Source organism: Allobosea sp. LjRoot9 (genome assembly GCF_964252745.1).
GTDB lineage: Bacteria > Pseudomonadota > Alphaproteobacteria > Rhizobiales > Beijerinckiaceae > Allobosea.
Map to the genome: position 1 here is coordinate 55,604 of NZ_CAXUPC020000011.1, position 56,412 is coordinate 112,015.

48 protein-coding genes (1 of these 48 running past the window's edge) are annotated in these 56,412 nt (G+C 66.6%); 29 read left to right on the top strand and 19 right to left on the bottom strand.

The window, feature by feature from the left end; genetic code table 11:
- Positions 1-6 precede the first annotated feature (6 nt).
- The gene (locus tag ACSQ3P_RS27835; protein ID WP_436168695.1) at positions 7-1,665 is read right to left on the bottom strand and encodes a SulP family inorganic anion transporter; all 1,659 of its coding nucleotides are present in this window, start codon (positions 1,663-1,665) and stop codon (positions 7-9) included.
- Positions 1,666-1,733: 68 nt separating this feature from the next.
- Positions 1,734-2,732 (bottom strand): asparaginase, encoded by a 999-nt coding sequence (locus ACSQ3P_RS27840; protein ID WP_436168696.1) that lies wholly within the window; start codon positions 2,730-2,732, stop codon positions 1,734-1,736.
- Positions 2,733-2,917: 185 nt separating this feature from the next.
- Here ACSQ3P_RS27840 and ACSQ3P_RS27845 point away from each other — a divergent pair, with 185 nt between their 5' ends.
- Both ACSQ3P_RS27845 and ACSQ3P_RS27850 read left to right on the top strand, forming a co-directional pair.
- Entirely contained in the window at positions 2,918-3,757 is an 840-nt protein-coding gene (locus ACSQ3P_RS27845; RefSeq protein ID WP_436168697.1) for an alpha/beta hydrolase, read from the top strand.
- A 72-nt stretch (positions 3,758-3,829) separates the two neighbouring features.
- Positions 3,830-4,066 (top strand): Lrp/AsnC ligand binding domain-containing protein, encoded by a 237-nt coding sequence (locus ACSQ3P_RS27850; RefSeq protein ID WP_069690405.1) that lies wholly within the window; start codon positions 3,830-3,832, stop codon positions 4,064-4,066.
- 31 nt (positions 4,067-4,097) lie between these two features.
- Here the strand turns inward: ACSQ3P_RS27850 and ACSQ3P_RS27855 are convergent, their stop codons facing one another.
- Genes ACSQ3P_RS27855 through ACSQ3P_RS27865 form a run of 3 tightly spaced genes read right to left on the bottom strand, consistent with a single transcriptional unit; the run spans position 4,098 to position 6,771 of the window.
- A complete protein-coding gene (locus tag ACSQ3P_RS27855; protein WP_436168698.1) occupies positions 4,098-4,484 on the bottom strand; it encodes an LCCL domain-containing protein in 387 nt (128 codons plus the stop codon).
- Positions 4,481-5,740, bottom strand: coding sequence for a vWA domain-containing protein (locus ACSQ3P_RS27860; protein WP_436168699.1), 1,260 nt, complete (start codon positions 5,738-5,740; stop codon positions 4,481-4,483). The genes ACSQ3P_RS27855 and ACSQ3P_RS27860 overlap by 4 nt, the downstream gene beginning before the upstream one ends.
- Positions 5,737-6,771, bottom strand: a complete 1,035-nt coding sequence (locus tag ACSQ3P_RS27865; RefSeq protein ID WP_436168700.1) for an AAA family ATPase — start codon at positions 6,769-6,771, stop codon at positions 5,737-5,739. Before ACSQ3P_RS27865 ends, ACSQ3P_RS27860 begins: the two co-directional genes overlap by 4 nt.
- Positions 6,772-7,104: 333 nt before the next feature.
- Here ACSQ3P_RS27865 and ACSQ3P_RS27870 point away from each other — a divergent pair, with 333 nt between their 5' ends.
- From ACSQ3P_RS27870 to ACSQ3P_RS27890, 5 genes are all read left to right on the top strand, one after another.
- On the top strand, positions 7,105-9,408 hold the full coding sequence (locus tag ACSQ3P_RS27870; RefSeq protein ID WP_436168701.1) for an NADP-dependent malic enzyme: 2,304 nt from the start codon (positions 7,105-7,107) through the stop codon (positions 9,406-9,408).
- 300 nt (positions 9,409-9,708) lie between these two features.
- A complete protein-coding gene (locus ACSQ3P_RS27875) occupies positions 9,709-11,322 on the top strand; it encodes a peptide ABC transporter substrate-binding protein (protein ID WP_436168702.1) in 1,614 nt (537 codons plus the stop codon).
- Between the two features lie 154 nt (positions 11,323-11,476).
- Positions 11,477-12,397, top strand: coding sequence for an ABC transporter permease subunit (locus ACSQ3P_RS27880; protein WP_436168703.1), 921 nt, complete (start codon positions 11,477-11,479; stop codon positions 12,395-12,397).
- Between the two features lie 46 nt (positions 12,398-12,443).
- On the top strand, positions 12,444-13,565 hold the full coding sequence (locus ACSQ3P_RS27885) for an ABC transporter permease subunit (protein ID WP_436168704.1): 1,122 nt from the start codon (positions 12,444-12,446) through the stop codon (positions 13,563-13,565).
- Between the two features lie 298 nt (positions 13,566-13,863).
- Positions 13,864-15,477, top strand: a complete 1,614-nt coding sequence (locus ACSQ3P_RS27890; protein ID WP_436168705.1) for an ABC transporter ATP-binding protein — start codon at positions 13,864-13,866, stop codon at positions 15,475-15,477.
- 197 nt (positions 15,478-15,674) lie between these two features.
- On the opposite strand, the gene ACSQ3P_RS27895 is transcribed toward ACSQ3P_RS27890, so the two are convergent.
- Positions 15,675-16,661: a D-2-hydroxyacid dehydrogenase family protein gene (locus ACSQ3P_RS27895; RefSeq protein ID WP_436168706.1), complete on the bottom strand. Its 987-nt coding sequence runs from the start codon at positions 16,659-16,661 to the stop codon at positions 15,675-15,677.
- 170 nt (positions 16,662-16,831) lie between these two features.
- Between ACSQ3P_RS27895 and ACSQ3P_RS27900 the strand changes: the two genes are divergently transcribed.
- Positions 16,832-17,689, top strand: a complete 858-nt coding sequence (locus tag ACSQ3P_RS27900) for a D-amino-acid transaminase (protein WP_069690394.1) — start codon at positions 16,832-16,834, stop codon at positions 17,687-17,689.
- 334 nt (positions 17,690-18,023) lie between these two features.
- Here ACSQ3P_RS27900 and guaD read toward each other — a convergent pair whose 3' ends face one another.
- Positions 18,024-19,337, bottom strand: coding sequence for a guanine deaminase (gene guaD, locus ACSQ3P_RS27905; RefSeq protein ID WP_436168707.1), 1,314 nt, complete (start codon positions 19,335-19,337; stop codon positions 18,024-18,026).
- A gap of 380 nt (positions 19,338-19,717) precedes the next feature.
- On the opposite strand from guaD, the gene xdhA reads away from it, so the two are divergent.
- The 13 genes from xdhA (at position 19,718) to ACSQ3P_RS27970 (ending at position 35,318) form a co-directional block, all read left to right on the top strand.
- Positions 19,718-21,196 (top strand): xanthine dehydrogenase small subunit, encoded by a 1,479-nt coding sequence (gene xdhA, locus ACSQ3P_RS27910; RefSeq protein WP_436168708.1) that lies wholly within the window; start codon positions 19,718-19,720, stop codon positions 21,194-21,196.
- Positions 21,189-23,549, top strand: a complete 2,361-nt coding sequence (gene xdhB, locus ACSQ3P_RS27915) for a xanthine dehydrogenase molybdopterin binding subunit (protein WP_436168709.1) — start codon at positions 21,189-21,191, stop codon at positions 23,547-23,549. The genes xdhA and xdhB overlap by 8 nt, the downstream gene beginning before the upstream one ends.
- Before the next feature lie 373 nt (positions 23,550-23,922).
- Complete coding sequence (xdhC, locus tag ACSQ3P_RS27920) at positions 23,923-24,765, top strand: xanthine dehydrogenase accessory protein XdhC (protein WP_436168710.1); 843 nt, start codon at positions 23,923-23,925, stop codon at positions 24,763-24,765.
- Positions 24,749-26,305: an ABC transporter ATP-binding protein gene (locus ACSQ3P_RS27925; RefSeq protein WP_436168711.1), complete on the top strand. Its 1,557-nt coding sequence runs from the start codon at positions 24,749-24,751 to the stop codon at positions 26,303-26,305. The genes xdhC and ACSQ3P_RS27925 overlap by 17 nt, the downstream gene beginning before the upstream one ends.
- Entirely contained in the window at positions 26,298-27,362 is a 1,065-nt protein-coding gene (locus ACSQ3P_RS27930; RefSeq protein WP_436168712.1) for an ABC transporter permease, read from the top strand. Before ACSQ3P_RS27925 ends, ACSQ3P_RS27930 begins: the two co-directional genes overlap by 8 nt.
- Positions 27,363-27,552: 190 nt before the next feature.
- Positions 27,553-28,476 carry an ABC transporter permease gene (locus tag ACSQ3P_RS27935; RefSeq protein ID WP_436168713.1) on the top strand — a complete coding sequence of 308 codons (924 nt, stop codon included), beginning with the start codon at positions 27,553-27,555 and terminating at the stop codon, positions 28,474-28,476.
- 31 nt (positions 28,477-28,507) lie between these two features.
- On the top strand, positions 28,508-29,590 hold the full coding sequence (locus ACSQ3P_RS27940) for a BMP family ABC transporter substrate-binding protein (RefSeq protein WP_436168714.1): 1,083 nt from the start codon (positions 28,508-28,510) through the stop codon (positions 29,588-29,590).
- Positions 29,591-29,869: 279 nt separating this feature from the next.
- Positions 29,870-31,039: an ABC transporter substrate-binding protein gene (locus tag ACSQ3P_RS27945; protein ID WP_436168715.1), complete on the top strand. Its 1,170-nt coding sequence runs from the start codon at positions 29,870-29,872 to the stop codon at positions 31,037-31,039.
- Positions 31,040-31,294: 255 nt separating this feature from the next.
- Complete coding sequence (locus tag ACSQ3P_RS27950; protein WP_436168716.1) at positions 31,295-32,221, top strand: branched-chain amino acid ABC transporter permease; 927 nt, start codon at positions 31,295-31,297, stop codon at positions 32,219-32,221.
- On the top strand, positions 32,218-33,237 hold the full coding sequence (locus ACSQ3P_RS27955; protein ID WP_436168717.1) for a branched-chain amino acid ABC transporter permease: 1,020 nt from the start codon (positions 32,218-32,220) through the stop codon (positions 33,235-33,237). The genes ACSQ3P_RS27950 and ACSQ3P_RS27955 overlap by 4 nt, the downstream gene beginning before the upstream one ends.
- Complete coding sequence (locus ACSQ3P_RS27960) at positions 33,230-33,979, top strand: ABC transporter ATP-binding protein (protein ID WP_436168718.1); 750 nt, start codon at positions 33,230-33,232, stop codon at positions 33,977-33,979. The genes ACSQ3P_RS27955 and ACSQ3P_RS27960 overlap by 8 nt, the downstream gene beginning before the upstream one ends.
- 163 nt (positions 33,980-34,142) lie before the next feature.
- The gene (locus tag ACSQ3P_RS27965) at positions 34,143-34,841 is read left to right on the top strand and encodes an ABC transporter ATP-binding protein (RefSeq protein ID WP_436168719.1); all 699 of its coding nucleotides are present in this window, start codon (positions 34,143-34,145) and stop codon (positions 34,839-34,841) included.
- Positions 34,842-34,859: 18 nt separating this feature from the next.
- Positions 34,860-35,318 (top strand): cupin domain-containing protein, encoded by a 459-nt coding sequence (locus ACSQ3P_RS27970; RefSeq protein ID WP_436168720.1) that lies wholly within the window; start codon positions 34,860-34,862, stop codon positions 35,316-35,318.
- A 122-nt stretch (positions 35,319-35,440) separates the two neighbouring features.
- On the opposite strand, the gene ACSQ3P_RS27975 is transcribed toward ACSQ3P_RS27970, so the two are convergent.
- A complete protein-coding gene (locus ACSQ3P_RS27975; protein WP_436168721.1) occupies positions 35,441-35,803 on the bottom strand; it encodes a tudor domain-containing protein in 363 nt (120 codons plus the stop codon).
- 363 nt (positions 35,804-36,166) lie between these two features.
- Between ACSQ3P_RS27975 and ACSQ3P_RS27980 the strand changes: the two genes are divergently transcribed.
- Positions 36,167-36,532, top strand: coding sequence for a PilZ domain-containing protein (locus tag ACSQ3P_RS27980; RefSeq protein ID WP_436168722.1), 366 nt, complete (start codon positions 36,167-36,169; stop codon positions 36,530-36,532).
- Positions 36,533-36,578: 46 nt separating this feature from the next.
- Entirely contained in the window at positions 36,579-36,890 is a 312-nt protein-coding gene (locus ACSQ3P_RS27985; protein WP_436168723.1) for a PilZ domain-containing protein, read from the top strand.
- Here ACSQ3P_RS27985 and ACSQ3P_RS27990 read toward each other — a convergent pair whose 3' ends face one another.
- Entirely contained in the window at positions 36,891-38,135 is a 1,245-nt protein-coding gene (locus ACSQ3P_RS27990) for a flavin-dependent oxidoreductase (RefSeq protein WP_436168724.1), read from the bottom strand.
- On the opposite strand from ACSQ3P_RS27990, the gene ACSQ3P_RS27995 reads away from it, so the two are divergent.
- The 3 genes from ACSQ3P_RS27995 to ACSQ3P_RS28005 all read left to right on the top strand — a co-directional run bounded on the left by ACSQ3P_RS27995 (position 38,134) and on the right by ACSQ3P_RS28005 (position 40,872).
- A complete protein-coding gene (locus ACSQ3P_RS27995) occupies positions 38,134-38,697 on the top strand; it encodes an HU family DNA-binding protein (protein ID WP_436168725.1) in 564 nt (187 codons plus the stop codon). The two genes, ACSQ3P_RS27990 and ACSQ3P_RS27995, sit on opposite strands and share 2 nt — an antisense overlap.
- Before the next feature lie 321 nt (positions 38,698-39,018).
- Positions 39,019-40,194 carry a vWA domain-containing protein gene (locus ACSQ3P_RS28000; protein WP_436168726.1) on the top strand — a complete coding sequence of 392 codons (1,176 nt, stop codon included), beginning with the start codon at positions 39,019-39,021 and terminating at the stop codon, positions 40,192-40,194.
- Between the two features lie 75 nt (positions 40,195-40,269).
- Positions 40,270-40,872 (top strand): hypothetical protein, encoded by a 603-nt coding sequence (locus ACSQ3P_RS28005; RefSeq protein WP_436168727.1) that lies wholly within the window; start codon positions 40,270-40,272, stop codon positions 40,870-40,872.
- A 3-nt stretch (positions 40,873-40,875) separates the two neighbouring features.
- Here ACSQ3P_RS28005 and ACSQ3P_RS28010 read toward each other — a convergent pair whose 3' ends face one another.
- Complete coding sequence (locus tag ACSQ3P_RS28010; RefSeq protein ID WP_310153197.1) at positions 40,876-41,298, bottom strand: universal stress protein; 423 nt, start codon at positions 41,296-41,298, stop codon at positions 40,876-40,878.
- Positions 41,299-41,518: 220 nt separating this feature from the next.
- On the opposite strand from ACSQ3P_RS28010, the gene ACSQ3P_RS28015 reads away from it, so the two are divergent.
- Positions 41,519-42,757, top strand: a complete 1,239-nt coding sequence (locus ACSQ3P_RS28015) for an MFS transporter (RefSeq protein ID WP_436168728.1) — start codon at positions 41,519-41,521, stop codon at positions 42,755-42,757.
- 114 nt (positions 42,758-42,871) lie between these two features.
- Here ACSQ3P_RS28015 and ACSQ3P_RS28020 read toward each other — a convergent pair whose 3' ends face one another.
- The 4 genes from ACSQ3P_RS28020 to ACSQ3P_RS28035 all read right to left on the bottom strand — a co-directional run bounded on the left by ACSQ3P_RS28020 (position 42,872) and on the right by ACSQ3P_RS28035 (position 44,553).
- Complete coding sequence (locus tag ACSQ3P_RS28020; protein ID WP_436168729.1) at positions 42,872-43,192, bottom strand: 2Fe-2S iron-sulfur cluster-binding protein; 321 nt, start codon at positions 43,190-43,192, stop codon at positions 42,872-42,874.
- A gap of 197 nt (positions 43,193-43,389) precedes the next feature.
- Positions 43,390-43,677 (bottom strand): type II toxin-antitoxin system RelE/ParE family toxin, encoded by a 288-nt coding sequence (locus ACSQ3P_RS28025; RefSeq protein WP_436168730.1) that lies wholly within the window; start codon positions 43,675-43,677, stop codon positions 43,390-43,392.
- Complete coding sequence (gene relB / locus ACSQ3P_RS28030; protein ID WP_436168731.1) at positions 43,664-43,960, bottom strand: type II toxin-antitoxin system RelB family antitoxin; 297 nt, start codon at positions 43,958-43,960, stop codon at positions 43,664-43,666. Before relB ends, ACSQ3P_RS28025 begins: the two co-directional genes overlap by 14 nt.
- 254 nt (positions 43,961-44,214) lie before the next feature.
- A complete protein-coding gene (locus ACSQ3P_RS28035) occupies positions 44,215-44,553 on the bottom strand; it encodes an Hpt domain-containing protein (protein WP_436168732.1) in 339 nt (112 codons plus the stop codon).
- Between the two features lie 267 nt (positions 44,554-44,820).
- Between ACSQ3P_RS28035 and ACSQ3P_RS28040 the strand changes: the two genes are divergently transcribed.
- Together ACSQ3P_RS28040 and ACSQ3P_RS28045 are read left to right on the top strand one after the other, a co-directional pair.
- Entirely contained in the window at positions 44,821-50,625 is a 5,805-nt protein-coding gene (locus ACSQ3P_RS28040; RefSeq protein ID WP_436168733.1) for a hypothetical protein, read from the top strand.
- Between the two features lie 110 nt (positions 50,626-50,735).
- The gene (locus tag ACSQ3P_RS28045; protein WP_436168734.1) at positions 50,736-51,830 is read left to right on the top strand and encodes a serine hydrolase domain-containing protein; all 1,095 of its coding nucleotides are present in this window, start codon (positions 50,736-50,738) and stop codon (positions 51,828-51,830) included.
- Between the two features lie 168 nt (positions 51,831-51,998).
- On the opposite strand, the gene ACSQ3P_RS28050 is transcribed toward ACSQ3P_RS28045, so the two are convergent.
- The 5 genes from ACSQ3P_RS28050 to ACSQ3P_RS28070 form a co-directional block, all read right to left on the bottom strand.
- Positions 51,999-52,850 (bottom strand): hypothetical protein, encoded by an 852-nt coding sequence (locus ACSQ3P_RS28050; RefSeq protein WP_436168735.1) that lies wholly within the window; start codon positions 52,848-52,850, stop codon positions 51,999-52,001.
- Between the two features lie 231 nt (positions 52,851-53,081).
- A complete protein-coding gene (locus ACSQ3P_RS28055; protein WP_436168736.1) occupies positions 53,082-53,672 on the bottom strand; it encodes an ABC-type transport auxiliary lipoprotein family protein in 591 nt (196 codons plus the stop codon).
- Positions 53,673-53,676: 4 nt separating this feature from the next.
- Positions 53,677-54,819, bottom strand: a complete 1,143-nt coding sequence (locus ACSQ3P_RS28060; RefSeq protein ID WP_436168737.1) for an MlaD family protein — start codon at positions 54,817-54,819, stop codon at positions 53,677-53,679.
- Positions 54,820-54,830: 11 nt separating this feature from the next.
- Positions 54,831-55,607 (bottom strand): ABC transporter ATP-binding protein, encoded by a 777-nt coding sequence (locus ACSQ3P_RS28065; protein WP_436168812.1) that lies wholly within the window; start codon positions 55,605-55,607, stop codon positions 54,831-54,833.
- 100 nt (positions 55,608-55,707) lie between these two features.
- On the bottom strand, positions 55,708-56,412 hold the 3' portion of the coding sequence (locus tag ACSQ3P_RS28070; protein ID WP_436168738.1) for an ABC transporter permease. It continues 441 nt past the right edge of the window; the window shows 705 of its 1,146 coding nt (coding positions 442-1,146); its start codon lies beyond the right edge, outside the window — the gene reads right to left on this strand; its stop codon occupies positions 55,708-55,710.

The window sequence follows — 56,412 nt, forward strand, 5'->3', positions numbered from 1 at the left end:
ACGCGCCTAGGCTCCCGGCGCCCGCCGCAGCGCGCCGACGGCCTCGTCGACGCTGTGGAAGAGATGGTCCTGGCCGATTGCGGCGACGACGCCGAATTGCTGCAGGGCCCGGCGCGCACGCACCGATTCGACGCGGGCGATCGCGAAAGCGATGCCCCGGTCGCGGCAGACACCGGCCACGGCCAGGAGAGACTGGGCCGCGGTGTAGTCGATCGCGGCGATGCCGCCTGCCTCGAGGACGAGGAGCGCCGGGCGCTGGCGGTCAAGCAGGTCCAGCATGCCGTGCTGGAAGCTTTGCGCATTGGCGAAGAGCAGCGGCGCCTGGAAGGCGACGACGAGCACATCGGGCACCGGTTCGATCTCGCCGCCCTCGCCCGGCGGCCACCAGATCGTCGTCCCCGCGATCTTATTGAAGGCGATCGGCTGGCTGCGCGTCGTCATCCAGACGCCATGGATCAATGACAGGCCGACACCGATGGCGACGCCGGTCTCGATCGGCAAAAGGATGATCGCGAGCGCGGTGAACAGGATCAGGGCGAATTCGGCCGGCGCCTGCCGCGCTATGGTCAGGATCGTGCCGAGCCGAAAGATCCGCTGGGCGACGAAGAGCAGGACACCGGCCAATGCCGCCTCGGGCACATGGGCGAGCAGCGTGCCGCCCGCCAGCGCCAAAGCGAGCACCAGGGCCGCAGCCGTCAGCGCGCCAAGCTGGCTGCCGCCGCCGCTTTCGACCACGACCGCGGTGCGCGGCGGGCTCGCATTGACGGGAAAGGCGCCCGCCAGCCCGGCGAGCAGATTGGCGGCTCCAAGGCCGAGGAAGTCGCGGCCGACATTGGCCTCCGCCCCGTCCGGATCCCGGAAGGACCGGCTGACGGTCGCCGTCTGCATCATGACGACCAGGCTGACGATCAGCGCCAGCGGCAGGAGTTGCCGGAAATCCTCCCAGCCGAGATCCGGACTGAAGCGCGGCGGCAACCCCTCGGGCAGAACGCCGAGGACCGCGACGCCACGCGCCTCCAACCCGAACAGCATCACCGCCATCGTCGCGAGCCCGAGCGCGATCAAGGCGCCCGGCAGACGCGCCGCGATGCGCTCGCAGACCAGCATGATCGCCAGCACGGAAAGGCCGATCGCCGTCGACCAGGGGTTGATCGCGCCCCTTTGCGCATAGATCTCCTGAACCTGCGAGACGAGCTTGTGGCTGCCGCCGGGAAGGCCGAACAGACTCGGCAATTGCGACACCAGGATATGGATCGACACACCGGCCAGGAAGCCGGTGATGACGGGCGTCGACAGCAGATCCGCGATCCAGCCGAGCCTGAACACGCCGCCGAGCAGAAGCAGCATACCGACCAGGACAGCCAGCGTCGGTGCGGTCTGGCTCAGATTGCCGCCGCTGGCGGCAAGTATGACAAGCCCCCCGGCGAAGATCGGCGTGATCGTCGAATCGGCGCCTACGGTGAGGACGCGGCTGGCGCCGAAGAGGGCGAAGCCCAGCGTTGCCGCGACAAAAGCGAAGAAGCCGATCTGCGGCTCAAAGCCGCCCAGACGCGCTGTCGCCATCTGCTCGGGAATGGTGATCGCCGCCAGCGTCAGCCCGGCGACGATGTTGCGGCCGAGCCCATGAGAGGAGGATGCGAAAAAGTGGGTACCGGTTTTTCGCATGGGCCATGCACCGTGATCAGGCGGCGAGGATCGTCCCGATCAGGTGGGATGGCAATCCGCCGCGTCGCTCAGAGGCCGGCTGCCCTCACCCGCCCGACCTCGATGCCGTTCCAGTTCTTCAGCACGCTCTCGCGCAGCGGCGCGAAGGCTGTCGCCTCATCCTCGTTCAAGGGCAGGAAGCGCGCGATCAACGCCGCCATGACGACCTCGGCCGCCCTGCCCGCGCCATCGTCGCATTTCAACGCGATGCCATAGCCGAGTTCCGGCAGCGAGCCGCAATAGACGCCCTCCGCCCCCGTTTTGATGAAGGCGCGCTCGCGCAATTGCTCCATCGCGCGGGTGTCGAAGCGCCCGGTGCCCGCCACCATGAAGGGATGGGCCGCCACCGCCTTGCGGATGCGGGCGGCGGCCTTGGCGCGCTCCGGGCCGAGGCCGTGACCGGTTCCGAGACGGGCGAAGCCGAGCGCCAGCGCCTTCAGCGGCACGGCATAGGAGGGGATCGAGCAGCCATCCGTGCCCATCCGATCGCTGCTATGCGCTGCGCCGGTGACGCCTTCCAGCGCCCCGCGCACAGCCTGCTGCACGGCATGGCCAGCCCCAACATAGCCGGCTGGATCCTCGTCCAGGCCGCAGGCGAGGCAGACGAAGCCGGCATGCTTGCCCGAGCAGTTGTTGTTCAGCGCGCTCGGCTCGGCGCCAGCCCTGGCGATGGCGCGGGCGGCGGCCTCGTTCATCGGCCAATGCGCGCCGCATTCCAGGCAGCCGGCATCGCGCCCGGCTTTCTTCAGCATGGCGAGCGAGGTCTCGGCATGGAGCGGCTCGCCGGAATGGGAGGCGACGGCGAGCGCGATCTCCGGCTCGCTCAGGCCGTAGCGGTCGGCCGCGCCGCTCTCGAACAGGGGCAGCGCCTGGATCGCCTTGACGGCCGAGCGCGGAAACACCGGCCGCTCGACATCGCCGGCCGAGAAGACCACGCCGCCATCGGCATCCACCACGATGACCGAGCCGCGATGGCGCGACTCGACGGTGTTTCCGCGGGTGACCTCGGCGAGAACGGGATTTTCCATAGCAGGCTCCGATATCCGACAGGCCAATGTTCGACAGGATCATGCGGCCGGCGCGTGGCCTTGTGGCGTTTGGCGCTCGACCTGTCAAAAGCGATGGCGCAGATTGGCGCGGCCTGCGATGAAAGCGGCGCTCGCCCGCGCCGATCCGGGCTGCAATCAGGAACCGGGAAGCCTTCGAGCCGCTGATGTCAGAGACCGCAACCTCGCCGGACTACGAGACCGAATACAACAACCGCGCCCGCGTGCCCGAGCATCCCGGCATCATCGCCGGCTGGGCCAGCGATGCCGCCGCCTATCGTGAAGGCGCCGTCTGCGAACTCGGCGTGTCCTATGGCGAAAGCGCGCGCCAGTATTACGACCTGTTCAAGCCCCAGGCCGTCCGCGGCAACGCCATCGTCATGTTCATCCATGGCGGCTACTGGCAGGCGCTCGATCCGAGTTTCTTCTCGCATATGGCGCGCGGGCTGAACCAGCTCGGCGTACCGGTGGCCGTCGCGGGCTACGATCTCTGCCCGCAGGTCGAGCTCGGCCACATCGTCTGGGAGATGCAGCAGGCGGCCGCCGCGCTGTGGCGGCGTTTCAATCTGCCGGTCGTTGCGGCCGGCCATTCCGCCGGCGGGCATCTCTCGGCATGCCTGCTTGCGACCGACTGGAAGAATGTCGGTCCCGACCTGCCGGAAAAGCTCGTGCCAGCGGCCTATGGCATCTCCGGCCTCTACAATCTGAAGCCGCTGACCGAGACCAGCATCAACAGCGCCCTGAACCTCACCATGGAAGCCGCCGAGCGCGAGAGCCCGCTATTCTGGCCGGCGCCGTCACCGCTCCTGATGGATGCCGTCGTCGGCGGCGCCGAGAGCGAGGAATATCTCAAGCAGAGCCGCCGCATCGTCGATGTCTGGGGCATCGAGGGCGTGCGGACCCGCTATGGGGAAATCACCGGTGCCAACCATTTCACGGTGCTCGCCGACCTCGCCGATCCGACAAGCGCGATGAGCCGCAGGCTCGCCGAACTCGCCGGCGCTTGATTTCGGCGCGCGCGCAGTTCTATCCAGAGAAGACGTTTTATCCAGAGAATCTGTCACGTTTCGGAGCGCGCGATGCAGACCTTCTTCGTCGAGATCAAATGCAAGCTCGGCAAGACCTATGCGGTCGCCAGCGAGCTAGCCGACCGCGAGATCGCCTCGGAGATCTATTCGACCGCCGGCAATTACGACATCCTGGCGAAATTCCATGTCGCGGCCGATGTCGATATCGGCCATTTCATCGCCCAGAAGGTACAGTCGATCCCCGAGATCTCCGACACGCACACGATCATCACGTTCAAGGCGTTCTGAGCGGGCACGCCGCCTCGTTCACTCCACTGGTTCAGATCACTGAGAGCTGCCACGCATATTGGTAGCTGCCATATTCGGTGCTGCTCACGCCGTTGCGTTCGGTGCCGGGGAATTTTTCCGGCGGCGCCACCACCGTGACGCGGAAGACGCCGGTCTTGCCGGGCTTCAGCAGCCCCATATGCACGGCTGCGGCGCCAAGCGCCGAATCGCCGCTATAGATGTCCGTGCCCCAGAGCTGGCCCTCGATCACGCCCGTAATGCGGAAATAATAGACCGCGCCGATTTTTTCGCAGAGGCCGTGCATGTTCGGCGGCGCCTCGGAGGCGACGGAGTTCTGGTCGAGCAGCTTTTTGAGCTGCCGGCGCGACAGCTTTCCGCGCCGGTCGAAATAGGCGATCAGGTCCTGGACGACTTTCATGACATGTCTCCCGGCTGCAGGGTAATGACCCGCCCATAGGGCGGCTGGAAGGTCGAAGACGGTTTCGGCAGCACCCAGAGCACCGCATAGGGAACGGGCTCGGCCGGGTAGGAGATGTCGCCATCGGTGATGACGACCGCGGCGGTCACGCGCGCATCCTCAGCCAAAGCGGCGAGCGCAGGCGTCAGGTCGCTGCCGCCATAGCCTGAGATCTCGTAAGTCGCGAGCCCGCTCGGCGAGAGGATTTCGTCGGAGGTCACGACCGTGTCGCACTGGACGACGCGGATCTCGTCGACGCCGGCCACATCGCAGAAATCGGCGATGGCGCCGAGCACGAGCGGGATCTCGTCCCCCATCGAGGCGCTGGTGTCGAGGATGACGTTGAGCATCCAGGAATAGCGCTTGCGGCCCGGCATCACGACATCGGTGCGGTCGTTGCCGCGCCGCGAGGCGCGGGTAAAAGTCCGCTCGCCCGGCGCTGCACCTTCGAGCCAGGTCTGGAGCGCGACATGCCAGGGCGTGCGGTAGAGGCCGCGCTGCGCCTGGACGTTCTGCTGCGTGCCGCCTGGCCCGTCGCCGCGCCCGCGCATCGCGCCCATCGCCTTGGCGAGCACCATGCCGCGCATCGCGAGATCGCGGATCGCCCGGCCACGCTCAGCCTGGTCGGCCGTATCCTCGGGGAAGAGCTCGCGCTCGCGCCTGGCGTCGAGCGCATCGCCCATCGTGCCGTCGGGCGCCTGCCGCGCCGCGCCGAGCACCTGCTCGACGGTCGCGATCTGCCCCTCCCAGACCTGCGTGCGGGAGGACATGAAATGGCTGCTGCGGCGCATGTCGAGGACGATCTCCTCGGCCGATTTCTCGCGCGCGCCGGGCATGTCGAGCCCGCCGGCCGGGATCGTCGTCGTGCCCAACGCATGCCGCAGCATGTCGTTGATGATGTAGTCATGGGCGTAGTTGAACTCGAGCGCGGCGCTGCCGCGCGCCCGGTCATGGGTGCGCAGCGCCAGATGCAGGAGCTCGTGGGCGAGCACGAAGACGAGATCGTCAGCCGAGAGCCGCGCGGTGAAGGACGGGTTCACCAGCATCCGGCCGGAGGCGAAGACGCCCATCGTCGGCACGCGCGTATCGATCTCGACGCGCACCGCCGCTGCGAGGCCCGAGAGATGCGGAAACGGGGCCGTGACCAGCCGCAAGCCCTTCGCGATCCGCGCCCGGATGGCGCGTTCGTCGGGATGCCTCTCCGGAGCGCCGTTCATGTCGCCGCGACCTTGCGCAGGAGATCGTACATGGCGCGGTCGGCCCCAAGCCCGCCCCATGTCTCGACCATGTCGTTGAGCACGAGGAGCTGATGCTCGCTGGAGAGGGCGCGCAGGAAGCGGTTGATGAAGTGCGGCCTGATGCCTTCAGCCCGGCCGTCGCGGACGAATTGGCGGATGCAGTCGAGGATGAACCAGCGTGCGGAATCACCCTTGGGCAGGAGCTCCGGCTTGCGCAGATACTCCTCCAGCGGCCGCACGGCGCCGATCGAATCCTCCGCCAGCGCGCAGAACACCACTGCGTCCTCCGGCGAGAGCCGCCCGAAGGCCAGCGCCCGGCGCGTCTCGTTGCTGAGCAGGCCGGCCTTCTGGGCCATGTCGAGCGCGCGCGACAGCAGCGCCCAGGCGCGCGGCGTCGAGAACGGCATCGGCTCCGCCGGCACCGGACGCATCAGCGCGTCGGGAATCGTCGCGATGAAGCTGCGGATCTCGGCCCGGACGCCGGCGCGCTGCGCCCAGGCGAGCCATTCCGCGACATCGACCCGCAATTGCAGGATGGTGACGCGGTTGACCAGGGCCGAGCTCATCGCCCGCACCAGAGCGCGGTCCTGCAGGCGGTTGCCCGCCGCGACCACCCAGGTGCCCTTCGGCAGGGCATGCTCGCCGAGCCGGCGCTCGAGCAGGAGCGAGTAGAACGCCTTCTGGACGTCGGGCGAGCAGGCCGGCAATTCATCGAGGAAAAGGCAGAACGGTTCAGGCTTTTCCGGCAGCAGGACGCGTGGCGGGCAGAAGACCGAGCGCTCGCCGACGATGCGCGGAATGCCGCTCACATCCTCGGGAGCGATCTGCGTGCCGAGCAGCGAGCGGCAGGGCAGGCCGGCCTCGCGCGCCGCCTCATAGACCAGCTCGGACTTGCCCAACCCCGGGGCCGAGAGCAGCAGAAAGCTCTGCTCATGAGCCATGCACTGGATCAGTTGCTTGGCCTGACGCAGCGTGACGACTTCGTCGAACGCCGATCGCATCGCATCCATCATCCCCTCCCAGGAATAACCGGCAAGAATAGTCGGCCAATGACCGAGCGCCGGGCATGTGGGAACGATAGGTCAGCGCTGCCATGGCGCTCCAAGAGCATTATTTTTTCGCGATGTCGGCCTTGTTAAGCAGCCATTCATGCTGGGCTGGCGGCGGGCTCCTACGCGGCATTCGGCAGATGGGCTCGCAACTGGGCTCGCAGCTGGGCCCCGTCCCGATTTTGAAGAATTCGCGTTGGCGCGAGCCCTTCATCTCCTGCCCGCGCTTGACGCCGCCCCATTTCCGCGCGACCCCGTTTGCTCGGGTTGACGGCGATACGAAGGAAGCTGGGGATGGCCAAGAGTACCTTGTCGGCGGATATGCGCTCGGGCGCGCTCGTCTACCATCGCAGCCCACGCCCCGGTAAGATCGAAATCCAGGCGACCAAGCCGCTCGGCAACCAGCGCGATCTGGCGCTGGCCTATTCGCCCGGCGTGGCTGCCGCCTGCGAGGCGATCGTCGACGATCCCAGCCAGGCCGCCGAGCTGACCTCGCGCCAGAACCTCGTCGCCGTCATCACCAACGGCACCGCCGTGCTCGGCCTCGGCGACATCGGGCCGCTCGCCTCCAAGCCGGTGATGGAGGGCAAGGCGGTCCTGTTCAAGAAATTCGCCGGTATCGACTGCTTCGACATCGAGGTCGAGCAGAAGAACATCGAGAAATTCGTCGAGGTCGTCGCGGCGCTGGAGCCGACCTTCGGCGGCATCAATCTCGAGGACATCAAGGGTCCGGAATGCTTCGAGATCGAGGAGCAGCTCAAGGCCCGGATGCAGATCCCGGTCTTCCATGACGACCAGCACGGCACGGCGATCATCGTCAGCGCGGCGGTCCTGAACGGGCTCGATCTCTCCGGCAAGCATATCGGCGAGGTCAAGATCGTCGTCTCCGGCGCAGGCGCCGCCGCGCTCGCCTGCCTCAACCTGCTGGTCGAGCTCGGCGCCCAGCGCCGGAATATCTGGGTCACCGATCTTGAAGGCGTGGTCCATAAGGGCCGCAACACGCTGATGGATCGCTGGAAGGAGGTCTATGCGCAGGAGACCGACGCCCGCACGCTGGCCGAGGTCATCGGCGGCGCCGACATCTTCCTCGGCCTCTCCGCCGCGGGCGTGCTCAAGCCCGAGATGGCCAAGCAGATGGCCGCCAAGCCGCTGATCCTGGCGCTCGCCAACCCCAACCCCGAGATCACGCCGGAGGACGCGCTCGCCGTGCGCCCCGACGCGATGATCTGCACCGGGCGCTCGGACTATCCGAACCAGGTCAACAACGTCCTGTGCTTCCCCTATATCTTCCGCGGCGCGCTCGACGTGCAGGCGACGACGATCAACGAGGCGATGAAGCTCGCAGCCGTGCGCGCCATCGCAGCGCTTGCCCGCGAGGCGACCTCGGACATCGCGGCGCGCGCCTATGGCGGCGAGGCCTCGACCTTTGGCGCGACCTCGCTGATCCCCAATCCCTTCGACCCGCGCCTGATCCTGCGCATCGCGCCCGCCGTCGCCGAGGCCGCGATGGCGACCGGGGTCGCACGCAAGCCGCTCGAGGATGTCGAGGCCTATCGCGAGGACCTGTCGCGCTTCGTCTTCCGCTCCGGCTTCATCATGAAGCCGCTCTTCGCCCAGGCGAAGGCCGACCCCAAGCGCGTGATCTACGCCGAGGGCGAGGATGAGCGCGTGCTGCGCGCCGCCCAGGTCGCGCTCGAGGAAGGGCTCGCGATCCCGATCCTGATCGGCCGCCCGAGCGTGATCGAGACGCGCATCGAGCGCTTCGGCCTGTCGATCAAGCCCGGCCGGGATTTCGAACTGATCAATCCGGAGGACGATCCGCGCTATCGCGACTACGTCCAGACCTATCTCGACATCGCCGGCCGGCGCGGCATCACGCCCGATGCCGCCCGCTCGCTGGTGCGCACCAACAACACGGTGATCGCGGCTCTCGCCGTGGCGCGCGGCGAGGCCGACGCCATGATCGCTGGGCTGGAGGGGCGCTATCTCTCGCGGCTGCGGCATATCAAGGACATCATCGGCCTGCAGCCCGGCGTCTGCGACATCTCGGCGATGACCCTGATCATCACCAACAAGGGCGCCTTCTTCCTGGCCGACACCCATGTGAAGGCCGACCCGACCGCCGAGGAGATCGCCGACATGACGGTGCTCGCGGCGAGCCATGTCACGCGCTTCGGCATCGAGCCCAAGATTGCCTTGCTCTCGCATTCGGATTTCGGCGCCGCCGACACGCCGTCCTCGCTCAAGATGCGCAAGGCGCTCGGCCTGATCCGCGAGCGCGCGCCGGAGCTGGAATGCGATGGCGAGATGGAGGCCGACACCGCGCTCGTCGCCATGGTGCGCGAGCGCGTGCTGCCCTCGTCGCGCCTGAAGGGCGTCGCCAACGTCCTGATCTTCCCCAATCTCGACGCCGCCAACATTGCCTATCAATTCGCCAAGGTGCTGGCGGATGCGCTGCCTGTCGGGCCGATCCTGATCGGCGCGGCCAAGCCCGCCCATATCCTCACCGGCTCGGTGACGGCGCGCGGCGTCGTCAACATGACGGCGCTGGCGGTGGTCGAGGCGCAGGAGCGGGCGGCAGCGGCAGTGGCTGGCTAAACGCTCCTCTCGGGAACCACGCCGTCATTCCGGGGCTTCGCGTCAGCGAAGAGCCCGGAACCCAGAACCGCGGGTGGCGACGATGTAAGTGCTGGTGATGACGGAGCCTATCGCCCCGGCTCCATCGGTTCTGGGTTCCGGGCTCGATCCTTCGGATCGCCCCGGAATGACGATGGCGGCCATTCAAACCGCCGGTCTCCAAGGCCTGTTTTTCCGCCTTGGCAGGCGCTGAAAGCCGGGCTCTACTTCCCCCACGATGCCTGTGCGCCGCAGAGTCGGCCACCGCCAGGGGAGGCTTCCATGTTCGACGTCACGCGCCGCGCCGTGCCCTTCCTGCTTGCCGCAGCTCTTGCCGCAGGCTTTGCCATCTCCGGCGCGGCGACGGCCGCCGCTCAGGTGGTCTTCCACCGCGGCAATGACGGCGACCCCGAGACGCTCGACGCCCACAAGACCTCGACGGTCACCGAAGCGCATCTGCTGCGGGACCTCTCCGAGGGGCTGGTCATCCACAATATGAAGGGCGAGGTCGTGCCCGGCGTCGCCGAGAGCTGGACGATGTCGCCGGACGGCAAGACCTATCTCTTTAAGCTGCGCAGCTCCGCGAAATGGTCGAATGGCGACCCGGTCACCGCGTCCGACTTCGTGTTCTCGCTGCGGCGGATGGTGAACCCCGAAACCGGGGCGAAATACGCCAATATCCTCTATCCCATCCTCAATGCCGAAAAGATCAACAAGGCCGCGGCCGACGCCAAGCTCGACGATCTCGGCGTCAAGGCAATCGACGAGCGCACGCTCGAGCTCAAGCTGGAGCGGCCGACGCCCTATCTCTTGGAATTGCTGACGCATCAGAGCGGGCTGCCGGTCCACCCGGCCTCGGTCGCGAAATTCGGCAAGGATTTCGTCAAGCCGGAGAACTGGGTCTCGAACGGCGCCTATGTCCTGAAGGAGTTCGTGCCGAACTCCCATATCCGGCTCGACAAGAACAAGGCCTTCCACGACGCCGCCAACGTCAAGATCGACACGGTGATCTATTACCCCTCCTCGGATCTGGCCGCTGCGGCGCGCCGCTTCCAGGCCGGCGAACTGCACCTGACGACCGACATCCCGGCCGACCAGATCAAGCAATTGCGCGAGAAGCTCGGCGACCAGGTCAAGGTCGCGCCCTATCTGGGCACCTATTTCCTGATCATCAACAGCGCCAAGAAGCCCTTCGACGATGTCCGCGTGCGCCGGGCGCTGTCATTGGTGATCGACCGCGAATTCATCGCCGACGAGATCTGGGGCGGCACGATGCTGCCGGCCTATGGCGTGATCCCGCCCAATATCGGCAATTACGGCGAGCGCGCCGAGGCCGACTTCAAGAACGCCTCGCCGCTCGACCGCGAGGACGAGGCGAAGAAGCTGCTCGCCGCCGCGGGCTTCGGCCCCGGAGTGCCGCTCAAGGTCGAGCTGCGCTACAACACCACCGACAACAACCGCCGCACCATGATCGCCATCGCCGAGCAGTGGAAGGCGATCGGCGTCGAGACTTCCTTCATCAATACCGACGGCAAGACGCATTTCGCGTTCCTGCGCGACGGCGGCGATTTCGACGTCGCCCGCTATGGCTGGATCGGCGACTATTCCGACCCGCAGAACTTCCTCTTCCTGTTCCAGAGCGACAATACCGGCTTCAATTCGGGCAAATACGACAACCCGACCTTCGACAAGCTGATGAAGACCGCCGCCGACGAGATCGATCTCGTCAAGCGCGCCGCGATCCTGCGCGAGGCCGACGCGATCCTCGCTGCCGACGTGCCCTGGATCCCGATCCTGTATTATTCGAGCAAGAACCTGGTCTCGCCCAAGCTGGTCGGCTTCGAGCAGAACCTGCGCGGGGCGATCCCGACGCGATTCCTGAGCTTGAAGCCTTGAATCTTGCTGTCATTCCGGGGCGCGCCAAAGGCGCGAACCCGGAACCCACGACTGGACGGGCGTTTGCGACTGGCTTCGGCGCAAGTCTCACCCGGTCGTGGCTTCCGGGTTCGGCCCTTGCGGGCCGCCCCGGAATGACGCGGCGCGTCCGCTGATGCTCCCCTTCATCCTGCGCCGCCTCGCGACCGCGATCCCGACGCTCTTCGTCGTGGTGACGCTGTCGTTCTTCCTGATGCGCGTCGCGCCCGGCGGACCGTTCGATCTCGAACAGCCGCTGGAAGCCAAGGTGATGGAGAACCTGCGGCGCATCTACCAGCTCGACCAGCCGCTCTACCGCCAGTACCTGACCTATCTCGGCGCGCTGCTGCGCGGCGATTTCGGCCCGTCCTTCTATTTCCGCGATTTCTCGATCGGCGAATTGTTCGCGCAGGGCCTGCCGGTCTCGATGCGGCTCGGCGCCTCGGCGCTGGCGCTCGCCCTCCTGATCGGCGGGCCGCTGGGAGCGCTTGCCGCCTTCCGCCAGAACGGCAATGCCGACCATGCGGTGATGGGCTTCGCCGCGGCCGGCATCACCATCCCCAATTTCGTCGTCGCACCGGTGCTGCAGATCGTCTTCGGGCTGATGCTCGCCTGGCTGCCGGTCGGCGGCTGGAATGGCGGGGCCTTGCGCAACGTCATCCTGCCTGTCGTCACGCTCGCGCTGCCGCAGATCGCGGTGATCGCGCGCATGACGCGGGCGGCCATGATCGAGACCCTGCGCGCCAACCATATCCGCACCTTGCGCGCCCAGGGGCTCGACGGTTCGACGGTGGCGCTGCATGCGCTGCGGGCCTCGGCCCTGCCGGTCGTCTCCTATCTCGGCCCGGCGGCGGCAGCCCTTCTCACCGGCTCGGTCGTGGTCGAGACGATCTTCGGCATTCCCGGCATCGGCCGCTATTTCGTCGAGGGTGCGCTCAACCGCGACTACACGCTGGTGATGGGCACGGTCGTCGTCATCGCCGTCTTCGTGCTCGTCTTCAACCTCGCGGTCGACCTGCTCTACGCCCTGCTCGATCCCCGCGTCAGGTTGGATTGAGCATGTCGCGTTTTTCCGATCCGGACCGGCTCCAGGGCATGCGCCGATGAGCGAGCTGTCGCTCGGCCCCCTGCCAAAGCTTGGCCGCTCGCTCTGGCAGGATGCGCGCAACCGCCTGATGCGCAATCGCGCGGCGGTCGCGAGCCTGATCGTGCTGGGGCTGATGGCGCTGGCCTGCATCGCCGGCCCCTGGCTCACCGGCCACCCTTACGACCGGGTCTATCCCGACTATGTCCGCGTGCCCGCCAGCCTGGAGAGCTATCCCAAGGCGGATGCGATCCCCGCCGCCGTCCAGCGTATCGCCGCCCGCATCCGCGCGACACCGGGCGATGTCGTGGTCGCGGGCGAGAGCTTGCGGCTGACGCTGACCTCGCAGCGCCCGATCGACCAGCGCCTGCTGGTCTATTTCGACCGCTCCGACCAGTTCGGCACAGCCCGGATCACGGCGAATGAAGAGGATGGCCGCAGGCTTGCCGTCGAGGTCCCGCTCAAGCGGCAGCGCTTCCTCTTCGGCACCGATGCGAATGGCCGCGACCTCCTGACCCGCACCCTGATCGCGGGACGCGTCTCGCTCGCCATCGGCCTGCTCGCGACCGGCGTCGCGCTCGTCATCGGCGTGCTCTACGGCGCAACCGCCGGCTATCTCGGTGGGCGCATCGACATGCTGATGATGCGCGTGGTCGATGTGCTCTACGCCCTGCCCTTCATCTTCTTCGTCATCCTGCTGGTGGTGTTCTTCGGCCGGAACTTCATCCTGATGTTCCTGGCGGTGGGGGCGATCGAATGGCTCGACATGGCCCGGATCGTCAGGGGCCAGACGCTTTCGATCAAGCGGCAGGAATATGTGCTGGCGGCCGAGGCGCTCGGCGTCACCACGGGTGGCATCATCTGGCGCCACATCATCCCCAACACGCTCGGCCCCGTGATCGTCTATGTCACGCTGCTGGTACCCAAGGTCATCCTGCTGGAGAGCTTCCTGTCCTTCCTGGGGCTTGGCGTGCAGGAGCCGATGACGAGCTGGGGCGTGCTGATCTCGGACGGTGCGCGGGCCATCCAGGGCGCCTGGTGGATGCTGGTCTTCCCCGCGACCTTCCTGGTGACGACGCTGTTTGCGCTCAACTTCCTCGGCGACGGCCTGCGCGACGCGCTCGACCCAAGGGATCGCTGAAGGTGCGCACCAGCCAGTCCAATAGAGGGCGCGGGGTCCCCTCTCCTGTAAGGAGAGGGTCAGGGGTGAGGTGTAGGCCGTTTGACCAGTTGTGTGACGACCTTGCCGTCATTGCGAGCGCAGCGAAGCAATCCAGGGGACGTAGAGCGAGCCCTCCTGGATTGCTTCGCTGCGCTCGCAATGACGATGGAGCAGCGGTGAGGCCAGAGCGTAGGCGTCAAACGGCCGACCCCTCACCCTGCCCTCTCCCTACGGGAGAGGGTTCCCCGCGCCTCTTTCACATTGGGGCGCGGCCAGGATGGTGACGAATTCCATCCTCTCGATCCGCGACCTGCGCGTCCGCTTCCGCACCAACGACGGCATGGTCGAGGCCGTGCGCGGCGTCGATCTCGATGTCGGCGCCGGCGAATTCGTCGCGATCGTCGGCGAATCCGGCTCGGGCAAGAGCCAGAGCGTCATGGCGGCGATGGGCCTGCTCGCCGGGAATGGCGAGGCGACCGGCTCGATCCGCTATCGCGGCGCGGAACTGCTCGGCCTCAAGCCCGCTGCGCTCAACGCCTATCGCGGCCGCAAGCTCGCGATGATCTTCCAGGAGCCGATGACCTCGCTCGATCCGCTGTTCCGGATCGGTGCGCAGATCGCCGCGCCCCTGCGCAAGCATCAGGGCCTGTCGCGCAGGGCAGCGCGCGCCAGGGCGCTCGAACTGCTCGAACTGGTCAGGATGCCGCGGCCCGAGGCCAGGCTCTCATCCTATCCGCACGAGCTCTCCGGCGGCCAGCGCCAGCGCGTGATGATCGCTATGGCGCTGGCCAACGACCCCGACATCCTGATCGCCGACGAGCCGACGACGGCGCTGGACGTCACCATCGAGGCGGAGATCCTGGCGCTGATCGCGGAACTGCGCCAGCGGCTGGGCATGGCCGTGATCCTGATCACCCACGACCTCGGCCTCGTGCGCCAGCATGCCGAGCGCGTCTATGTGATGAGACAAGGCGAGGTCGTCGAGAGCGGGACGAAGCGGGCGATCATCAGCGCGCCCGCGCATCCCTATACCCGGATGCTGCTCGCAGCCGAGCCGGAAGGCCGCAAGGCGCCACCGCCGGACGACGTGCCCATCCTGCTCGCGGCAAGGGATCTGCGCGTCAGCTATGACCTGTCGCGCGGCTATGATCTGTTCCGCGGCTTCCTGCGTCGCGAGACCGCCCTGCTCCATGCCGTGGACGGCGTCGACCTGACGCTGCGGCGCGGCCAGACCATCGGCATCGTCGGCGAATCCGGCTCCGGCAAGTCGACGCTCGGCAAGGCGGTGCTGAAGCTCGTGCCCTCCTCAGGCACGGTTCGCTTTGAGGATCGCGCCCTTGAGCCGCTCGACCGCGCCGCGATGCGGCCCTTGCGCAGCAGCCTTCAGGTCGTCTTCCAGGACCCGTTCGGCTCGCTCTCGCCACGCCTGACGGTCGGCCAGATCGTCAGCGAGGGCCTGCTCGTGCATGCGCCTCATCTCACACGCGCCGAGCGCGACCTCCGAGCCGCGCAGGCCCTGGCCGAGGTCTCGCTCGAGCCCGCCTTGCGCAACCGCTATCCGCATGAATTCTCAGGCGGCCAGCGCCAGCGCATCGCGATCGCCCGCGCCATGATCCTGCATCCCAAGCTCGTCGTGCTGGACGAGCCGACCTCGGCGCTCGACCGCACCGTGCAGAAGAGCATCGTCGCGCTGCTCAAGGACATGCAGGCCCGGCACGCCCTCTCCTATCTCTTCATCAGCCACGACCTCGCCGTGGTCCGCGCCATGGCGGACTGGATCATGGTGATGAAGGACGGCCGCGTCGTCGAAAGCGGGCCGACGGAGGCGATCTTCGAGGCGCCGAAAGCGGATTATACGCGCCGCCTGATCGCGGCTTCGATCAAGGCTTGAGCGGGGACATCGACCGAAACAACCTGGCCGTCATTCCGGGGCGATCCGAAGGATCGAGCCCGGAACCCAGAACCGATGCCGCTGCCTGAGAAGGCACGCGGAGCCGGCTCGCTTCACGAGCACGCGCAGCGATTCTGGGTTCCAGGCCCATGGCTGCGCCATGTCCCGGAATGACGGCGCGGTTCCGTCGAAAACTCTCAGGAACGCCCGAGCACCTCCGGATTCATCACCCGGGTGGGCTTGCCGTCGAGGAAAGCGAGCGCGTTCTCGATGCTCTCGCCATAGTACTCGGCGAGAACAGGCGCAGCCGAGTAACCCTGATGCGGCGTCAGCACGACATTGGGCAGGCTCCGCAGCGGGTGCTCGCTCGGCAAGGGCTCCTGATCGTAAACGTCGAGCGCGGCACGGATCGCGCCCTTGCGCAGATGCTCCAGCAGGGCGCCCTCATCAATGAGCGGCCCGCGCGCCGTGTTCACCAGGCAGGCGCCCGGCTTCATCGCGGCAAGCTCGGCCTCACTGACGATGCCGCGCGTGCGCTCGGACAGGACGAGATGCAACGAGACCACGTCCGAGGTCGCGAACAGTTCATCCTTCCCGACATAGGCTACGCCTGCGGCTGCGGCAGCCTCAGTGGTCAGGTTCTGGCTCCAGGCGACGACCTCCATGTCGAAGGCCCTGGCATAGCGCGCCACGCGCTGGCCGAGCTTGCCGAGACCGACGATGCCGAGCCGCTTGCCGGCGACGACATCTCCCAGCGGCAGGCCCTCATGCCAGCCGCCGGCCCGCATCAGCGCATCGGCCTGCGGCAGGCTGCGGGCATTGGCGAGGATCAGCGAGAAGGCGAGTTCGGCGGTTGCCGCGCCGACATGTTTTCCGCCGGTGTTACTGACGATCACGCCGGCCGCCGTGCAGGCGGCGAGATCGAGCGTCTGGGCCCGCCCTCCCGTCAGCGCCAGGAGCCTGAGCTTCGGCAAGCGGCCGATCAATGAGGCGCCGAAGACCGTGCGCTCACGCGTCGGGATGATGATCTCGGCGTCGACAAGCGCAGCCGCAACCGCCTCCTCGCTGGTGAAAGCCTGGCTCAGGAAGCGCAGCTCGGCCCTGGCCCCCAGCCCGGACCAGTCGGCGCATTGCCGGGCGACATGCTGGCTGTCGTCGAGGACGATGACGAGGGGACGATTCATGCGGACTTCCTTCAATTCAGCTCGGACACCTCAGCTTCAACGCATCCTACTCTCGCGGCGCGGGCACAGTGTTGCGCGCCGCGCTGATCTGCAAGCCGGCTTTGAGGCTCGCCTCGCCCGAAAGCCTCGGCTAGGAAGGAGTGTCATTCCCCGATCCAAGAGTCTGCCCCATGAGCCGCATCGTCTACGTCAATGGCGAATACCTGCCCGAGGAAGAGGCGAAGATTTCGGTCTTCGATCGCGGCTTCATCTTCGCCGACGGCATCTATGAGGTCTCGGCCGTGCTCGGCGGCAAGCTCGTCGATTGCGAGGCGCATCTGGCAAGGCTCGAACGCTCCTGCGGCGAGATCAACCTGCCTTTGCCCTGGTCGCGTGCCGAATTGGTCGCGATCCATGAGGAGATGATCAAGCGCAACGCCCTCGATGAAGGCGGCGTCTATCTGCAGGTCACGCGCGGCGCGGCCGACCGCGACTTCCCCTTCCCCAAGGACATCAAGCCGACGCTGGTGCTGTTCACCCAGGCCCGCAACTATGTGAATGCGCCGACCGTGAAGACCGGCATCAAGGTCGTGACCTTCCCGGATCTGCGCTGGGAGCGGCGCGACATCAAGAGCGTCGGGCTGCTCGGCCAGGTGCTGGCCAAGCAATTCGCCGCCGAGCAGGGCGCCAACGACGCCTGGTTGGTGGAGGACGGCGTCGTCACCGAGGGCGCCTCGGCCACCGCCTGGATCGTCAAGGGCAAGACGCTGATCTCGCGCCCGCTCTCCAACAAGGTGCTGCCCGGCATCACGCGCAAGGCCGTGCTCGCCTTCCTGGCCGAGACCGACTTCACCTTCGAGGAGCGGACCTTCACCCTCGAGGAGGCGCTCGACGCCGAGGAGGCCTTCATCACCTCCGCGACGGCCTTCGTCATGCCGGTGACCTCGCTTGACGGCCACACCATCCATAACGGCGCGCCGGGACCGACGACGCTGCGCCTGCGCGAGATCTATGTCGATTTCGCCCGGAAGGGCGGCGTTCTGGGGTGAGAACCCCGCGGGGAACCCCTCTCCCTTCTCCCCTCGCGGGAGAAGGTGGCTCGGCGAAGCCGAGACGGATGAGGGGGCTCTCGACGATTGCCGTTTTGCCTTGCGACGCTAACCGGAAAGGGCACAGCGCCCCCTCATCCGGCGCTACGCGCCACCTTCTCCCAAACATCTCGGGCTTGCCCGAGATGGGCAACCTGAGTGTCAAAGTCGGCAACAGCCGACTTTGATGGGGAGAAGGGAAGAGGCGCTCTTCCTCGTCTAGTCGCCGGCTTGCCTGGGATTGGCATGGATCGTGATCCACGTCGGAAACATCCGACTTGGATTGGAGAGGGAGTCACGTCGGCGTCACCCGCTCCCCCATCACATAGGTCGCGGCGACATTGCGCTCGTCGCCGAGCGTGACCAGCACGAAGAGCTCCTCGGCCAGATCGCGCGCCGTCTCCAGCCGGTGCGCCATCGCCCGCGTCGCAGCGGGGTCGAGCACCACGACATCCGCCTCATGGCCGGGTTCGAGCGAGCCGATGAGATGGTCGAGCTTGAGCGCGACCGCATTGCCGCGCGTGATCGCATGCAGCGCCGCGAAGGACTGGAGCGACTGTCCCTGCAATTGCAGTATCTTGTAGGCCTCCGACATGGTGCGCAGCATCGAATAGGAGGTGCCGCCGCCGATATCGGTCGCAACCGCGACGGGCACGCCCTCGCGCTTGGCGCGCGCCCAGTCGAACAGGCCTGAGCCCAGGAAGAGGTTCGAGGTCGGGCAGAACACCGCCACCGCCCGGGCTTCAGCAAAGGCGCGCCATTCGCGCTTGGTCATATGGATGCAATGGCCCATCAGGCTCCTGGGGCCGAGCAGGCCGTAATGCTCGTAGACGCCGGCATAGTCGGGCGCATCCGGGAACAGTTCGCGGGTGAAGGCGATCTCGGCCTGGTTCTCGTTGATATGGGTCTGGACATGGCAGTCGGGATGCTCGGCCGCCAACCGCCCCGCCGCCGCCAATTGCTCGGGCGTCGAGGTGATCGCGAAGCGCGGCGTGATGGCGTAAAGCTGCCGGCCCTTGCCATGCCAGCGCGCGATCAGTGCCTTCGAATCGGCATAGCTGCTCTCCGCGGTATCGGTCAGGGCGTCTGGCGCATTGCGGTCCATCATCACCTTGCCGGCGACCATGCGGGTGTTGCGGCGCTCGGATTCCTGGAACAGCGCTTCAGCCGATTGCGGGTGGACCGAGCAATAGACTACCGCCGTCGTCGTGCCGTTCGCCAGCAATTCATCGAGGAAGAAGCGGGCGAGCTTTTCGGGATGGCCCTGCTGCCCGCATTTCTGCTCCTCGACGAAGGTGTATTTGTTGAGCCACTCCATCAATTGCGCGCCATAGGAGGCGATCACCTGCGTCTGCGGCATGTGCAGATGCGCGTCGATGAAACCCGGCATGATCAGATGCGGGCGATGGTCGATGATCTCCGCCCCGGCCGGCAGCCCCGGCAACAGCGCGGCGGCCTCGCCCACGGCCGCGATCATGCCGCTGGCAATGACCAGCAGCCCGTCTTCGACATAACGATGCGCGGCCTCGCCCGCAGTCTCGGGATCGTCGACGAACCAGAGCAGGCGGCCGCGCAGCGCCCGGATGGCTTTCGTTTCGGTCACAGGCATAGGGCGTGTCGTTAGTTATGGTTTCGGGTTGGACGGGAGCGATTTTGGTCGAGTGGAAGGAGAATGAGGCCGCAAGCCTTTCGGCTTGCTACGATATTCGACGCAGCAATCGACCAAAAGCGCCCCGCCGCTTCGCGGTGAGGTGAAAAATGACCGGCTGCAGCGTCGCATCGCTTGCCAATACAAATGTATTGGGCTGCGCAATGCTCCTCCCATCCGGGCATTTTTGACCTCATCCAACTCCAAACCATAACTGACGACACGCCCTAAGGCTCCGGCTCAAATTCAGGTCATATCTGCACCAAATCAAAGCTTTCGGCCAAGCATCGATCATGCCTAATCTGAGGGCATGATTTGGGTTTGCGAGGGATGCGGGCAGAATGCGTGAAACGCTGCGCTTCCTCCTCGGCGACAGGCTGGTCGAGATCGCATCCTGCGATCCGACGCTGACCGTGCTCGACTGGCTGCGCCTCGAACAGCGCCTGACCGGCAGCAAGGAAGGCTGCGCCGAGGGCGATTGTGGCGCCTGCACCGTGGTGGTCGGGCGGCTCGACCGAGGCACGTTGCGCTATGAGGCGATCAACGCCTGCATCCGTTTCCTGCCGACGCTGGACGGCTGCCAATTGCTCACCGTGGAGCATCTGAAGGGCGCCGACGGCGCGCTCCACCCGGTCCAGCAGGCGCTGGTCGACTGCCATGGCTCGCAATGCGGCTTCTGCACGCCGGGCTTCGTCATGTCGCTGTTTGCGCTCTGGCTGAACGAGGATGCGCCCGTCGTGACGCGCATCGAGGACGCGCTGGCGGGAAACCTCTGCCGCTGCACCGGCTATGAGCCGATCATTGCGGCGGCGCAGCGCATGTACGGGCTCGGCCAGCGTTCGCGGGACCGTTTCGCGGTGGACCGGCCGCGGATCGTAAGCAAGCTCGCTGCGCTCCTGGATCAGGCGACGCTGGCGCTCGGCAACAGGGATAGCCGCTTCTACGCGCCGGCAAGCCTCACAGCCCTCGCCGAACTCACGCTCGCCCACCCCGATGCCACGCTGGTCGCCGGCGCAACCGATGTCGGACTCTGGGTGACCAAGGGCATGCAGCGGCTCTCCCCCGTCATCTCGCTCGGCCGGATCGAGGCGCTGCGCGACATTGCGGATGAGGGCGGCCATCTGCGCATCGGCGCGATGGTCAATCATGTCGATACCCGCAAGGCGCTGGCAGCCTTGTCGCCGCAGCTCGACGAATTGATGCGGCGCTTCGGCGGCGAGCAGGTGCGCAATGCCGGCACGATCGGCGGCAACATCGCCAATGGCTCGCCGATCGGCGACCTGCCGCCGGCGCTGATCGCGCTCGGTGCGCGGCTGGTGCTGCACTGGGGCGGGAAGCGACGCGAGATCGCGCTCGGAGACTTCTTCCTCGATTACCGCAAGCAGGATCGCCAGCCCGGTGAATTCGTCGAGGCGGTCCTGGTGCCGAGGCCGCCGACAGACGCGCTCTTTCACGTCTCCAAGATCTCGAAGCGCTTCGACGAGGATATCTCGGCCGTCTGCGGCGCCTTCTATCTGCAGCGCGACGCCACTGGGCGGATCAGCGAAGCGCGCCTCGCCTATGGCGGCATGGCCGGCATTCCCAAGCGCGCGAAGGCCGCCGAGGCTGCGCTGACGGGGCGCTCATGGGACGAGATGGCTGTCACTGATGCCATCTCCGCCTTGGCGAGCGATTTCCAGCCGCTCACCGACATGCGCGCTTCAGCCGGATACCGCCTCAAGGTCGCGGGCAATCTGCTGCGGCGTTTCCTGATCGAGACGAAGCAAACCGGGACAGCCACACGCGTCGCGGGACTGCTGGCGGAGGCCGACCATGGCTGACGCCCGCAAGCGGCTCGATCCCGAAAGCACGACAGGGCCGGCCGGCGCTGCAAGGCCGCATGATTCCGCCATCAAGCATGTCGCCGGCGAGGCTGTTTATATCGACGACATCCCCGAGCCCGCCGGCCTCGTCCATGCCTGCCTCGGCCTGAGCGAGATCGCTCACGGCCGCTTGATCGCACTCGATCTGGAGCCCGTTCGCGCCGCGCCCGGCGTGCTTTGCGTGCTGACGGCCAAGGATATTCCGGGCCAGAACGACATCTCCTCGACGCATCGCCATGACGAGCCGGTCTTCGCGACGCAGATGGTGCTGCATCACGGCCAGCCGCTTTTCGCGGTCGTCGCCGAAACGCGCGATCAGGCGCGGCGCGCGGCCCTGCTCGCTAGGGCGGAGTATCAGGAGACCGCGCCGCTCATCGACATCGCCACCGCCCGCGCCAACGGCGGGGAGCTCGTCACCGACCCGCTCAAGCTCGAACGCGGCGATGTCGCAGGCGCGCTTGCCGCGAGCCCGCGCCGCCTGAAGGGCTCGATAGCGATCGGCGGGCAGGACCATTTCTATCTGGAAAGCCAGATCGCGCTCGCCATTCCAGGTGAGGACGAGGACATGTTCGTCGCCTCCTCGACGCAGCACCCCAGCGAAGTCCAGCACATGGTCGCGCAGGTGCTCGGCGTCGGCTCTCATGCGGTCACCGTCGAGATCCGGCGCATGGGCGGCGGCTTTGGCGGCAAGGAGACGCAGGCCAATCTCTTCGCCTGCGTCGCGGCGCTTGCCGCCCGCAAGCTCAGGCGGCCGGTGAAGCTCAGGCCCGACCGCGACGACGACATGGTCATCACTGGCAAGCGCCATGATTTCGTCTGCGACTACGAGATCGGCTTCGACGATGACGGCCATATCCTGGCGGTCGACACGGTCTATGCGGCGCGCTGCGGCTGGAATGCCGATCTGTCGGGCCCGGTGACCGACCGCGCGCTGTTCCACATGGATAATTGCTATTTCTACCCGGCGGTGCGCGCCCGCTCCGAGCCCTTGCGCACAAACACCGTCTCGAACACCGCCTTCCGCGGCTTTGGCGGGCCGCAAGGCATGGTCGGAGCCGAGCGTTTCATCGAGGAGGTCGCCTTCGCGACCGGGCTCGACCCGCTGGAGGTGCGCCGGCGCAATCTCTATGGCGGCAGTTCCTCCAGTGAAGGGCCTGGCCGGGACGTCACGCCCTATCACCAGACCGTCGAAGACATGATCGGCGGCGAGGTCATCACGGAGCTCGAACGTCGCTGCGACTACAAGGCCCGGCAGGAGGCGGTCCGCGCCTTCAATGCGGCAAGCCCGATCATCAAGCGCGGCATAGCGCTGACGCCGGTCAAATTCGGCATCTCCTTCACCGCGACCTGGTATAATCAGGCCGGCGCGCTGGTGCATGTCTATACCGACGGCACGGTCATGCTGAACCATGGCGGCACCGAAATGGGCCAGGGGCTGCATGTGAAGGTCGCCCAGGTCGTGGGCCAAGCCTTCGGCATCGGGCTGGACCAGATCAAGATCACCGCAACCACCACGGCTAAGGTACCCAACACCTCCGCCACCGCCGCCTCCTCGGGCTCCGACCTCAACGGCATGGCGGCGCTCGACGCCTGCGAGACGATCAAGGCGCGGCTGACCGCCTTCGCCGCCAGGCACTGGCAGGTGGAGCCCGACGCCATCACCTTCCTGCCCGGCCGCGTGAGGATCGGCGCGCGCGAGATCGCTTTCGTGGAGCTTGTCCAGGCCGCCTATATGGCCCGCGTCCAGCTCTCGGCGACCGGCTTCTACGCGACGCCAAAAATCCATTGGGACCGCAAGGCGGGGCGCGGCCACCCGTTCTATTACTTCGCCTATGGCGCAGCTGCTGCCGAGGTCGCAATCGACACGCTGACCGGCGAATACAAGGTCGAGCGCGTCGACATCCTGCATGATTGCGGGACGTCGCTGAACCCGGCGATCGACAAGGGCCAGATCGAGGGCGGCTTCATCCAGGGCATGGGCTGGCTCACCACCGAGGAACTGGTCTGGGACGAAAAGGGCCGGCTCAAGACCCATGCGCCCTCGACCTACAAGATCCCCGTAGCGTCGGACCGGCCGCGCATCTTCAATGTCGACTTGCTGGAGAACGCGCCCAATCGCGAGCCGACGATCCATCGCTCCAAGGCGGTGGGCGAGCCGCCGCTGATGCTGGCGATCTCGGTTCTGCACGCGCTCTCCGACGCAGTGGCGAGCGTCGGCGGGCATCGCGTCTGTCCGAGGCTCGATGCGCCGGCGACGCCGGAGCGGGTGCTGGACGCGGTGGAGCGGGTCAGGGCGGAGGCGGGCGCATGATCACCGCTCTATCGCGCCTCAATCGTTCGCGAACCCACCGCGGGGAACCCTCTCCAATCCAAGTCGGATGTTTCCGACTTGGATCACGATTTATGCCAATCTCGGGCAAGCCCGAGATTGGTGGGAGAGGGCAGGGTGAGGGGTCGGCCGTTGGACGCCTGCGCTCTGGCCTGACCGCCGTTTCATCGTCATTGCGAGCGCAGCGAAGCAATCCAGGGGACGTAGAGCGGGCCCTCCTGGATTGCTTCGCTGCGCTCGCAATGACGGCAAGGTCTCACCCTGCTGGTCCAGGGGCCTACACCTCACCCCTGCCCCTCTCCTTACAGGAGAGGGGTTCCCCGCGCCTCGCCATCGCCAGGGCGGAGGGTGCGATATGACCCTCGCCACCTTCCTCAATGCGCACCGGCATGAAGGCGTCGTGCTGGTGCGGATCGAGGCGGCCGAGGGCTCAACCCCGCGCGAGGCCGGCGCCACCATGGCGGTCAGCGCGGCTGCGACCGCCGGCACCATCGGCGGCGGGCAGCTCGAATTCCACTGCATCGACATCGCGCGCGAGATGCTGAGCGAGGGCGTAGCGCAGCGCGCGCTCGACATCCCGCTCGGCCCGCAAATGGGCCAATGCTGCGGCGGGCGGGTGCGGGTCGCGCTGAAACGCGCGACGGCGGCCGATCTCGCCAGGCTCACTGCCAGCGAGAAGGCCGACGCGGTTCTGAGACCCTCCGTCCTCCTGTTCGGCGCCGGCCATACCGGCCGGGCGCTTGCGCATGCCCTCGCCCCCCTGCCCCTCGCCACGACGCTGATCGACGACCGCGACGGCGTCATGGACGGCCTGCCATCTGCGATTACCTGCATCAGAATGGCCGATCCCGTGATGGCGATCGAGGCGGCGAAGCCCGGCAGCGCCTTCGTGATCCTGACCCATAGCCACGCGCTGGATTATCGCCTGACGGAAGCGGCGCTGGCACGGAGCGACGGACCTTACGTCGGCATGATCGGCTCGGCGACGAAGCGGGCCCGTTTCGAGTCTAGCTTTCTGCGGGCCGGCGGGAGACACGAAGCGCTCTCCCGCCTCACCTGCCCGATCGGCGGTTGCGATGTGGACGACAAGCGCCCGGAGGTGATCGCGGCCTTGACGGCGGCCGAGCTGGTGCGTTGCTTGCTTGGCCACCGGCAGCCGGCGAAGGGGAGACGGGCCAGACATGAACCAGCCGCGTGAGCAGGAGGTGCCGCCGCGGCTGGCGCTCGCCCATATCTCCAAGAGCTTTCCCGGCGTGAAGGCCAATGAGGATATCAGCCTCAGCGTCCGCCCCGGCGAAATCCACGCGCTGCTGGGCGAGAACGGCGCCGGCAAATCGACCCTGGTCAAGATCATCTACGGCGTCCAGCACGCCGATGAGGGCACCATCGCCTGGAACGGCGAGACCGTCTCGATCCCCTCCCCCAAGGCGGCGCGCCGGCTCGGCATCGGCATGGTGTTCCAGCATTTCTCGCTGTTCGACGCGATGACGGTGATCGAGAACATCGCGCTCGGCCTCGACGAGGCGGTCGATCGCGAGGCGCTGAAAGCCCGCGTCGCCGCGATCCTCGAGAGCTACTCGCTGCCGCTCGACCCCGAGCGCGCGGTGCATACGCTGTCCGTCGGCGAGCGCCAGCGCATCGAGATCGTGCGCTGTCTGCTGCAGAAGCCGAAGCTGCTGATCATGGACGAGCCGACCTCGGTGCTGACGCCCCAGGAGGTCGAGCGCTTGTTCGAGACCTTGCGCCAGATCGCCTCCGAGGGCTGCGCGATCCTCTACATCTCCCACAAGCTGCATGAGATCAAAGCGCTCTGCGAGGCGGCGACGATCCTGCGGGGCGGCCGGGTCGTGGCGACCTGCGACCCCAAGCTCGAAAGCACCAAGCGCATGGCCGAGCTGATGATCGGCGCGGAATTGCGCCAGATCGAGCACAAGCCCGGCGCTGGCGCCGGCGAAGTGCGGCTCAGCGTCCAAAGCCTGTCGCTGGCGGGCGAGCCGCCCTTCGGCACCGATCTCGAAGCGGTCTCCTTCGAGGCGCGCGCCGGCGAGATCCTCGGCATCGCCGGCGTCGCCGGGAACGGCCAGTCGGAGCTGCTCACGGCGCTCTCGGGCGAACGGCTGGCGGCCGTCTCAGACGCCATTCGGCTCGATGGCAGGCCGATCGGCCTGGAGGGCGCGGGTGCGCGCCGGGCAGCCGGCCTCGCCTGCGTGCCCGAGGAGCGCAACGGCCATGCCGCGGTGCCGGATTTCTCGCTCGCCGACAACAGCATCCTGACCGCGCGCCATCGCCTGCCGCTCGCCCCGCTCGGCTTCATCGCGCGCGGCGATGTTCTGCGCTTCGCCCAGAGCGTGATCCAGCGCTTCGACGTGCGCACCACCGGCCCCGGCGCGCTGGCGCGCTCGCTTTCGGGCGGGAACCTGCAGAAATTCATCATGGGTCGCGAGATCGGCCAGCAGCCGGCCGTGCTCGTGGTGTCGCAGCCGACCTGGGGCGTCGATGCGGGTGCTGCCGCCGCGATCCGGCAGGAGCTGGTCGATCTCGCCGCCAAGGGCTCGGCCCTGGTGGTGATCTCGCAGGATCTCGACGAACTGCTCGAACTCGCCGACCGGCTCTGCGTCCTCAACGAAGGCAAACTGTCGGCGCCGCGCGCGATTGCGAGCCTCGGCATCGACGAGATCGGCCTGATGATGGGCGGTGTGCATGGCGCCAGCGAAAGCACGGGAGCGACTCATGCTTGAATGGCGCCGCCGCCGCGAGCCGAGCTCGCTCATGCTCTGGCTGAGCCCGCTGATCGCGGTCCTGCTCACCATGCTGATCGGCATGATCGTCTTCACGGCGATGGGCTATGACGGTTTCCACGCCGTGCGCGACATCTTCCTGACGCCGTTCCTGGAGCCGCAGCGCTGGCCCGATCTCGGCGTCAAGGCCGCGCCGCTGGTGATGATCGCGCTCGGGCTTGCCATCGGCTTCCGCGCCAATGTCTGGAACATCGGGGCCGAAGGGCAATACGTCATGGGCGCGATCGCCGGTACCGGCGTGGCGCTGGCGACCTACGACATGACGGGATGGTGGATCCTGCCTGCCATGGCGCTCGCCGGCATCCTTGGCGGCATGGCCTGGGCCGCGATCCCCGCCTTCCTGCGCGTGAAGCTCCAGGTCAGCGAGATCCTGACCAGCCTGATGCTGACCTATGTCGCGGTGCAGGGCCTGTACTATCTCGTACGCGGCCCCTGGAAGGACCCGGACGGCTTCAACTTCCCGCAGACGCGGATGTTCACGCCCGACCAGACACTGCCGGCGATGGCGGAAGGTTCTCTCGTTCATCTCGGCATCCCGCTCGCCCTCGTCATTGCCGTGATCGCCTGGCTGGTCATGGAAAAGACGACAGCGGGCTATGCCGTGAAGGTCGTGGGCCTGGCGCCGGCGGCGGCGCGCCATGGCGGCTTCAGTGCCGACACGGTGGCCTGGGCGACATTGCTCACCGGGGGCGGACTTGCGGGCCTTGCCGGCCTGTTCGAGGCGGCCGGCCCCTTCGGCCAGCTCACCCCGCAGTTCCCGACCGGATACGGCTTCACCGCGATCATCGTCGCGTTTCTGGGCCGGCTGAATCCGCTCGGCATCGTCTTTGGCGGCATCGTGCTGGCGGCGACCTATGTCGGCGGCGAGATCGCCCAGACGACCGTCAAGCTGCCGCAAGCCGCGACCGGCATGTTCCAGGCGCTGCTGCTGTTCATGCTGCTCGCGACCGACGTGCTGGTGCGCTACCGGATCGGCTGGAAGGTGCGGGCGGTATGAAGGCTTTCGGCTTTTCCTCCACCCTCTCCACCCCCGCGCCGTCATCCCGGACAAGCGGCGAAGCCGCGCAGATCCGGGATCCATCGGAGGGCTCCAGCGCTCTACGATGGATCCCGGAGCTCCGCTGCGCTGCGTCCGGGCTGACGGCGCGGGTGTTGGAAGGGACCGAGACATCGCTGGTGGCTGTCCCATGACCTCAGCCATTCTCGTCTCGATCCTGATGACCCTCGTCGCCGCCTCGACGCCGATCCTGCTGGCGGCGCTGGGCGAGCTCGTCGTCGAGAAATCGGGCGTGCTCAATCTCGGCGTCGAGGGCATGATGCTCACCGGCGCGGTCGCGGGCTTCGCGGTCGCCTATAGCAGCGGCAGCACTGCGCTGGGTCTCGTCGCAGCGCTCGCCGCCGGCGTCGCCACCGCGATGATCTTCGCCGTGCTGACGCTCTCGCTCACCGCCAACCAGGTCGCGACGGGGCTCGCGCTGACGATCTTCGGCATCGGCGCCTCCTCGCTGATCGGGGCGGGCTTCGTCGGGCGCACCATCACGCGGCTGGGACCGGTCTTTCCCGAGGCGCTGTCGGGCCATCCGATCCTGCGCGCCGTCTTCGGCCACGACATCGTCGTCTATCTCTCGCTCGCGCTGGTGCTGGCGGTCAGCCTGTTCCTGCGCAAGACGCGGCCCGGCCTGATCTTGCGCGCCGTCGGCGAGAACGACGCCTCGGCCCATGCCATCGGCTACCCCGTCATCGCCATCCGCTATGGCGCGATCGCTTTCGGCGGGGCACTCGCCGGCCTGGGCGGCGCCTATTTCTCGCTGGCATTGACGCCGATGTGGGCCGACCGCCTGACCGCCGGGCGCGGCTGGATCGCGCTCGCGCTCGTCGTCTTCGCCGCCTGGCGGCCCGGGCGATTGCTGCTGGGGGCCTATCTGTTCGGAGCGGTGATGACGCTCGAATTGCAGGCCAAGGCGGCGGGCGTCACCTGGCTCGCGCCGGAGCTTCTGGCGACCGCCCCCTACCTTGCGACAATTGCCGTTCTGACCATGATGTCGCTAGGACGAACGACCGGCCGGCTCGATGCGCCGGCCTGCCTCGGCAAGCCATTCTCGGCGTCGTGACGCCGCAAACCATAAACGGGGAGACCACATCATGACCTCGATCATCACCCGCCGCAGATTCAATTTCGGTGCGGGCGCCGCTGCCGCGACCCTGCCGCTGATCGGTGGGCAGGCTTCGGCGCAGGCCCCGCTCGGCGTCGGCTTCATCTATGTCGGCCCGGTCGGCGACCATGGCTGGACCTGGACGCATGACCAGGGCCGCAAGGCGCTGGAGAAGGAGTTCGGCGACAAGATCAAGACCAGCTTCATCGAGAACGTCGCCGAGGGGCCCGACGCCGCACGCGCCATCCGCCAGCTCGCCCAGGCCGGCAACCGGATCATCTTCACCACCTCCTTCGGCTTCATGAACCCGACGATCCAGGTGGCCAAGCAGTTCCCCAAGATCCATTTCGAGCACGCGACCGGCTATCAGCGCGCCGAGAATGTCGCGACCTACAACGCCCGCTTCTATGAGGGCCGGGCCGTGATCGGCACCATCGCCGGGCATATGTCGAAGACCGGCCAGGCCGGCTACATCGCCTCCTTCCCGATTCCGGAAGTGGTGATGGGCATCAACGCCTTCACGCTGGCCGCCCGCAAGGTGAACCCGAACTTCAAGACCAAGGTGATCTGGGCCTCGACCTGGTACGACCCCGCCAAGGAGGCCGACGCCGCCAAGGCGCTGATCGACCAGGGCGCCGACATGATCACCCAGCACACCGACTCGGCTGCCGCCCTGCAGGCGGCCGAGCAGCGCGGCGTCTTCGCCTTCGGCCAGGCCTCGGACATGAAAGCCTTCGCACCCAAGGCGCATCTCTCGGCGATCGTCGACGACTGGTCGGGCTACTACGTCAAGCGCGTCAAGGAGGTCATGGACGGCAGCTGGAAATCCGGCGACGTCTGGGGCGGCATCAAGGACGGCTTCGTCAAGCTCGCGCCCTATAACGACGCGGTGACGCCGGCGGCGCGAGCGGCGGCCGACGAGGTCCAGAAGGGCATCGTGGCGGGCACGCTCCACCCCTTCACCGGCGAATTGAAGGATCTCAAGGGCGAGGTCCGGGTCAAGGCCGGCGAGAAGGCCTCCGACGAGGTGATGTCGAAGATGGACTGGTACATCGACGGCGTGCAGGCGTGAGGCAGCGTGTCATCCCGCACGCGTTGCAGCACGCAGTGCTGCGGCGCAGATGCGGGACCGCATGACGGGAAAGCGCCTCTTTCTGGCGACGATCCCGTGTCTGCGCAGCGGCACTTCGCGCCGCAGCGCGCACGGGATGACACCCCGCGAAAATTCTTCGCCTTGAACCCCTTGCAGATATTTTAAGCTTGAAACAATATGCCGTCATCGCGTGGTGGAGAGGGTGAGGGTCCCCTGCCGCGCCGTCGCTTTCTCGTTCGTCCCGGGAGGACATCGGACATGACACTCAAATTCGCGTTCTCGCTCAGCGTCGGCCTGCTGGCGCTCGGCGCGGCCAGCGCCCAGGCGCAGGAGCCGATCAAGATCGGCGTGGTCAGCGTGCTGACCGGCCCCGCGGCCGCGCTCGGCCAACAGGTCCGTGACGGCTTCCAGCTGGCGGTCGACCAGAAGGGCGGCAAGCTCGGCGGCGTGCCGGTGCAGATCACCGTCATCGACGACGAACTCAAGCCCGATGTCGCGGTCGGCAAGGTCAAGGCCTTCGTCGATAGCGGCAAGGTCGATTTCGTCGTCGGCCCGGTGTTCTCGAACATTCTCGGCGCCATCGCCAAGCCCGTGCTCGATTCCGGCGCCTTCCTGATCAGCCCCAATGCCGGCCCCTCGACCATGGCCGGCAAGGCCTGCAACCAGAACTTCTTCGTGACCTCCTACCAGAACGACCAGGTCCACGAGGTGCTGGGCAAATACGCGCAGGACCAAGGCTACAAGCGCGCCTATATCATCGCGCCGAACTACCAGGCCGGGAAGGACTCGCTCGCCGGCTTCAAGAACTACTTCAAGGGCGAGATCGTCGACGAGGTCTATGCGCCCCTGACCTCGATGGACTTCGCCTCCGACCTCGCCAAGATCGCCTCGACCAAGCCCGATGTCGTCTTCGCCTTCCTGCCCGGCGGCCTCGGCGTCAACTTCGTCAAGCAGTGGTCGCAGGCCGGCCTGCAGGGCAAGATCCCGTTCCTCTCGGCCTTCACCGTCGATGAATCGACGCTGCCGGCTCAGCAGGACGCGGCGGTCGGCCTCTTCGGCGGCATGACCTGGGCGCCGAACATGGACAACCCGCAGACCAAGGCCTTCGTCAGCGCCTATGAGGCGGCCTACAAGATCGTGCCCGGCTCCTATGCCCAGCAGTCCTATGACGCCGCCATGCTGATCGACTCCGCCGTCAAGGCGGCTGGCGGCACCGGCGACAAGGACAAGCTGCGTGCCGCGATCAAGAAGGCCGACTTCACCTCGCTGCGCGGCAAGTTCAAGTTCAACACCAATGGCTACCCGATCCAGGACTTCTACCTGGTCAAGGTCGCCAAGCGCCCGGACGGCAAGTTCCAGACCGAGATCGCCCAGAAGGTGTTCACGGACTACGCCGACCCGCACGCCAAGGATTGCGCACTTAAATAAAGCGACTGAACCTCGGGGAACCCCTCTCCTGCATCGAAGTCGGGTCTACCCGACTTCGACACTCTGAGTGCCGATCTCGGGCAAGCCCGAGATCGGTGAGAGGGGCAGGGGTGAGGTGCAGGCCCGAAATCGTCAGCCTGAACCAAGGTGCGCGCTCAGCGCCAGCCCGACTAGTCAAACGGCCTACCCCTCACCCTGCCCTCTCCCTATGGGAGAGGGTTCCCCGCGCCCTTCCGGCATCGTCGCGGTTGACCCATGACCACCAGCCTCCTCATCGTCCAGATCCTCAACGGGCTCCAGTTCGGCATCCTGCTGTTCCTGGTCGCGGCGGGGCTGACGCTCGTCTTCGGCGTGATGGACTTCATCAACCTGGCGCATGGCGTGCAGTACATGCTCGGCGCCTATCTCGCCGTGACCTTCGTCGGGCTGACCGGCAATTTCGTGCTCGGGCTGGCACTGGCGCTCGCGGCCGCCCTGCTGATCGGGCTCACGCTCGAATTCCTGGTCTTCCGCCATCTCTATGAGCGCGACCATCTCGACCAAGTGCTCGCCACCTTCGGGCTGATCCTGCTGCTCAACCAGGGCGTCAAGATCATCTGGGGCGCGGCCCCGCTCTCCGTGCCGGTGCCCGAATTCCTGACCGGCTCGGTCCGGCTGATGGATGGCATCCTCTATCCCGTCTATCGCTTCGCCTTGATCGGCTCGGGCCTCGCGGTCGGCGGGCTGCTCTGGTTCATCGTCGAGAAGACGCGCACCGGCATGCTACTGCGCGCCGGCGCCTCCAATGCCTCGATGGTCTCGGCGCTCGGCGTCGACATCCGCAAGCTGTTCATGGTGGTCTTCGCCTTCGGGACCATGCTCGCAGGCTTTGCCGGCGCGATGGCGGCGCCCATCCTCTCGGTCGAGCCCGGCATGGGCGACACGGTGCTGATCCTCGCCTTCGTCGTCATCGTGGTCGGCGGCATCGGCTCGATCCGCGGAGCCTTCGTCGGCGCCTTGATCGTCGGCCTCGTCGACACGCTTGGCCGCTCCTTCATGAACGACCTGCTGCGCCTGTTCATGAGCGCGCCCTCGGCCCGGGCGACGGGAGCAGCGCTCTCCTCGATGCTGATCTACCTCGTCATGGCGATCGTGCTGTTCGTCCGGCCCGAAGGCCTGCTGCCGGCCAAGGGCCGCTCATGAGCGCCGAGTTCGCCAGTATCCGGCCCGCCCTTGCCGAGGCCACCCTGCCGCCCGCGCCGCCACGCCGGCGGCCGGTCATTGCCGTCGTGCTGTTCCTGGCGCTGGCCGCCATGCCGCTTGCGGTCTCGCTCGGCGTCCCTGCGCATTGGCTGACGCTGGTGACGCGCGCGATGATCTTCGCCATCGCAGCGCTCTCGCTCGATCTCATCCTCGGCGTCGGCGGGCTGGTCTCCTTCGGCCATGCCGCCTTCATCGGCATCGGCGCCTATGTCACCGGGATCATGATCACCGAGGGGCGAAGCGAGGCGCTGCTGATCCTGCCGGTCATCCTCGCAGCCTGCGCGCTTTTTGCGGCGATCACCGGCGCCGTCTCGCTGCGGACGCGCGGCGTCGCCTTCATCATGATCACGCTCGCCTTCGGCCAGATGGCCTATTTCCTGGCGCAGGCGCTCTCGGCCTATGGCGGCGATGACGGGTTGACGCTCTATGAGCGCAGCACGATCGCCGGCTTCAAGCCCTTCGCCAACCGGACATCCTTCTTCTACGTCACGCTGGCGACGCTTGCCGGTTGCTACGCGCTGATCAGCACCATCGTCGCCTCGCGCTTCGGCCGGGCCTTGCGCGCCGCGCGCGAGAACGCGACGCGGGTCACCGTGACCGGCTACGATGTCGGCCGTATCCGCCTGATCGCCTATGTCATCTCGGGCATGATCGCGGGCCTCTCCGGCTTCCTCCTCGCCAACCAGACCGATTTCGTCAGCCCCGCCTTCATCTCCTGGCAGCGCTCGGGCGAGCTCATCTTCATGGTGGTGCTCGGCGGCGTCGGAAGCTTGCATGGCGCGATCATCGGGGCGCTCGCCTATCTCTTCGCCGAGGACGTGCTGTCCAGCTGGACCGAGCATTGGCGGGTAATCTTCGGCCCCTTGATCGTGCTCTTCGTGCTGTTCACGCGCGGCGGCCTGGTCGGCATCATCGGCAAGCTTGCAGGCAAATTCGGGAGCAAGCGCGATGACTGAGCCGGTGCTCGCGCTCAGCGGCGTCAGGAAGGCCTTCGGGGCTCTGAAGGTCACCGACGGGGTCGATCTTGCGCTCGCGCCCGGCGAACTACACGCTCTGATCGGCCCCAACGGTGCCGGCAAGACCACGCTCGTCCACCAGATTTCCGGCATGCTGCGGCCCGATGCCGGCAGCATCCGCTTTCGCGGCGCCGACATCACCGGTCTCACGCCCGAGAAGCGGGCGCGGGCCGGCCTCGCCCGGACCTTCCAGATCACCTCCACCATCGCCTCGCTCTCGGTGCTGGAGAATGTCGCGCTTAGCGTGCAGGCGCGCGCCAGCCATCCGCTCGCGCTGTTTCGCAATGCGGCACACGACGAGGCACTGAACCGGCCCGCCTGGGCGGCGATCGAAGCCGTCGGGCTCACTGAGCGCGCCCATGTGCTGGCCGGCCGCCTCTCCCATGGCGAGAAGCGTGCGCTCGAGATCGCCATGGCGCTGACGCTGGAGCCCGCTGCGATCCTGCTCGACGAGCCGCTCGCCGGCGTCGGCCGCGAGGAAGGCGAGCGCCTGATATCGTTGCTCAGGAGCCTCAAGGGACGCTACGCCATGCTCCTGGTCGAGCACGACATGGAGGCCGTGTTCGCGCTCGCCGACACAGTCAGCGTGCTGGTCTATGGCCGCGTCATCGCCTCGGGCGACCCGGCGACGGTGCGAGCCGACCCCGCCGTGCGCGAAGCCTATCTCGGCGAGGAGGGGTGATGGCGACACGCAGACCCTCCCCTGTCATTCCGGGGCGCGCAGCGAACCCGGAACCCACGACTGGGCGCGGTGCTCATAATGTCGTTGGGCTATTTCACCCGGTCGTGGGTTCCGGGTTCGACCCTGCGGGTCGCCCCGGAATGACAGAAGGGGCCGCCCCGCCATGCTGATCGTGGAAGCGCTCGATGCCGGCTATGGCGAGGCGCAGATCCTGTTCGGGATCGACCTCACCATCGGCGAAGGCGAGGTGGTGACCCTGCTCGGCCGCAACGGCATGGGCAAGACCACGACGATCCGCGCGATCATGGGCCTGATCCCGCCGAAAGCCGGGCGGATCAGCGTGGCGGGGCGCGACCTCACTGGCGCCGCCCCGTTCAAGATCGCGCAAGCCGGCATTGGGCTGGTACCGGAAGGCCGGCAGATCTTCCCGACGCTCTCGGTCGAGGAGAACCTGATCGCCACCGCCGCCAGCCGCTTCGGCAAGGCGCGCTGGGACATCGGGCGGATCTATGATTTCTTCCCGCGCCTGAGGGAGCGCCGCGCCAATCGCGGCAACCAGCTTTCGGGCGGCGAGCAGCAGATGCTGGCGATCGGCCGCGCGCTGATGACCAACCCCAAGCTGATCATCTTGGACGAGGCGACCGAGGGTCTCGCCCCGATCATCCGGCAGGAGATCTGGTCCTGCCTGACGGCGCTGAAGGCCGAGGGCGAATCCATTCTGGTGATCGACAAGAATGTCGACGCACTGGCGAAATTCGCCGACCGGCATGTGGTGCTGGAAAAAGGCCGCATCGTCTGGCGCGGCTCGAGCGACGAGCTGCGCAGCGACAGCGCGGTCAAGGACCGCTTCCTGCATTTTTAAAGGGCAAAGGAGAAGCCGATGAAACCGCTGACCGCCGGCGTGACCAAGGCCAATGAGGGCATCGATGCCATCTCGTGGAACATCCTGGGCCAGACCTATGTACCCAAGTCGCTGAGCCAGGATTCGTTCTCCTGGCACGCGACCTTCCCGCCCGGCACCTTCGTGCCGCCTCATATCCATCCGACCCAGGACGAGTTCATCTATCTGCTCGAAGGCCGGCTCGACCTCGTGCTCGACGGGCAGGACAGCGTCGCCACCGCCGGCGACCTGGTCCGCCTGCCGCGCAATGTCCCGCACGGGCTCTTCAACAAGAGCGAGGCCGCGGTGAAATGCCTGTTCTGGGTCGCGCCGACCGGACGGCTCTACGACCTGTTCTGGGCGATCCATTCGATGCCGCAGCAGAACCCTGCCGAGGTCGTGGCATTGTCGGCGAAATACGAGATCGACTTCCTGCCGCCGCCACCCGAAGGCGCTTGAGCGATGGCAGCGAGAGCAGTTTCCGATCCGATTGGATCGGAAACTGCTCTCGATCTTTGTTTTAACGCGTTTTCGTCACGCGAACCGGTAGCCACTTCGCTCGAAAACGCTCTGGAAAATCGTCAGCGCGAGCGGCAAAGCCCCGTCTTGGTGCGCTCCTTGTCGCCATCGTCGTAGTCGATCGCGAGCGCGGTCCCGCCCAGCGAGGTGATCTTGCCCGGGAACCACTTGCCGCCGCCCTTGAAATTGCACTCGACGCGGCTGCCGATGGTCCAGTTGTAAGGACGCACGCTGCTGAGCGGGAGCGTTTCGCGATCACCATCGTCATACTGAATCGTGAGTCGATCGCCTGAAACGCTCTGGAGCACGCCGGGAAACCAGTAGTTGCCGTTCTTGAAGCGTGCGAGCACCCAATCACCGGGGGTCTGCGCCTGCGCTGTAGCGGCGCCGCCAAGAAGCGCACCGATCACCAGCCAAATCTTCATCGTCCATCTCCAAATCGAACTGCCGCTACACGTGACGTAACACGTCATAAAGAGCCTTTCGACAATAATGCATTGTTGCCGCGGGGTAATCGCAATGCGGAATCCGGTACGCACCGGAACCAACTCTGCGTCATCATCGCGACCGCCAATCCAACGAAACGCAGCTGCGCGCCGCCGAAGCTACGTCATGATGACTGGGCATCGCCGGAATACGAGATCGAAGCTCCGCCGCTGTCCGGAGGCGCCCGAAAGGCACTCCGTTAAGGTTAAGCAAAGCTTAAGGCTGCGCCTCGTTGCGGCTTCCGCCATAATCGCGCTCAGGTTGCAATGCGCAACGACGACGCCACTGGATCAGGGCCTGCGATGACGACCACGGAACGCCGGAAGAACCAACGCCTGCGCACCCTGTTGGGCGGCATGGTCTGCTTCAACCAGCGGCGCTCGACGCTGGATTGCCTCGTCCGCAACCTGTCCGAGGAGGGCGCGCTGCTCCTGCTCTCCGACGCCGTGGCGCTGCCCAGCGCCTTCGATCTCGACATTGCCCAGCGCCAGCGCTCCTACAACGCCCGGGTGCGCTGGCGTGATGGCGGGCGCATCGGCGTCGCCTTCGAGGCGCAGCCCGAAAGCCAAAGCGTGGTGCCGCTCGATATGGCCCGCCGGCTGAAGAGCTGCGAGCAGGACAACGCCCGCCTCAAGAGCCGCATCCGCCAGCTCACCGAAGCTGGCTGAATCGAGTCAGGCGACGTCCGGCTTTGTCCGGGAAGGGAACCGCGCCATGAGGATTGAACGTCGTCAAACGCCGCGCAGCCGGGTCTATCGGGGCGCGAGCGTCGTCTTCAACGGCGGCCAGTCGGTGCTCGACTGCACCCTGCGCAATTGGTCGGACACCGGCGCGCTGGTCCGCATGAGCGACTGGATCGCGCTGCCGAAAACATTCGAGATCGACAGCCCGGGCGAGAGCGTCCGCGTCCGGCAATGCTGGCGTCGCGGAGACGATGTCGGAGTCGCCTTCCTGACGCCGGGGGAATGCCAGCCGGTCGCGCCGATTTCGCTCGACGCCATACGAAAGCGGCGTCAGCTCGGCTGATCAGGCGCGCTTCAGCAGCTGTTCGGCGGCAAAGCCGGCCTTCCCGGCATAGGATTTCACGATCGCCTCGCGCTTGGCATAGCTCAGCACGCGCTCGACATCATCGAAGCCATTGGGCGCCAGCGCCTCGACGGCATCGATGACGCGCTCGGGACCGCCGACGCGGTTCATCGCCACGATCTCGGCGGTGGCGGGCAGGCGGACCGCCTCATAGGCGGCGAGCGCATGGCGGGGATGCTCGGCACGGACCAGCAGATCGGCGAGGCAGCGCGCATCGAGGATCGCCTGCGAGGCGCCGTTCGAGCCGACCGGATACATCGGATGGGCGGCGTCGCCGAGCAGCGTGACGCGGCCATGGGTCCAGCGCGGCAGCGGATCGCGATCGCACATCGGATAATCCCAGAAGCCGGGCGAGGCCTGGATCAGCGCCATGATATCGACGCCGGGCACGCTGAAGCGGCGGGCGAAGGGCAGCACGTCCTCGAGCCGGCCGGGCTTGGACCAGGCCTCCTTCGGCGGCGGCTTGGCCGGGTCGCCGGTGCGGATGTTGACGACCCAGTTGGTCAGGCGCGTCTGCGGCGTCGCGCCTGATGCAATCGGGTAGAGCACCAGCTTCCCGGCCATGCCGCCGGCGATGATCATGCTCTCGCCATCGAGAAAGAGCGGCCAGTCGCAGGCGCCGCGCCACATCTGCACGCCGTTCCAGCGCGGCGGCCCTTGATCGGGAAAATAATGGCCGCGCACGGCCGAATGGATGCCGTCGGCCGCGATCAGGATATCGGCGCGGGCCGTCTCGCCGCCCTCGCCGCGCCGGGAATCGGCGAAATGGGCAGTGACGCCGCCCTCATCCTGCGAAAAGCCCTGCAGGCGGCGGCCGGTGCGCAGCGCGTCCGGGCCCAGCCGCGCCACCACCGCATCGCGGATCACGCCCTGCAGGCGGCCGCGATGGATCGAGAATTGCGGCACCGGTGCGCCGGCGTGCAGGCCGCGCAATTCGCGCCAGACGGTCTGGCCGAAGCGGTTCATGTAGACGAGCTCGCGCGTGCGGATGGCCACCGCGTCGAGGGCGGGCAGCAGCCCGAGCTCGGCGAGCTCGCGAATGGCGTGCGGCAATGTGTTGATGCCGACGCCGACCTCGCGGATCTCCCCGGACTGCTCGTAGACGGTCGGCGTGAAGCCGCGCGCGTGCAGCATGAGCGCCAGCGCCAAACCGCCGATCCCGCCCCCGACGATGATGACCTTCATGCCTGCCCGCCCCCGCTCGTCTAATTATTTTAAGCTTGAAATAACTAGCCCTGATTTGTCAATCGCACCGCGGCAGCGTCGGAATCGTGCAACATTAGCCGCGCGAAGAGCGGAACGAAGCGGATTTCTGTGCGTATCTACCGCCGCGGCTGTCGTCTTTCGATTGCAGCTGTGTCAACTGGCGCCTTCGCGCGCCGCAAATTGCGGGAGCAACGATCCGTGGGAGCAACCCCGTACGAACGCTCGGCCTTGCGCGACGCTGTACAACCCCCTTCTCAAGGAGGAATTCATGACCAAGAATGAACTGATCGCCGCCATCGCCGACGAGACCGGCAAGACCAAGACCGACGTCTCGGCCGTCCTGGCCTCGCTGGGCGCGGTCGTCGCCAAGACCCTGAAGTCCGGCGACGACGTCACGCTGGGCGGCGTCGGTAAGCTGTCGGCCGCCAAGCGCGAGGCCCGCGAGGCCCGCAACCCCTCGACCGGCGCGATGATCAAGGTTCCGGCCAAGACGGTCGTCAAGTTCAAGGTGACCAAGGATCTCGCTGACGCCGTCGCGTGATCTCAATCACGTCGCATTCGGACGGTTCCGTCCGAATGCGACGTGATCGATCCTAAAGGTTGAGAGCCTTGCTCCAGCGAAAAACCGGTAGCCAGTTTTTCGCGCAATGCTCTGATCGTTTCCCTCCCCGTCATCCCGGACAAGCGGCGCCGCCGCCTGGCCCCGGGATGACGGCGGAGAGAACGGCGCTCACCAGGCAAGAGCTGGATGCGAAAAAGTGGGAACCGGTTTTTCGCATTGATCCTGCTCCAACTTTTCGACCACAGCAGGATGTGCGCAAGAGCGGCTTGACCGCAGGCCCAGGCCCCGCACATTAGCCTGATGTTCCTCCGCCTTTTCACAGATCTGCGCGCCGCCAAGGTTCCCGTCACGCTGCGGGAGTATCTGGCGCTGCTGGAAGGCGTCGAAGCCGACCTCGCCGAGCACCGCGTCGAGGAGTTCTACTATCTCGCCCGGACCTGCCTGGTGAAGGACGAGCGCCATCTCGACCGTTTCGATCAGGTCTTCGCCCAGGTCTTCAAGGGCATGGAGACGCTTGGCCAAGCCATCGAGCAGGCCGGCATCCCCGAGGAGTGGCTGCGCAAGCTCGCCGAGAAATACCTCACCGACGCGGAAAAGGCTGAGATCGAGGCGCTCGGCTGGGAGAAGCTCTGGGAGACGCTGAAGCAGCGGCTCGAGGAGCAGAAGGGCCGCCATCAGGGCGGCTCGAAATGGATCGGCACCGCCGGCACCTCACCTTATGGCGCCTATGGCTACAATCCCGAAGGCGTGCGCATCGGCCAGGACAAGAACCGCAATTTCCGCGCGGTGAAGGTCTGGGACCAGCGCGAATTCAAGGATTTCGACGACACGCGCGAGCTTGGCGTGCGCAACCTGCGCATCGCGCTGCGCCGCCTGCGCAAATTCGCCCGGACCGGCGCGGCCGAGGAGCTCGACCTCGACTCAACCATCTCCGAGACCGCACGGCACGGCTATCTCGACGTGAAATTGCGGCCCGAGCGGCGCAACGCCGTGAAGGTACTGCTCTTCCTCGATGTCGGCGGCTCGATGGACTGGCATATCGAACTGGCCGAGGAGCTGTTTTCCGCAGCCCGCGCCGAGTTCAAGCATTTCGAGCATTTCTACTTCCACAACTGCCCCTATGAGCGGGTCTGGCGCGAGAATCGCCGCCGGCACGACCAGGTCATCCCGACCTGGGACATCCTGCGGACCTATCCGGCCGATTACCGCGTCGTCTTCGTCGGCGACGCCTCGATGAGCCCCTATGAGGTCGCGATGCCGGGCGGCTCGGTCGAGCACTGGAACGAGGAGGCGGGCCAGGTCTGGCTGGAACGATTGACCGGACGGTTCCAGAAATCGGTCTGGCTCAACCCGGTGCAGCAGCATCTCTGGGGCTACACCCAGTCGATCCGCCAGATCGGCGGCCTGATGGCCGGCCGCATGTTCCCGCTGACTCTGGACGGGCTTGATGGGGCGATGAAGGTGCTGGCGCGCTGACAAGCGCCGGCTCCGGCCTCTGCAGCTTGACGCGGTGTTTCCATCGACAAGCATCATGCTCTAAGGCTCGCGGCCATGCAGCCTCACCATGACGACGACACCCCTCCCCCGGTCTGGCGCCAGCGCCCGAAGCCGATCGGCTTCGAGATCGCCTACAGGCTCGACGGCGACGTGCTGGAGATCGACACGACCCGCAAGGTCGACCGCGTCAGGCTGGCTGCAATCGAGCAGATCCGCTTCTTCTACGCGCCCGGCAATATCAGCTCGAAGGGCTACAGGACGCAGCTGCGCCTCAGCGACGGCAAGAGCATCACCTTCGGCAACCTGTCCTGGCGCTCGCTGACCGATGTCGAGCGTGACGACGCCGGCTACCACGCCTTCGTCACGGCGCTCGCGCGCGAGGTCCAGCGCGCCAACCCCAAGGTCCGTTTCGTTGCCGGCAAGCCCTTCGCGCTCTGGCTGGCGCTCGCCCTCGTCGGCGGGCTGTCCCTGCTGATGCTGGCCTATTTCACCGCGCGCGCCTTCCAGCAGGGCGCGTATGCGGCCGGCGGACTCGGGGTGCTGCTGGCGGCAGCCTCGTACTGGCAGGTCGGGCCGATGATCAGGCTGAACCGGCCGCGGGACCTGACACGCGGCGAGGTGCCCGACGAGCTGGTGCCGGGTCGCGTCCAGACGTGAAGCCTACCGCACGACCAGGACCGAGCATTTCGCCCGCCTGACGATGGTCGAAGCGTTGGAGCCGATGACATAGGCCAATATGCCGGGCTCATGCGAGCCGATGACGATCAGATCGGCGCCGCTGGCGTCGGCCTCGGCCAGAACCTCGCCATGGACGGAGCCGACCAGCACCTTGGCCGAGACCCGCTCAGGCGGCAACGGGATGGCGGCAGCAATGGCGGCGAGCTTCGCCTCGGCGTCGGTCTGCTGCTCGGAATCGAAATCGGCCGGCACGAATTCCATATAGGTAATCGGCACGAGCGAGCGGACATAAACCAGCCTGATCGTGCCGCCGGAGGTTTCGGCGAAGGCGACAGCCGCAGCGATCGCGGGTTCGGCCAGATCGGCCTCGGCGAGATCGACAGGAACCAGAATCGATTTGTACATCGCATCCTCCTGGCTGTTGGCGTCGTAACGTCCTGCTTTCGCAAAAGCATCATACCACGATCCGCTGCGAACCACGCATGTGCATGGGCGCCATGACGGAGCGGAATTGACGCTCCCACGCCTGGCCTTAAGAGTACCGCGGCACGCAGCCACAGCTTGCGAAGCCAGCAACGGCGCCTCCCGCCGTTCCTCTAGGCTGTTCCTCTTGCCAGGCCGTCCGATGACCGACGCCCCTTCCGCCCCGCGCGGCTTCAGGACGCTCCTGCAGTCCCCGACGGCCTTCCTGATGGTGCTGGCCTTCGTAAACTGGCTCGGCTTTGCCAGCTGGAACGCCCTGATCAATAATTTCTCCAAGGAAGCCGCCGGCTTCACCGGCCAGGATATCGGCATCCTGCAGTCGGTGCGCGAGATTCCGGGCTTCCTCGCCTTCACCGCCATCATCCTGTTCTGGATCATGCGCGAGCAGATGCTGGCCTATCTCAGCCTGGTGACGCTCGGCATCGGCATCGCCATCACCGGCTTCTATCCGACGCTGGGAGGCCTGCTGCTGACCACGACGGTGATGTCGCTCGGCTTCCACTATTACGAGACCTCGCAGCAATCGCTCCAGCTCCAGCTCCTGCCGAAAGCGGAGGCGCCGCGGCTGCTCGGCAAGGTCGCCGGCGCGTCTGCGATGGCGCAGCTCCTCGCCTTCGGGTCGATCGCCGTGGTCTGGCGGGCTTTCCAGCCGGGCTATGTCGTCGTCTTCATGGTCGCGGGCCTCGCCACGGCAACGTTGGCGCTGGCGGTCTGGCTGCTGTTTCCGCGCTTTCAGGGCACCGTTCCGCAGAACAAGGGCTTCGTGCTGCGCAAGCGCTACTGGCTCTATTACGCGCTGACCTTCATGTCGGGCGCGCGCCGGCAGATCTTCATGGCGTTCGGCGGCTTCCTGCTGGTCGAGCGCTTCGGCTACGACGTCTCGGCCACCGCGACGCTGCTGCTGGCGACCTATGGCATCAACACCTTCATGGGGCCGATGCTCGGCAAGCTCGTCGGGCGGGTCGGCGAACGCGCTACGATCCAGATGGAGAATGTCTCGCTGGTCGCGGTCTTCGTCGGCTATGCGCTGGCGAGCCGCGGGCATTTCGCCGAACTGGGTTATATCGTCGCCGGCTCTCTCTTCGTCATCGACGGCATCTTCACCACGCTGATGCTGGCCCAGCGCACCTATTTCCAGAAGATCGCCGATCCCGCCGACATCGCGCCGACCTCGGCGGTCGCCTTCACCATCAACCACATCGCGGCGGTCTTCCTGCCGGTGACCTTCGGGCTGATCTGGATCTACGATCCGGCGATCGTCTTCATCATCGGCGCAGGCGTCGCGACCATGTCGCTCTCGCTCGCCTTCCTCGTGCCGCGTCATCCGGCGCCGGGCAACGAGACCACGATGACGCAGGCTGTTCCCGTCGCCGCGGAATGAGCGGAAGCGGCGTTAGAGCGTTTTCGAGCGAAGTGGACACCGGTTCGCGTGAAGAAAACGCGTTAAAACAAAAAACTAGAGCTGTTGAACGATCCAATGGGATCGGAAACTGCTCTAGCCCTGCCGGGCCGGCGTCCGGACGATCAATCCGTCGAGATCGTCCTTGACCCGGATCTGGCAGGACAGCCGCGAGGTCGGGCGCACGTCGAAGGCGAAATCGAGCATGTCCTCCTCCATCGACTCCGGATGGCCCGTCTTGGCGGCCCAGGCGTCATCGACATAGACGTGGCAGGTGGCGCAGGCGCAGGCGCCGCCGCATTCGGCCTCGATGCCGGGAATGGCGTTGCGCACGGCGACTTCCATCACGGTGGAGCCGGTTTCGCCCTCGACGGTCCGGCTTTCCCCTTGAGCGTCGATGAAGGTGATCTTGGGCATCATGAACTCCGGCGGGCGAATGGCGCGCTCCGCTTAGAGCATTTCCAATAGTCGAGGAAAGGACTTTTCCAACTGCAGGTGTCAGCTGGCCGGTTTCGGTGAGACGCCAAGGGCTAAGGTCGCCGGTGAATCGTATTCGTGAGACTGCGTCTCATCAAATCCGCTCCAAATTCGAGGCCGTCGCGGACATATGCCCTCTACGTGCTCTCCGGCGGCCATTGCTGCGCAGCGTGGAGCACGCGCAAGATCGTCACGGCGTAGACATCCTCGGTGTAGATCAAGACGTAATTCGATCGCACGATCATTTCGCGGGTGCCGGGCACGCGACCCATGCGATAGAGTTTCGGATGCTCCGGCAGCTTCGCCGTCTTCGCCTCAATCTCATCTTTCAGACGTTGTGCCGCATCCGGGTTGTCGTCAGAGATATAATCGACAATCGCCAGCAGATCGGTGCGGGCGGCCTGTCGCCACTCAAGCACGGGCACGGCGCTTCCTGTCGATCATCGCTTGAGCTTCGTCCATAACCTGCTGATGCGGCATGGCCGGCCGCGTGTCGTCCAGAGCCTCCTGCACCTTGGCCTTGAACCATGCGTCATAGGCTTCCGGGTCGACCGTGAGGCCGGCCGGCAAGCCGCCTTCAATGGCGACGCGGGCTAACAGGATGCGTACAGCATCGGAGACGGTCAGGCCGAAATTGGCGAGCTTGGCTGCCGCATCGGCCTTCAGCTTGTCATCCACGCGAACGTGAAGCATCGAGGTTTGAGCCATCGGGAGTTCTCCATGGTGTCCACCCCAATCATGTCTCTCAATTGAGAGACGAACAACCCCTCTTTCAGCAGGAGTGCCGCGCCAAGGCGGTTTGGACGCTCAGAGCATTCCGCGAAAAAGCGGGTCTCGGCTTCTCGCATAAGCGATCTCGAAGCTTTTAGAATCGATCGTGTCTGAGAATTCCCTCAGCCCTCATCCTTCGAGACGGCCCTTTCGGCCTTCTCAGGATGAGGGCTCAAGTCTCGAAAGGAGTCTCAGGCCGCGCAATCGAGCCGCGAGATCGCGGCGCGCGCCTCGGCGGCGGCCAGGGCAAGGGCGTCCATCGCCGTTTCCGTCCGGCGCGAGTCCGGCTCGGCCAGGTGCTGCTCGATCGCATCGGCCGCATCGGCAACCTGCCAGGCTCCGATGGCAAGGGCCGCGCCCTTCAGGGTATGGGCTGCGTCCATCCGGGTCTGGGCGTCGGCACCGGCATGGATGGTGCGCAGATGGCGGACGCATTGCTGCGCGAAGAGGGCGAGAAGCTCGCGCTCCAGCGCATGGTCGCCGCCGCTCTGGCGGGCGAGATGGGCGAGATCGATGGCGGTCTGGGGCATTTCAGGCTCGAGGTGGTGACGTTTGGAGAGCCGCAGAGGCGGCAGTTCTAGCCATTAACAAGCGCCATCATGGTGAATGAGGCGTTAACGACGTTTGTGAATCAGCCACTCAAATGGGTTTCCATCACCAGGTGCGTCCACTACCCTTCACAACTGGTAAATGATGGGCGCAGTGTCCTTCCGTAGCGAGAGAGCCAGAGGCGGCTCCCAATCGCGGCGAAGGCACGAGCGGGCGCCCATCAGCAGTGGCGTAGCGAGGCGGCAAGCATGACCCGGCAAAAAAAGCTCCAAGACCCGACCGAAGCCGCGATGTCGGCGATCGAGGAGGCGCTGCGGCTGGACCAGCCGAAAAGCGACGCCGAGACCGGCACGGCAGCCGAGCCCAAGCTGCCCATGACTGCTGACACCGATCTGAAGATCGAGCTTCCCCGCGTCGAAGCCGCTGCGCCCGTCCAGTCGCAGCCGGCTGCGCCTCCGCCGCAATCGACGCAGCGCCCGCTGATCGCGCCCGATACGAGCCGCGTCGCCAATGACGACCGGCGCGATTCGAGCTCGCTGGTCCAGGCCTTCTCCGCCCGCCCCTCCTTGCGTCCCTACTGGTTCGCTGCGCTCGCCTCGCTCGGCTGGCTCGGCGGCGCCTTCTTCCTGCTGGTCAGCCGCTACGGCACCCTCTCCAACGGCCTCTCCGAGCGTCTCACCGCCTTCGGCATCGGCGAGTGGACGCTGCTGGCGCTCTTCGCCGGCGCGCCCGTGATCTTCTTCTTCGTCCTGGCGGCGCTCTACCGCCGCACCCAGGAGATGCGCCTCGTCTCGCGCGCCATGACCGAAGTCGCCCTGCGGCTGGCCGAGCCCGAGATCGTCGGCGCCGATTCCATCCTCTCGCTCAGCCAGACCATCCGCCGCGAAGTCGCTGCGATGGGTGACGGCATCGAGCGCGCCGTCGCGCGCGCCGGCGAGCTGGAGACGATCGTGCGTGGCGAGATCGCGACGCTGGAACGCGCCTATGCCGATAACGAGATCCGGCTGCGCTCGCTGATCGACGAACTCGTGACGCAGCGCGAAGCGGTCGTCGGCAATGCCGAGCGTGTGAAATTCGCCATCAGCGGCGCCCATGAGAGCCTGTCGAAGGACCTCGACAACGCCAGCCGCGTCATCGCCGAGGCCGTCACCCAGGCCGGCGACAGGGTCACCGGCTCGCTCGGCGAAAAGGGCGACCAGATCACGCTGGCGCTGGGACGCGCCGGCGAACGCATGGTCGACGAGATCAGCGGCCGCGGCAACGACCTCGTCGAGCGCCTGCAGATCACCTCTGGCGAAGTCAGCGAGCGGCTGGCGGGAGCCAGCGACAACCTGTCGACGCTGCTCGACGGCCGTGCCCAGGAGATCGCGACCTCGCTGGAACGCACCGGCGCCATCCTCACCGAGGGCCTGACCACGGGCGCCAAGGACGTGACCCGCGCCATCAGCGAGACCGGCACGCAGGTCGTCGATTCGCTGGCCCAGCGCGCCGAGACCGTGAACGAGACGCTGCGCCTCACCGGCGAAGGCCTCGCCAAGGAAATCTCCACCCGCGGCGCAGATGTCGCCGAGCGTTTCGAAACCTCCAGCCGCGGCATGATCGCGCTGATCGAGGGGCAGAGCGAGGCGCTCGGCGCCAAGCTCGCGGAAACCGGCGAAACCTTGCGCGCCTCGCTCTCCGAGGAAGGCGAAAGCGTCACGACGCGCCTTGCCGAGGTCGGACGCGGCGTCCACGGCCTGCTCAGCCGCCAGAACGAGCATATCGCCTCGCGCCTGCTCGAGATCGGCGAGAGCGTGAACAGCCTGATCGGCACCCAGGGCGAGAGCCTGGTGACGCGCCTGAACGAGACGGCGCGGACGGTCGACGACGTGCTGCGCGAGCGCAGCGACGCCATCATCCTGCGCGTCGACGAGGCCGGAAAGTCGATCGGCGATACCGTCAGCCGCCATGGCCAGGACCTGACCTCGCGCATCACCGAGGTCGGCGCCTCGGTCCACGGGCTCTTCACCGAACAGGGCGGCAGCCTGGTGACGCGCCTGGCGGAAACCGGCGAGACTGTCCACGCGCTGCTCGACGGCCAGGCGGACAAGCTGGTCTCGCGCGTTTCGGGCGCCGGCAATGAGGCCGTCAGGCTGCTCGACGGCCATAGCGAGGCCCTGGTCTCGCGCGTTTCAGGCGCCGGCAATGAGGCCGTCAGGCTGCTCGATGGCCATAGCGAGACCTTGGTCTCGCGCGTCACCGGCGCGGGCCAGGAGGTGCAGGGGCTGCTCGCGGCTCAAAGCGAGACCCTGGTCTCGCGCGTCACCGGCGCAGGCCAGGAGGTGCACGGGCTGCTCGCGGCTCAAAGCGAAGCCCTGGTCTCGCTTGTGTCCGGCGCGGGCAAGGATGTCGTCGCGCTGATGAACGAGCAGAGCGACGCTCTCGTCACGCGCGTTTCCAACGCCGGCGGCGAGACCGTCAGGCTGCTCGACAGCCGCAGCGAGGCGCTCGTGTCGCGCGTTTCCGGGGCGGGACAGGACGTCGACAGCCTGCTCGAGGCGCGCACCCAGTCCCTGGTCTCGCGGCTCGGCCAGGCGACGCAGGACATCGACGTCCTCGTCGGCAAGCATGGCGACGCGCTGGTCGAGCGTCTCGGCCTGGCGGGCGAGCAGCTTCACGGCCTGATCGGCACGCAGAGCGCCGCCCTGATCTCCGGTCTGTCGGAGACGGGCTCGCGCGTCAGCGCCCTGCTCGACGAGCAGGCCGGCGCGATGACCGTCAAGGTTTCGCAGGCCGGCCTCGAGATCAAGGACCTGCTCGGCAATGAGAGCCAGGCCCTGGTGATGCGCATCACCGATGTCGGCCGCTCCGTGCACGGCGTGCTGGCCGAGCGCAGCAGCGCCCTGATCACCCGACTGGGCGAGACCGGCGATACCATGAACCGCCAGCTCGACGAGCAGGCGACGGCGCTGACCGAGCGGGTCAAGCAGGCGACCGACGGCGCCCGCGCCGCGCTCGACGAGCAGCAGAGCGGCTTCCTCACCCGGCTGGGCGAGACCGGCGATCAGGTCGGCGCGCTCCTGGGCGAGCAGCGCGAGGCCATGGTCCGCGATCTCGTCTCGACCGGCCGTGAGGTCCACGGCCTGCTCGGTGAGCAGAGCGAGGATCTGGCCCGCCGCATGACGGACGCCACCCGCGTCTTGACCGAGACCATCAATGTCGATGGCCGCCATGTCGCCGAGCGCGTCACCGAGGCCACGCAAACCCTGCGCGACACCTTCACCATCCATGCCGAGGACGCCCGGACCCTGCTCGCCGGCACCGGCCGCGAGATCGTGCTGGCTCTCACGCAGCAGGGCGGACGCGTCAACGAGGCGCTCTCCGCCAACGCCGAATCGATGCTGCGTTCGGTCGAGAGCCGCTCGCAAGCGCTCAACGAGGCGCTCGCCGGCAAGCATGACGCGCTGATCCAGCTCTTCGACGCGCAGGGCCGCGAGATCACGGACGGTCTCGGCGCACGGCTCGCCGCCTTCGAGGACATCGTGCTCAACCAGGGCGGCGCGCTTGCCTCCAGGCTCGCCGACAATGCCCGCGGCTTCACCGACACCGTGACGTCACGCCTTGCCCAGGTCGAACGCCTGCTCACCCATGAGGGCCAGGCGCTCGCCGACAAGGTCGGGGCGCGCTCCAGCGAGGCGTCCGAGATCCTGTCGGCGCGGACGAACGAGGCCGCCCAGGCGATGGAGCTCCAGATCCGGGTCTTCGAGGAACGCTCCAGCGCCAAGAGCGCCGAGATCGGGCAGTCGCTCGACGGGCTGATCGCGCGGATCGACGGCAATCTCGGTTCGCGGGCGACCGCGCTCAACGAGGCACTGGTCGAGCGCACCGTCGATATCGCACGCGTGCTCGCCGAAGGCGGCCGCGAAGTCACCCGCGCGCTTGCGGCCAAGGCCGACGAGATCGGCGAGGTCGTGACCTCCAAGAGCGAGTCGCTGACGCGCACGCTCAGCGACAAGGCCGATGCGATCAATGCGACGCTGGGCGGCCGCGCCCTGCAGATCGCCGATACGCTCGACCAGAGCGTGGCGCGCTTCGAGGAGCGGGTCGTCAACCGGCTCGATACGGTCTCGGGCACGCTCGACACCCGCAGCCGCGAATTCGCCGACACGCTGCAGAGCAAGTCGGACGCGATCTCGGCCGCGCTCGGTACCCGCGCCGACGAATTGCGCATCATGTTCGACGAGACCGGCGGCGGCATGCTCGGCGCGCTGAGCCAGCGCGGCGAGGCCATCGCCGGCGAAGTCGCCAATGTCGGCCAGACCGTGGTGCGCGCCATCGAGAGCCGCGGCACCTCGATCATCGAGGGGCTGCGCGATCGCGGCGCCGAGATCACGAGCGCGCTCGACGCCTCGTCCAGTGGCCTGCGCGAGACGCTGGAATCCGGCACGCGCCAGTCGGTCGACACGCTCGTCAGCACCAACGAACAGCTGCGCGACGAACTCGGCGGCATGCTGGGACGCCTCGGCGAGGCCAACAAGCTGATGCAGCAGATCGTGACCGGGGCGAACAAGAACCTCGGCGCCGTCGAAGGCAGCCTCTCGGCCCGCGTCGGCGAATTGCAGAGCGTCGTTGCCACGGTGATGGAGGAGACCGGGCGCGCGTCCGAGCAGGTCGCGGCCCAGGTCTCGGAGCTGAAGACCTTCTCCGAGGGTACGCTGCGGCAGACCACCGCGCTCGTCGGCCAGCTCGACGACAAGGGCGCCTCGCTGACCGAGGCGACCCAGGCGAGCGCAGCCGCGCTTCATGCCGTCGCGACACGGCTGGAGCAGGTCGAGGCCCGCGTCGGCAAGGCCCTCTCCGATCGCAAGGACACGCTGGAGGAGCTGCACGGGCTGATTGCTACCCGCACCGACGACGTGGAATCGATCACGCGCTCCTTCGCCGCCCTGATCGACGATTCGCTGAGCTCGGCCGAGGCGCGTGCGCGCCAGATCGGCGGCGTGCTGAGCGACTCGGCCGAAGCCACGACCACCGCGCTGACGCAGCAGTTCGAGCTGATCCGCGCCACGACCGGCAAGGAGCGCGAACGCACCGCCCATGCGCTGCGCTCGGCCTATGAGCAGGTCACCACCGAGGTCGGTGGCGAGCTCGCCAAGGTGACCGAACGCTTCCAGGGCGCGGCCCAGGACATGCGGTCCGTCACGGCCGACATCAAGCGCGAGCTGGAAGCGACGCGCGCCGAGCTCTCGCGCGGCGTGCTGGACCTGCCCCGCGAGACGCAGGAATCGACCGCCGCCATGCGCCGCGTCGTCTCCGAGCAGATCAAGGCGCTGAACGAGCTGACCGAGATCGTCACCAAATCGGGCCGGCGCAACGACGTCACCCTCCCCGCCGAGGCTCCAGCCCGTCGCGCCTCCCCCGCGCAGACCGTAACAGTGCCGGCCTATACGACCGTGACGCAGGCGCGCCTGCCCGCGGTCAGCGAGCCGCCGCAATTGCGGCCCTCGTTCGACGCGGCGCCCCAGCAGCCCGCCCGCACCGAAGCGCGGGTCGAGGCCCCCAAGCCGACACCGGCGCCGCCCCGCCCCGCCCCGGCCGAGGAGGCGCCGCGACGCGCCCCAGCACCGCAGCCGGAGGTCCAGCCGCCGGCAAAGGCGGGCTGGCTCTCCGACCTGCTCAACCGCGCCTCGCGCGAGGAGCAGCCCAGCGAGGCCAGCAAGCCGACCGCGCATTCGATCGAGAAGCTCGATTCGCTCTCCGTCGATATCGCCCGGATGATCGACCACGAAGCGGCCGTCGAGTTGTGGGACCGCTATAAGCGCGGCGAGCGCAACGTCTTCACGCGCCGGCTCTACACGCTGCAGGGCCAGCAGACCTTCGACGAGATCCGGCGCAAATACCGCCGCGACACCGAGTTCAAGGAGACGGTCGACCGTTACATCGACGAGTTCGAGCGCCTGCTCGGCGAGGCGGCCAAGGACGACCGCGACTCGATGGTGGCCAAGACCTACCTGACCTCCGAGACGGGCAAGGTCTACACGATGCTGGCCCATGCCAGCGGGCGCTTCGAGTAAGCGCGAGCGGACAGACGAAAACCAAAGGCCGCCCCGGGGGGCGGCCTTTTTCGTTTGAGCGCAGCGTCGCGTTCGCGGCCTATTGGACGAACTCGCTGGAGAACGGTCTCGTGTCAGTCAATCGCCGCAGCCTTCTGGCACTGCCCCTCGCCTATCTGACATTGCGAGGTTCTCCGCTTCGCGCCGTGCCGTTGCCCCATGTCGATGATTGGCCTGGAGGCGAGTGGGATCGGACAGCTCCCGAGCAAGCGGGGTGGGACACAGACATCCTGGCCCAGGCGCGGGCCTACTCACAGTCCATCGGCACGGCGAGCTTCATCGTGGTGCAGCATGGGCGCATCGTCGATAGCTGGGGCGATATCGGCCGCCGGCTGCAATTATATTCGGTGCGCAAGAGCCTTCTGAGCGCCCTGATCGGCATTGCCGTGTCGGAGGGCAAGATCGAGCTCGATGCAACGCTCGGCTCGCTTGGCATCGATGATGTTCCGCCCGCTCTCACCGAGGCCGAGAAACAGGCGACGGTTCGACAGTTGCTGCAGTCCCGGTCGGGCATCTATCGCCCCGCCCTCGTCGAGATGCCGAGCCAGGTCGCGCGCCGGCCCGTTCGGGGAAGCCATCCACCGGGCACGTTCTGGTACTACAACAACTGGGACTTCAATGTTCTCGGAACGATCTACGAACGCGCTGTCGGCGCGTCGATCTTCGAGATGTTCCAGCAACGCATCGGCAATCCCATCGGCATGCGGGATTATCGGCCGCGCGACGGTCATTACGTCAGGGGCGACGTCTCGCTGCATCCCGCCTACCCGTTACATATGAGCGCGCGGGATCTGGCGCGGTTCGGCCTGCTCTATCTGCGTTCCGGGCGCTGGCGCGACAGGGCCCTGGTCTCACCATCATGGGTCCAGGAGAGCACGACCGCCTCGTCGGAAACCTATCTTCGGTCCGGCTACGGCTATATGTGGTGGACCGGTTTCCCTGACCGGCGCGTCGCAATCATGAACCTGTCTCCCGGCGGCTTCTGGGCCGATGGGAACTATGGACAGTTCATCATCATCGACCCCGTGAACGACTTGGTCGTTGTTCACCAAACCGATACCGCCAAGGTCAATGAGCGGCAGATGGGCCATTTGATGTGGCTGCTTTTGAACGCAGCGCACGCCGGTGATCCGGGACGCGACCCCAACGCGACGATGCGCCGGTAGAGTCCTGACCTGCTCGCGGCTCACCGCGCCCAGCCCACGATCTCGATCAGCACCTGCGACAGCGCCCTGTCGAGCGCCTGCGCGGCCGTGCCGCCATCTCCGGCGCTCGCCGGCACGCGAGCCGTGAACAGGCGTGCGCGCTGGACCTTGCCGGACCAAACGCCGCGCTCAGCTATCCGGCTGACTCGCAAATGCGAGGTTGGCGGGCTCGAAGCACATCAGCCGCTTCCATTCATGCAAACCGGACGAGCCATGTTCCATGGCGCCGTACATGTACCAGCGCAGGCCCTGGACTTCGAGAGCTTGCCGATCCATCAGCCAGCGAGCCACCTCGAGGAACAGAAGTTTCATGGCTCCGGCTTGCAGATAGTCGCCGTGGCACATGAGTTCGTGCGTGCGGCACATGTCGCCTACGCGTCTCAGCGCGAGATATGCGACCAGCCTCGGACCAGCCGATTCCTGGACGAAGGCGCCCCATGCCAAGGTCCAATGCGAGGGGCAGGCCGGCGCCGCGGGAGCGTCCCGCGTGTCGACGAGCTTGGACCTGACGCCGAACCAGGCGGACAGGACCGGCCCACCGGATCGAAAACGCTTCGACCCGGAGATGGCCGCCATGCTCGCCGCATAGCTTTCCAGTTGAATGGGCGCGCAGCTGATGCCGAGGCGGGCCGCTTTCCTGGCTGCCCTGGCGATATTGCCATGGGAGCGCTTCGAGACGGCGCGCATATAGGCGTCCGATGTCGGATAGCGGGCCATGTCCAGCAGCATCGCGGTCGGCACGAACCGGCGCCTGAAACCCGATCGAGGCGCGTTGCGTTGGTGGAATCGACGCGCATCGGCAATCAAAAGGCCGCACAAAGGATGTTCGCAGCGATGGGGCGCTTCGGGCTGCAGATGTGCGATGGACAACACGTCGTCCGGTGTCAGATCGAAATCCCGCAGGCGCGTCTTCCGGGCCGCAGATTGCCAGGGCTGGAGCAAGTTGTGCAGCCGGCTCGTCAAAAATTTCGCAAGCATCATGGCGAGCGCGCCGATATCCTCGAAGAATTGATAAGCGGCCTCCTAGAGTATTTCCGCGTTTCTCCGAATCGCGGAAATACTCTATCTCCTTGTTTTATCGCATTTTCTTCACACGAACCGGTGTCCACTTCGCTCGAAAACGTTCTAACGCCAATTGCCGCAAATCCGCGATGGCACAAAGCGCATGGATCGAATCAACTCAGCATGGCGGACCCGCTGCTGGGCGTGGAGTCACCGCGCCCAGCGCACGATCTCGATCAGTACCTGCGACAGCGCCCGGTCGAGCGCCTGCGCCGCTGCGCCGCCATCGCCCGCGGCAGCCGGCACACGGGCCGTGAACAGGCGCGCGCGCTGGACCTTGCCGGAGCGGTCGCCCACCAGCTTGGCGGTGATCTCGACGACGGCAGCCCCGCTCGCGGTGTCGATGTTGAAGCTGCGGATGTCGGTGTTGAGCTGGGCGTCGGGCACGATGCGCTCGCCGGGACGCGCGACGGAACCGAGGCGATTGCCGTTCTCGAAGGTCTGGATGAGGCGTGTCTGCACCAGCTTGGGCACGCTGTCGGCCCATTGCGCGCCGCCGAGAAAGGAGAGCGCGCCGGAGGAGTCCTTGACGATGACACGGTCGGAATCCAGCGCCTGCACCGTCGTCGGCTGGGCGACGACGAGGGATACGCGCGAGCCACCGATGCGACCGAAATCGCGCGGTGCCGAGAGATCATAGGTCGTCGGCGCGGACCCACCGCCGCAGCCGGCCAGCATCAGCATGGCGGCGAGCAGCGTGGTCGGGACGGCTAGGCGCGCAGGCGGGATCGACATCGTCATGAGGCTAGCGCGACCCACCATATTGAGGAAGCGGCGGCTTGCCGCCGAAGATGAATTGCTGCGGATTGCGCTCGATATTGCGCAGCGTCCGGTTGAGATCGGTCAGCGTGCGCTTGCCGTCGCTGGCGAGGGACTCGATGTCGCGCAGGCCCGGACCGGTGAAGCGGCTGATGCCGGTGGTGATCTCGGCGGTGCGCTTGTCGAGATTGTCGGCCAGGACGCGGATCGCCCGGGCCGCTTCGCCGACATCGGTGAAGGCGCTCTTGCCATCCGGCCCGGCGGCCGTGTTCAGGAAGGATTGCGCGCCCTTGAGCACGCCCTCGACCTGATCGGCGGCCTTGTTCAGCTTTTCGGTGATCGAGGCGACCTCCTTGACCGCCTTGCCGACATCCTCGCTGGAACCGCCCAGCGCCGCGGTGAACTTGTCGACATTGTCGACGATGTTGGTGACCTTCTTCTGGTCGACCGAGCGCACGATCTGGGTAAGCTCCTCGCTCAGCGTGCCGAGCTTCTGGGCAAGCGGCGAGATCGTCTCGGCGATCTGGCCAAAGCTCTTCATCAGCTTGTCGACGCCATCGGAATTGTCCCCGAGCGCAGCCGAGAAGCGCTCGACATTCCTGACGGTGTTGCTGATCGAGCCGGCATTGTCCTTGACCAGTCCCTCGACGCTGCCGAGCACCTCGTCGGCGCGCTTGGCGATAGTGCGGACGGTCTCGAGGATGTCCTGGAATTCCGAGCGCTCGGCGATGATGGTCGGCAATTGCTGGCCGGGCTGCGCCTGCAGGACAGGCGAGTTCGGCTCGCCGCCGAGCAACTGAACCGCGACGACGCCGGCAAGGCCCTGCGCCTCGATGCGCGCGCGGGTGTCGACGCGCAGCGGCGTCGTGTTGTCGACCTGGATCACCGCATAGATGCGGCGCGGGTCATCCGGCAGCAATTCGATTCGCGTCACCTCGCCGACCCGCAGACCGTTGAAGAGCACGCTGGAGCCGCGCCCGAGCCCGGTCACGGTGCCGCTGAAAATGACGCGCACGTCCTGCCGCCGGCCGGCGCCGCCGCTGTTGAACCAGTAGATGAAGCCGAACGCCGCTGCGAGGACCGCAAGCGTGAACAGCCCGACCAGCGCGTAATTTGCCCGCGATTCCATTGTCTAGCGCTTCATCCCTGCATACCCGCCGGCAGACGCGCCCTCGCCCGCTCACCACCGAAATAGGCCTTCACCCAAGGGTGATCCGACGCCAGCATGGTCGCAAGCGTACCGACCGCGACGACCCGTTTGTCCGCGAGCGCCGCGATTCTGTCGCAAGCGGAATAGAGGCTGTCGAGATCGTGGGTTACCATGAAGACGGTCAGCCCCAAAGTCTGCTTCAGCGTCACGATCAGCTCGTCGAACTCGGCGGCGCCGATCGGATCGAGCCCCGATGTCGGCTCGTCCAAGAAGACGATCTCCGGATCGAGCGCCAGCGCTCGGGCCAGCGCCGCGCGCTTGATCATGCCGCCGGAGAGCTCGGACGGCGCCTTGTCGGCGGCGTCGGGCTTCAGGCCGACGAGATCGAGCTTCACCATCGCCAGCTCGTCGAGCAGGGCCGGCGACAGCTTGAGATATTCGCGCATCGGCACCTGGATGTTCTGCTTGACGCTCAAGGCCGAGAACAAGGCGCCATGCTGGAACATCACGCCGAAGCGGCGCTCCAGTGCGCGGCGCTGCACCAGGTCGAGCTCATCGACATCGTCCCCCAGCACCTCGATCGTGCCGCGGGACTTGCGCACCAGGCCCAGGATGGTGCGCGTCAGGACCGACTTGCCCTGACCCGACCCGCCGACGAAGCCCAGGATCTCGCCGCGCATCACGTCGAGGTCGAGACCGTCCATGATCACCTTGTCGCCGAAGGCGACCTTGAGATCACGCACGCGGATAGCCTCCGGAGCCTGCATTTCTGTCCCGCCGTCGGGCGTCGCGTCCCTTGCGCGCACCCGCTCGCCTGGCTCGGCCGATTGCTCGCTGATGGGCGATTTCATGGCCGGGTTACGATCCTCAAAACGCGATAGATGCAAAAAACATGGCGAAGAGACCGTCGACGACGATGACCATGAAGATCGCCTTCACCACCGAGGCCGTGACCTGCCGGCCGAGCGACTCGGCCGAGCCCTGGACCGCCAAGCCCTCGATCGAAGCGATCAGACCGATGACGAAGGCCATGAAAGGGGCCTTGATGAGGCCGACCGCGAAATGCTTCCAGGTGATGACCGATTGCAGCCGGGCCAGGAAGGTGTCGATGCCGATGCCGCCATAGAGCCAGGTGACGAGCGCCGCGCCGGTCAAACCCGACATCGACGAGAGGAAGGTCAGGATCGGCAGCGAGATGATCAGCGCCAGGATGCGCGGCACGACGAGGACTTCGATCGGATCGAGCCCCATCACGCGCAACGCATCGATCTCCTCGCGCATCTTCATCGAGCCGATCTCGGCGGTGAAGGCCGAGCCCGAGCGACCGGCGATCATGATCGAGGTCAGCAGCACGGAGAGTTCGCGCAGGATCAGGATGCCAGTCAGGTTCACGACGAAGACGGTTGCGCCGAATTGCTGGAGCTGGAAAATGCCCTGCTGGGCGACGATGCAGCCGACCAAGAACGAGATCAGCATGATGATCGGCGCGCCGTTGAAGGCGATCAGCTCGATCTGGTTGACCAGCGAGGGTCCGCGGAACTTGCGCGGACCGAGCACGACGCCGACCGAGCC

What these genes read in the sequence shown, in the direction of transcription:
- ACSQ3P_RS27835 (WP_436168695.1), bottom strand. Translation starts at nt 1,665, where the DNA reads ATGCGAAAAACCGGTACCCACTTTTTCGCATCCTCCTCTCATGGGCTC.
- ACSQ3P_RS27840 (WP_436168696.1), bottom strand. Translation starts at nt 2,732, where the DNA reads ATGGAAAATCCCGTTCTCGCCGAGGTCACCCGCGGAAACACCGTCGAG.
- ACSQ3P_RS27845 (WP_436168697.1), top strand. Translation starts at nt 2,918, where the DNA reads ATGTCAGAGACCGCAACCTCGCCGGACTACGAGACCGAATACAACAAC.
- ACSQ3P_RS27850 (WP_069690405.1), top strand. Translation starts at nt 3,830, where the DNA reads ATGCAGACCTTCTTCGTCGAGATCAAATGCAAGCTCGGCAAGACCTAT.
- ACSQ3P_RS27855 (WP_436168698.1), bottom strand. Translation starts at nt 4,484, where the DNA reads ATGAAAGTCGTCCAGGACCTGATCGCCTATTTCGACCGGCGCGGAAAG.
- ACSQ3P_RS27860 (WP_436168699.1), bottom strand. Translation starts at nt 5,740, where the DNA reads ATGAACGGCGCTCCGGAGAGGCATCCCGACGAACGCGCCATCCGGGCG.
- ACSQ3P_RS27865 (WP_436168700.1), bottom strand. Translation starts at nt 6,771, where the DNA reads ATGGATGCGATGCGATCGGCGTTCGACGAAGTCGTCACGCTGCGTCAG.
- ACSQ3P_RS27870 (WP_436168701.1), top strand. Translation starts at nt 7,105, where the DNA reads ATGGCCAAGAGTACCTTGTCGGCGGATATGCGCTCGGGCGCGCTCGTC.
- ACSQ3P_RS27875 (WP_436168702.1), top strand. Translation starts at nt 9,709, where the DNA reads ATGTTCGACGTCACGCGCCGCGCCGTGCCCTTCCTGCTTGCCGCAGCT.
- ACSQ3P_RS27880 (WP_436168703.1), top strand. Translation starts at nt 11,477, where the DNA reads ATGCTCCCCTTCATCCTGCGCCGCCTCGCGACCGCGATCCCGACGCTC.
- ACSQ3P_RS27885 (WP_436168704.1), top strand. Translation starts at nt 12,444, where the DNA reads ATGAGCGAGCTGTCGCTCGGCCCCCTGCCAAAGCTTGGCCGCTCGCTC.
- ACSQ3P_RS27890 (WP_436168705.1), top strand. Translation starts at nt 13,864, where the DNA reads ATGGTGACGAATTCCATCCTCTCGATCCGCGACCTGCGCGTCCGCTTC.
- ACSQ3P_RS27895 (WP_436168706.1), bottom strand. Translation starts at nt 16,661, where the DNA reads ATGAATCGTCCCCTCGTCATCGTCCTCGACGACAGCCAGCATGTCGCC.
- ACSQ3P_RS27900 (WP_069690394.1), top strand. Translation starts at nt 16,832, where the DNA reads ATGAGCCGCATCGTCTACGTCAATGGCGAATACCTGCCCGAGGAAGAG.
- guaD (WP_436168707.1), bottom strand. Translation starts at nt 19,337, where the DNA reads ATGCCTGTGACCGAAACGAAAGCCATCCGGGCGCTGCGCGGCCGCCTG.
- xdhA (WP_436168708.1), top strand. Translation starts at nt 19,718, where the DNA reads ATGCGTGAAACGCTGCGCTTCCTCCTCGGCGACAGGCTGGTCGAGATC.
- xdhB (WP_436168709.1), top strand. Translation starts at nt 21,189, where the DNA reads ATGGCTGACGCCCGCAAGCGGCTCGATCCCGAAAGCACGACAGGGCCG.
- xdhC (WP_436168710.1), top strand. Translation starts at nt 23,923, where the DNA reads ATGACCCTCGCCACCTTCCTCAATGCGCACCGGCATGAAGGCGTCGTG.
- ACSQ3P_RS27925 (WP_436168711.1), top strand. Translation starts at nt 24,749, where the DNA reads ATGAACCAGCCGCGTGAGCAGGAGGTGCCGCCGCGGCTGGCGCTCGCC.
- ACSQ3P_RS27930 (WP_436168712.1), top strand. Translation starts at nt 26,298, where the DNA reads ATGCTTGAATGGCGCCGCCGCCGCGAGCCGAGCTCGCTCATGCTCTGG.
- ACSQ3P_RS27935 (WP_436168713.1), top strand. Translation starts at nt 27,553, where the DNA reads ATGACCTCAGCCATTCTCGTCTCGATCCTGATGACCCTCGTCGCCGCC.
- ACSQ3P_RS27940 (WP_436168714.1), top strand. Translation starts at nt 28,508, where the DNA reads ATGACCTCGATCATCACCCGCCGCAGATTCAATTTCGGTGCGGGCGCC.
- ACSQ3P_RS27945 (WP_436168715.1), top strand. Translation starts at nt 29,870, where the DNA reads ATGACACTCAAATTCGCGTTCTCGCTCAGCGTCGGCCTGCTGGCGCTC.
- ACSQ3P_RS27950 (WP_436168716.1), top strand. Translation starts at nt 31,295, where the DNA reads ATGACCACCAGCCTCCTCATCGTCCAGATCCTCAACGGGCTCCAGTTC.
- ACSQ3P_RS27955 (WP_436168717.1), top strand. Translation starts at nt 32,218, where the DNA reads ATGAGCGCCGAGTTCGCCAGTATCCGGCCCGCCCTTGCCGAGGCCACC.
- ACSQ3P_RS27960 (WP_436168718.1), top strand. Translation starts at nt 33,230, where the DNA reads ATGACTGAGCCGGTGCTCGCGCTCAGCGGCGTCAGGAAGGCCTTCGGG.
- ACSQ3P_RS27965 (WP_436168719.1), top strand. Translation starts at nt 34,143, where the DNA reads ATGCTGATCGTGGAAGCGCTCGATGCCGGCTATGGCGAGGCGCAGATC.
- ACSQ3P_RS27970 (WP_436168720.1), top strand. Translation starts at nt 34,860, where the DNA reads ATGAAACCGCTGACCGCCGGCGTGACCAAGGCCAATGAGGGCATCGAT.
- ACSQ3P_RS27975 (WP_436168721.1), bottom strand. Translation starts at nt 35,803, where the DNA reads ATGAAGATTTGGCTGGTGATCGGTGCGCTTCTTGGCGGCGCCGCTACA.
- ACSQ3P_RS27980 (WP_436168722.1), top strand. Translation starts at nt 36,167, where the DNA reads ATGACGACCACGGAACGCCGGAAGAACCAACGCCTGCGCACCCTGTTG.
- ACSQ3P_RS27985 (WP_436168723.1), top strand. Translation starts at nt 36,579, where the DNA reads ATGAGGATTGAACGTCGTCAAACGCCGCGCAGCCGGGTCTATCGGGGC.
- ACSQ3P_RS27995 (WP_436168725.1), top strand. Translation starts at nt 38,134, where the DNA reads ATGCCTGCCCGCCCCCGCTCGTCTAATTATTTTAAGCTTGAAATAACT.
- ACSQ3P_RS27990 (WP_436168724.1), bottom strand. Translation starts at nt 38,135, where the DNA reads ATGAAGGTCATCATCGTCGGGGGCGGGATCGGCGGTTTGGCGCTGGCG.
- ACSQ3P_RS28000 (WP_436168726.1), top strand. Translation starts at nt 39,019, where the DNA reads ATGTTCCTCCGCCTTTTCACAGATCTGCGCGCCGCCAAGGTTCCCGTC.
- ACSQ3P_RS28005 (WP_436168727.1), top strand. Translation starts at nt 40,270, where the DNA reads ATGCAGCCTCACCATGACGACGACACCCCTCCCCCGGTCTGGCGCCAG.
- ACSQ3P_RS28010 (WP_310153197.1), bottom strand. Translation starts at nt 41,298, where the DNA reads ATGTACAAATCGATTCTGGTTCCTGTCGATCTCGCCGAGGCCGATCTG.
- ACSQ3P_RS28015 (WP_436168728.1), top strand. Translation starts at nt 41,519, where the DNA reads ATGACCGACGCCCCTTCCGCCCCGCGCGGCTTCAGGACGCTCCTGCAG.
- ACSQ3P_RS28020 (WP_436168729.1), bottom strand. Translation starts at nt 43,192, where the DNA reads ATGCCCAAGATCACCTTCATCGACGCTCAAGGGGAAAGCCGGACCGTC.
- relB (WP_436168731.1), bottom strand. Translation starts at nt 43,960, where the DNA reads ATGGCTCAAACCTCGATGCTTCACGTTCGCGTGGATGACAAGCTGAAG.
- ACSQ3P_RS28035 (WP_436168732.1), bottom strand. Translation starts at nt 44,553, where the DNA reads ATGCCCCAGACCGCCATCGATCTCGCCCATCTCGCCCGCCAGAGCGGC.
- ACSQ3P_RS28040 (WP_436168733.1), top strand. Translation starts at nt 44,821, where the DNA reads ATGACCCGGCAAAAAAAGCTCCAAGACCCGACCGAAGCCGCGATGTCG.
- ACSQ3P_RS28050 (WP_436168735.1), bottom strand. Translation starts at nt 52,850, where the DNA reads ATGATGCTTGCGAAATTTTTGACGAGCCGGCTGCACAACTTGCTCCAG.
- ACSQ3P_RS28055 (WP_436168736.1), bottom strand. Translation starts at nt 53,672, where the DNA reads ATGACGATGTCGATCCCGCCTGCGCGCCTAGCCGTCCCGACCACGCTG.
- ACSQ3P_RS28060 (WP_436168737.1), bottom strand. Translation starts at nt 54,819, where the DNA reads ATGGAATCGCGGGCAAATTACGCGCTGGTCGGGCTGTTCACGCTTGCG.
- ACSQ3P_RS28065 (WP_436168812.1), bottom strand. Translation starts at nt 55,607, where the DNA reads ATGCAGGCTCCGGAGGCTATCCGCGTGCGTGATCTCAAGGTCGCCTTC.